A 54,853-nucleotide genomic window follows, 5' to 3' on the forward strand; every position below is an offset into this window, starting at 1 on the left:
GCGCAGGTCGTCCATCTCGATGATGTTCCCCGCGCGCTTCGACAGCCTGGCACCGCGCACCGAGACCAGCTGGCCGATGAGCACGTGGATGTTCTTCTCGGGATCCTCGCCCGCCGCTCCCGCGATCGCCTTGAGACGGTGCACGTAGCCGTGATGGTCGGCGCCGAGCAGGTAGATCTTGTCGCGGAACCCGCGATCACTCTTGTTCAGGTAGTACGCGGCGTCGGCGGCGAAGTACGTGTACTCGCCGTTCGAGCGGCGGATGACCCGGTCCTTGTCGTCGCCGAAGTCGGTGGTGCGCACCCATACGGCGCCCTCCTCGTCGAAGACGTGACCCTGAGCCCGCAGGCGATCGACAGCCTGGTCGACGAGGCTGGTGCCCTCGGGCCCGGGCGCATGCAGCGTCCGCTCCGAGAACCACACGTCGAAGGGCACGTTGAAGGCGTCGAGCGATGCCTTGATCTCGGCCAGCTGATACTCGTACGCCTGATCGCGCGCGATGACCAGCTGCTCCGCCTCGGGCAGAGCGAGCAGCCCGGGGTGCGCGGCGAGCACGCGCTGTGAGAGTTCGCCGATGTATTCGCCGGGGTACCCGTCTTCGGGCGTGGGATCTCCCTTGGCCGCCGCGAGGATCGACAGTGCGAAGCGCTCCATCTGCACACCGGCGTCGTTGATGTAGTACTCCCGCACGGCGTCGGCTCCGCTGGCCAGCAGCAGTCGGACGATCGAGTCGCCGAGTGCCGCCCATCGGGTGTGCCCGATGTGCAGCGGTCCCACCGGGTTCGCCGAGACGAACTCGACGTTCACGGAGACGCCAGCCTGCGAGTCGTTCGTGCCGTATGCCGGGCCCTGGTCGACGATCGTCTTCGCCAGCGAGCCGGCGGCGCCGGCCTCGAGACGGATGTTGATGAATCCGGGACCGGCGATCTCGACGCCCTCGATCTCGTCAGCACGGGCAAGACCGTCGGCGATCCGCTGAGCGAGTTCGCGGGGGTTCGTGCCGAGCCGCTTGGCGAGCCGCATCGCGATGTTCGTCGACCAGTCCCCGTGGTCGCGATTGCGCGGACGCTCGAGCACGATGTCCGCGACGTCGACGCCGAGCGCCTCATCCGGTCGCAGCATGGCCGCGATCGGCTCGAGGACGGCGAGGATTGCGGCGGAGAGGGCTTCAGGGTTCATAGGGACTCAAGTCTACGGCTCGCCGCATCCCCGGCCGGAAACGGGGGAGGCGGCCGCGGTGCAGCGCTTCGTGATTCATTCGTGACGTGGCGGCATTTGACGTTTTCGTCGCATGAGAATAGTTTTCAGTGCAACGGGGATCCCGGACGAGATGCTCTCTCGTCCCTCGACGAACCTGGAGGCAATGGTGCCACGGACTCGCGACATCGCAACCGGCCTGCCGATCGCACGGCGCATCGCAGACCGTCGTCGTGCCATGCCTGCCGCGATGAGCCGGATCGCCGACGTCGTCGCCGAGCATCCGGCCGCTCCTGTCGAGATGACCATCACCGAACTCGCCGAGCGCGCCGGCACATCGGCCGCCACGGTCACCCGCTTCTGCCGTGCCCTCGGCTTCGACGGGTACACGCAGTTCCGCGTGGGCGTCGCATCCGAGATCGGTCGGGGCGGCGCCGACGAGAGCTGGCATGCCGACATGGGTCGCGAACTGAGTCCGTCGGACGAACCGTCCAAAGTGCTGAACACGCTGGTGGGACTGCACGTCGAGAGCCTGCAGAGCACGGCGATGGGCCTCGACCTCGACGCGGTCCTGCGGGTCGCGGATGCGATCACCGCCGCCCGTCACGTCGACATCTACGGTGTCGGCGGGAGCGGGGTCATGGCTCGGGAGTTCCAGGGGCGGCTCTACCGCATCGGCGTCAACGCGCACAGCTGGTCGGACGTGCACGACGGTCTCACCAGCGCTGTCCTGCAGGATCAGTCGTCGGTCGCGATCGGCATCTCCAGCACCGGCCGCACTGAGGAGACGGTGCAGATGCTCTCCCAGGCGCGCTCAGCAGGGGCGTTCACCGTCGCGATCACGCACGACATCGATTCGCCCCTCGCCACCCTGGCCGACATCTCGCTCGCCACCGCGGAACCCACCGCCTATCTGCGCCCGGATGACCTGTCCGTCAAGCACTCGCAGCTGCTCGTCCTCGATCTGCTCTACGTGCTCGCCGCGCAGCAGACGTTCGGGGTGGCCGCCACCCGTCTGGCCGCAAGCGCCATGGCCGTTGCCCCGCACCGCCGCCCCCCGCGCACGCAGCGGTCGGACGCCGCCGCGCCGTGAGCGCACCGAAGACCCCGCCCGAATACCGATTCACACCCACAACGGAAGGTAATGAGATGGACATCAAAGACGCATCCATCAGCCGTCGCAACCTGCTGCGAGGTGCGGCAGCCGCAGCACTGCTGCTGCCGTTCAGCGCCACCCTCGCCTCCTGCGCCGCCCCCGGCGGTGGCGGCGCAGACAAGGCACCGGCCGGCGAAGTCACGGCCGACAACCCGTTCGGCGTCGCAGCGAACTCGAAGGTCGACGCGGTGATCTTCAACGGCGGCTACGGGATCGACTACGTCGAGAACTCGGCGAAGCTGATGGAGAAGAGCAAGGGACTCGACGGTGTCAGCGTCAAGGTCTCTCCGTCGACCAAGATCGCCACCGAGCTGCAGCCGCGGTTCGTCGGCGGCAACCCGCCGGACCTCATCGACAACTCGGGTGCGAACTCGATCGGCTGGAACACCATTCTCGACCAGCTCGAGGAGCTCGACGACGTGCTCGACGCGAACAACAGCGACGGCGAGAAGATCGCCGACACGGTGTTCTCGGGTGTGAAGGACCCGGGCACGTTCGACGGCAAGTTCGTCGCGCTCAACTACGTGCTGACGGTCTACGGCATCTGGTACTCCTCGAGCCTGTTCGAGAAGAACGGCTGGTCGGCACCGACGAGCTGGCAGGATCTCAAGGACCTCGGCGCGAAGGCAAAGGAGCAGGGCAAGTACCTGTTCCTGTGGGGCAAGGAGGCGGCGACCTACTACCAGACCATGGTCATCGATTCGGCCGTCGTGCAGGCCGGCGACGATGTGCGCCTGCCGCTGGAGAACCTCGCCGAGGACGCCTGGTCGCACCCCGTGCTGCAGGACATCCTGAACACCTTCTACGAGCTGATCCAGGCCGGCTACGTCAAGCCGGGCGGCTCGGGCACGCAGTTCACCGAGGCCCAGGCGCAGTGGAGCAACAGCCAAGAGGCTCTGCTGTACCCGTCCGGCTCGTGGATCGAGAACGAGATGAAGGACCAGACCGCGGACGGCTTCAAGATGAAGGGCATCTCCGAGCTGCCCCTGGACGGCAACCAGACCACGCCCGCGGGTACCGCGCGCGTGGAGGCCGGCGAGCCGTTCATCGTGCCCTCGAAGGCGAAGAACCCCGAGGGCGGCAAGGAGCTGCTGCGCACCATGCTGTCGAAGGAGGCTGCGACCGCCTTCGCGAAGAGCAAGCTGGCGCCGACCGTCGTCAAGGACACCGTCCCGGCCGACGGCTTCGGGTCCACGGCCCTGGTCTCGCAGTCCGAGATCATCGGCGCCGCCGACGGCAACGTCTTCACGATCAAGTCGACGAACCTGTACGGCATGAACAGCGACCAGCTGCCGATCTGGAACTCGTTCCTCGACGGCAAGATGGATGTCGCCACGCTCACCAAGCAGCTTCAGGCGCTGGTCGACAAGGTGCGGGAAGACGACTCCGTCAAGAAGATCGAGATCAAGTGACCACTGCTCCCGGTGTCGACGCGGCGCTGGACACCGTCGCCGTGACGGCAGCCCGGGCGGGGCGGCGCAAGCCGCCCCGCCTCGGGCGGCGCCCGCTGACCTTCGACTACGTCTCCTTCCTGCTGGTGTTCCTCGGCCTGCCGGTCGCGGTGTTCATGATCTTCGTGATCTCGCCGTTCGTGCAGGCCGTGTACTACTCGATGACCAACTGGACGGGCTTCACCGCCGAGATGGACTTCATCGGCGTGAAGAACTTCGTGAAGCTCTTCAACGACGCGACCTTCATGCAGGCGATGGGCAACAACATCCTGCTCGCCATCGTGCTGCCGCTGATCACGCTCACGATCGCGCTCGTCTTCGCGAGCATGATCACCATCGGCGGACCCAGCAGCGGCCAGGTGCGAGGGCTGCGCGCGTCGAGCTTCTACCGTGTGGTGTCGTTCTTCCCGTACGTCATCCCGGCGATCGTCATCGGCATCCTGTGGAGCATGATCTACACGCCCAGCGGCCTGCTGAACGGCCTGCTCGGCGCGGTCGGCATCGACATGAACGACTTCGCCTGGCTCGGCGACGAGCGCACCGCGATGGGCGCCTCCATCTTCGTCATGGCCTGGGGCATGATCGGCTTCTACATGGTGCTGTTCATCGCCGCGATCAAAGGGGTGCCCGCCGAGATCTACGAGGCGGCGCGCATCGACGGCGCGGGCCGATTCCGCACGACGGTGTCGATCACGCTGCCGCTCATCCGCGACAACGTGCAGACGGCATACATCTACCTCGGCATCATGGCGCTGGACGCCTACGTGTACATGGTCGCGCTGAACGCGACCGGCGGCCCCGGCAACAGCACTCTGGTGATGAGCCAGTACCTGTTCCGCACGGCTTTCGAGAAGGGCCAGTTCGGCCTCGCCAGCGCCATGGGCGTGGTGCTCGCCGTGATCACACTCATCTTCGCCGCGGCAGTGTTCCTCGTGAACCGCCTCACCGGCGGCAAGGACGACGACGGAGGCCGATCATGAGCCAGCAGACCCGGACATTGATCGCAGTCGACCCCGCACGCGCGCGCCGCGAGGGCGGCGTGGATCGCAAGCCCACCATGACCCGCGGGGACCGCGTCGTCGGCGCCGTCTCGCACGTGGTGCTCTCCATCTGGGCGATCGTGGTGATCCTGCCCATGCTGTGGACGCTGCTGAGCTCGTTCAAGGCGACGAAGGAGATCTTCGCCTCTCCGTTCGGCCTGCCCGCGCAGTGGAACTTCGACAACTACGTGTCGGCGTGGAGCAAGTACAACTTCGGGCAGATGTTCCTGAACACGGTCATCGTCGTCGGCTCGGCACTCATCCTGGTGATGCTGCTGGGCGCGATGTGCGCGTATGTGCTGGCCCGATTCTCGGTTCCCGGCAGCCGAGTCATCTACTACCTGATGCTGGCCGGGCTCACCTTCCCGGTGTTCCTCGCGATCGTGCCGCTGTTCTTCATCCTGCAGGGCATGGGTCTGCTCAACAGCCTGCCCGGGCTGATCCTCACCTACGTCGCCTTCGCGTTGCCGTTCACGGTGTTCTTCCTGTTCTCGTTCTTCAAGTCGCTGCCGTACGAGATCCAGGAGGCGGCGTACGTCGACGGCGCCAGCGAGTGGCGCACGTTCTTCCAGGTGATGCTGCCGATGGCCAAGCCGGGCCTCGCCGCGGTGGCGATCCTGAACTTCCTCGGGCTGTGGAACCAGTTCCTGCTGCCTGTCGCGCTGAACACCGACCAGGCGAAGTACGTGCTCTCCCAGGGCATGGCGGCGTTCGCGTCCGCCGCCGGCTACGCGGTGGACTTCGGGGCGCTGTTCGCCGCGGTGATCATCACGATCGCCCCAGTGCTGCTGGTGTACATCTTCTTCCAGCGTCAGCTGCAGGGATCCGTCACGCAGGGAACATCGAAGTAGCAGCATCCGTCGCTTACGCTCTTCTCATGACCCTGCACCCGCCGACCCGACGGCGACGCACGGCCCTCGCGATCGGCGGCGCCCTCGCGGTGGTGCTCGCCGTCACCCTGGGCATCACTCGTCCCTGGTCTCCGCCGGCGGAGACCGCTCCGGTCGCCGCGGCGGAGCACGGCATCTCCCCCGTGGCGCTCACGCTCCCCGACGATCCTGAGGTGCTCGTCTTCGGCGACTCGTGGACCTACGGTTCGGCGGCGACCGTGCCCACAGACGGCTACGCCTATCGTCTCGCCCGGCTCATTCCGGGCGACACGGTCGTGCGCGGGGTGCGTGGCAGCGGCTACCAGCGCCCTGGGCTGGACGGACCGGACTTCCTCACCCGGGTCGGCGAGCTGGAGTCATGGATCGATCCCGACCTGATCATCCTGCAGGGGTCGATCAACGATCGCCTGTCGGATGCGGCGGCGTACCCCGCCGCCGTGAATGCGGTGTGGGATGCCATGGTCGCCAAGTATCCCGGGGTGCCCATCGTCATCCTGGGACCGGCGCCGCACGAGCTGCCGGTCGGTACGTCGACGGCACGCATCGACCGCGACCTCGCCGATCTCGCCGCGGCGCGCGGCTGGTGGTACGTCTCGCCCGTGCAGGAGGACTGGATCACCGAGGCGAACTACCTGCAGCTGATCGACGTGGGCGTCGGGCGCAGGCATCCGTCGGATGCCGGTCACGCCTACCTCGCTGAGAAGGTCTCGGCGGCGCTGGACCGCTTCCGCACGGCGCCGGTGACCGCGGCCGACGAGGCGAAGCCGAAGCCGGCCAAGTAGTCAGTCGGCCGCGGAGTCAGTCGGCCGACGGGTACTCGACCGCGCGGCTTCTGATCACGGCTCCCGGCGTGAGCGACGCCTGCGCCACCCGGGCGTCGGGCATCAGGTGACCGACGGCGAGGTCGCGCGCCAGCAGGTGGTCGGCGATGATCCGCCGGTGGCAGCGCCACCAGACTGCCTCGGAGCACATCACCGCGGCCCGCCCGTCGATGCTGTCGGCGACCGCCAGCAGCTGCTCCATCCCCTCGGCGAAGTCGGCGCCCAGCGCGTAGTCGGCATAGTTGTGAAAGCTGCGGTTGCGCCACATCCCGTTCACCTCATCCGGGACGTGACGCTGCAGGTTCCGGCGTCCGCCGAGCTGTTCGATACGCAGGTACCGGATGTCATGCTCGGGCATCGATGCGGCGAGAGCGTCGGCGTTGAACCACGGGTATCGGTTCGAGCCCGGCAGCCGGCGCACGTCGATCAGCGCGCCCACCTCGGCCGCGCGCAGCAGCTCGGTGAACTCGTCCAGAGGGTGGGTGGAATGACCGACGGTGAGGATCATCGCTCAGTCGGCGAGCAGCGTCAGTGCGCTTCCCTTGTGCGCCGCGACGTGGTCGGTCTTGTCGCTCTTGATCTCGTACTGCGGGTCATCGTCGCTGGCGTGTCGCGTGCGGCCCATGAACTCGAAATCGGACGTGTGCACCTTCGTGATACGCCCGCGCACGCGCCCCGCCTCGGAGTTCCAGCTGACGTGCTCTCCGACCTTGTACCTTCTCGTCATCGCCGCGCTCCTCTCAAGGGTCCCGCTGCCGAAGACGAGAGAAGACCGCCCGGTGAGCGGTCTTCTCTGATGCGTGCGTGCCCCCGACAGGAATCGAACCTGCGACCTACGGTACCGGAAACCGGCGCTCTATCCGCTGAGCTACGGAGGCGTACCGGTCGAGCCTACCAGTTGCGGACTCCGTGGAATGCACGCGCACGACGTCTACGCGGCCGCTGCTCAGAGCATCGAGATGGTCAGCGCGATCACGGCGAGCAGCGGCATCGTGCCCTGCGTCGCAGCGGCCCGCAGCTTCGTGCGGTCCGAGAGAACGAGCACGAGGGCTGCGGCGAGCATCATCGCCGTGCCGGCGAGCGCGAGCGTCATGCCTGCCGTGAACCCGCCCAGGATGACCAGAACCACCCCGAGGAACGTCGCGATGGCGAGGAAGAGGTTGTAGAAGCCCTGATTGAACGCGAGAGCGCGCATCGTCTCGGCCTCGGACGCGCTTCGCACCCCGAAGATCCGTCGCGTGGCCGGCTGCGTCCACCGCCGGGATTCCAGCACGAAGATGTAGACGTGAAGCGCGCCGGCGAGCACGGCGAGCACGAGACCAGCGATCCGCATCGCTCGATTCTCCTCCGCAGCGCGCTGCCGGACAATTCCCGGCATGCTGCTTCCTCGCCCTGGGCGAGCTGACACTCTGCCGCCGCTGGCCGGGAGCCGGATGCCGGTCATGCGCCCGCCATACCCGACACTTGGCTCCCCGCTCCGGCCCGCCCAGGCCCGCCCGAGAATGCCTCAGACGAGGAAGAACGGCAGCAGGCCGGGGTTGTGCGCGTGCACGAGCACGGCGAACACGACGGCGTCGAAGAGCAGGTGCACGGTGACCACGTAGGCGAGCGAGTGTGTGCGCAGGAAGATCCAGCCCTGCAGCAGCGCGAACGGGATCGTCAGCACCGGCCCCCATTCGCGGTAGCCGAGCTCCCAGAGGAACGACACGAACACGACCATCTGCAGCAGGTTCGCGCTCAGAGCCGACATGTGCCGGCGCAGCAGGGCGAAGACGGTGCAGATGAAGAACAGCTCGTCCCAGATGCCGACGGCGCCGACGCCGACGAACAACCGGGCGATGAGGTCGGGAGTGTCGACGACCGGCCAGTTCTGATACACACCGCTGGTGATGAAGTAGTACGGCAGGATCAGCCAGCCGAGTACGAGCACCGCCACCAGCCAGCCCCACTGCCATCGCGTCCAGCGCGTGCGTGCGCGCCAGGGAAAGACGATCGCCCGATCGCGGAACACGAACCGCGACACGAGGTACGGCACGAGCACCGCTCCCCCGAGCGCGAGCGTGAAGCGCAGCATCGACAGGTCGTCGAGCTGAGCCTCGAGCGAGATCGCGTGCACGATGAGCATGCCGATCCCGATCAGCGACAGGTCACGGGTCAGCGAGGGCTCCGCCGAGGTCACTGAGCGCCGTTCGATCAGCGCCGCGATCCCGACCCCGGCCGCGAGCAGCAGCCAGCCGACCCAGGTCCAGCCGAGCACGAAGAACGCGGGAGCGGCAGCGCACACCAGCGCCGCCGGAAGGATGCTGTGCCAGGCGGACTTCGTCACACCCGTGGCACCCGGCGGTACGTGAGGTCGCGGATCTCGCGTCCCTTGGCGATGCCCTTGCGCTCGAAGGCCGTCATCACCCGCCCCTCGAAGCGTTCGGCCCACTCGCCGTCGAAGGCCCGCTCGAACTCGGGCGCCTCGTCGAGCACCTCGCGCATCTGCAGCGCGTAGTCCTCCCAGTCGGTCGCCAGACGCAGCACTCCCCCCGCGGCGATCGCGCGCCCGGCAGCCGCCGGGAAACCGGGGCGGATGAGTCGCCGCTTGGTGTGGCGCTTCTTGTGCCAGGGGTCGGAGAAGAAGATCCACACTTCGGATGCCGACCCCTCGGGCAGGTATGTCGAGAGCACCTCCGGAGCGTTCGCCTCGATCAGGCGCAGGTTTCGAACCTCGGCGGCTGCTGCGTCGAGCATGGTGCGCGCCAGCCCAGCCCTGAAGACCTCGACCGCCAGGAAGTCGGTGTCGGGCGCTGCGGACGCGGCCGCGACGATGGCGTGGCCCTGACCGGAGCCGATCTCGACGATCAGCGGCGCCTCGCGCCCGTACTCGGCCACCACATCGAGCCGCGCCTCCGGGTGCACCGAGGTGAAGGCCACATCGCGGGGAACGTCGAGCAGATAGAACGGCGCGTGCTGCTCGAACGCCCGCTCCTGCGCCTCGGACATGCGGCCGCTGCGGCGCACGAAAGAGACGGGCTCATCGCGGAAGGTGCGTGGTTCAGGCATCCCTCCAGGGTACCGGGGCACCGCACCCTCCCCCATCGGGATGCCCCGCGAGCGGCCGGTCACGGCGCCGGCGCCGTGACGAAGTCGATCAGCTCCTCGACCCGGCCGAGCAGCGCCGGCTCGAGGTCGCGGTAGGTGGTGACGCGCGAGAGGATCCGCTTCCAGGCGTGCGCGATGTCGGTCTGGTCGTGCGCCGGCCAACCGAAGGCTCGGCAGATGCCCGTCTTCCAGTCGGTGCCGCGCGGGATCTCGGGCCATGCCCGGATGCCCATCGCCGCCGGGGTCACGCACTGCCACACGTCGATGTACGGGTGCCCCACGATCTTCAGGTGCCGACCGTGCGGTCCGCGCATGATCTGCTCGACGATGCGCGTCTCCTTCGAGCCGGGTACCAGATGGTCGACGAGCACGCCGTAGCGTCGCGCGGCCGACGGCGGCGAGTCCGCGAGCAGCTCGTCGAGCAGATCGAGACCCTTCAGATACTCGACGACGACGCCCTCCGCGCGCAGATCCGCTCCCCAGACCTTCTCGACCAGCTCGGCGTCGTGACGCCCCTCGACCAGGATGCGGCTGGGCAGTGCCACCTTGGCCCGGTCGTCGGTGACGGCGAAGGACCCGGATGCCGTGCGGCGGGGCCCCGATCTCTTCACCACAGGTGCGATGAGCTTCACCGGCCTGCCGTCGATCATGAATCCGCCGCCGAGCGGGAAGCTGCGCCGGCGGCCCTTCCAGTCCTCGAGCTCGACCATCCCCGCCTCGATGCGAGTGACCGCGCCGCAGTAGCCGTCCTGCGCCACCTCGACGACGAGATCCTTGTCGGCGGCGACCTCGGTCGTCTTGGCGAAGCCGCGCTGACGCCAGCCGTCGGCGAGCACGTCGGAGCCGTACATGTCGTCCATGCCTTCCAGCGTATGCGTCTGCGCTGACGGCGAACGGCGAACCCGCCGCGAGTGCTGTCGTCGGTCGGACCCAGTGCATAGACTCGTGCCATGGTGCACGCCTGCCGGCCGAAGGGACTGCAATGAGGAATCGGTGGCGAACTGCGGCCGCGATCCTGCTCGGTGTTCTGCTGGGGGCGCTGTCGCTGAGCACGGCATCCGCGACCGACCCCGGCGAGCTCGACGGGCAGATCACCGATCGCAGCGGCGTCGTCTCCGCCTCCGATCGAGCCGACGCGCAGGCGACGCTCGACAGGCTGCGCGAAGAGGCCGGTGTCGACCTCTTCTTCGTGATGGTTCCGCAGTACACCTCCCCGGCCGATCCCGCCGAGTGGACGACCCGCACGGCGCAGGGCAACGGGTTCAGCGACTCGCAGTACCTCATCTCGGTCTCGACCGAGGGCCGCAACTACACGATGTATCGCCCCGACGCGGGGCGGATGAGCGTCGAGCAGCGCGACGAGATCCTCGCCGCCATGCGACCGGGCCTGTCGAGCAGCGACTTCAGCGGTGCGGTCGTCGCGGGCGCCGATGAGGCATACGACATCTTCGTGCTCTCGCCGCAGCGCTCCGCTCGCACTGCGGTCATCGTCGGGATCGTCGCGGTGATCATCGCCGTGATCGTGGTGATCGTGCTGCTCGTGCGCCGCGCTCGCAGGCGCGCGGCAGAGAAGGCCGAGCGGCAGGCGCAGCTGGCCGAGCTCGGCAGACAGGCCAGCATCGCGCTGGTCCGCACCGACGACCTGGTGCGCACCAGCGAGCAGGAGATGGAGTACGCCCGCGCGCAGTTCGGCGACGAGGTGATCGGACCCTTCGTGCTCGCCCTGCAGACATCACGCACCAACCTCGACGAGGCGTTCTCGCTGCAGCAGAAGCTGGACGATGAGATCCCCGACACCGACGAGCAGCGGATCGAATGGAACCAGCGCATCCTGCAGCTGTGCTCGGACTCGACGCAGGTGCTCGAGGCGCGCAAGGCCGAGTTCGACGAGCTGCGCGAGCTCGAGCAGAACGCCCCGGCCGCGCTCGAGAACGTGCGCCGTCTTCGTGCCGCGGCGGGCGCCGAGATCGAGCGCGCCGATCGGATCCTCGCCGAGCTCGCCACGGTCTATGCGCCCTCGGCGATCTCGCCCGTCGTGGGCAACACGGCCGAAGCCCGCTCTCGGATGGCCTTCACCGACGAGCGCATCCACGAGGCCGACGCGTTGATCGCGGCCGGCGAGACGGGTGATGCCGCGGTCGCCATTCGTGCGGCCGAGGCCGCCGTGCAGCAGGCCACCCAGCTCGAGGACGCGATCGAGAAGCTGCAGGGTGACCTGCGGGCGGCGGACGAGCGGGCTGCGGCGCTGATCTCCGAGCTGACCGCCGACGTGCAGACCGCTCGTTCCCTGCCCGATTCCCAGGGCGGGATCGCTCAGGCCATGGCCGGCACCCTGCAGGGCGTTCAGCGCGCGCAGGCGATGCTCGCGGCATCGGGCCGCGAACCTCTCGACGCGCTGCGGATGCTGGAGGCGGCCAACACGTCGATCGACGCGGTGATCCAGCAGGGCCGCGACGAACAGGCCCGGCTCGCGCGCGCCGTGAGCATGCTCGGCGATGCGGTTCGGCGGGCAGAGGTGCAGATCTCCACGGCGGAGAGCTTCATCCTCAATCGGCGCGGATCGATCTCGTCGACCGCGCGCACCAGGCTCGCCGAGGCGCAGGCGACGCTCGACCAAGCGCGATCGACCGCACGGGTCGACCCCGTCCAAGCGCTCGCGCTCGCACAGCGGGCGGATGCGCTGGCATCCGAAGCCATCCGGATCGCCCAGAGCGACTACTCCGGGTTCAGCGGCGGCGGCCCTGGGGGCGGCGACACACTCGGCGCCCTCCTCGGCGGCATCCTCATCGGACAGGCCACCGGCGGTCACCACGGCGGTGGCTGGGGCGGCGGCTGGGGTTCGGGAGGAGGAAGCGGCTGGAGCACCGGCGGCGGCAGCGGCGGCGGCGGCTTCTTCGGAGGCGGAGGAGGCGGCGGCGGGGGCTTCTCGGTCGGGGGCTTCGGCGGCAGCTCCGGCAGCAGCGGCGGCGGCGGAGCCTTCTGACACCTCCCGACTGACCTCACGATCCTGATACGACCATCCACAACGACACCCTGAGAACAGCAAAGGAATGAACATGGCCAAGGAATCCATCTTCGGACGCATCTCGACCCTCGTCCGGGCGAACATCAACTCGCTCCTCGACCAGGCCGAGGACCCACAGAAGATGATCGACCAGCTGGTCCGCGACTACTCGAACAACATCGCCGACGCCGAGTCGGCGATCGCCGAGACGATCGGCAACCTCCGCCTGCTCGAGCGCGACCACGAAGAGGACGTCCGCGCGGCACGCGAGTGGGGCAACAAGGCGCTCGCCGCCAGCCGCAAGGCCGACGAGCTGCGCGCGGCCGGCAACACGACCGACGCCGACAAGTTCGACAGCCTCGCCAAGATCGCGCTGCAGCGTCAGATCGGCGAAGAGCGCGAAGCGCAGGCCTCCGAGCCGCAGATCGCCGCGCAGACCGAGATCGTCGAGAAGCTCAAGAGCGGCCTGAACGGCATGAAGGACAAGCTCGGTGAGCTCAAGACGAAGCGCAGCGAGCTGCTGGCCCGCGCGAAGGTCGCCGAGGCGCAGACCAAGGTGCAGGATGCCATCGGCTCGATCAACGTGCTCGACCCGACCAGCGAGCTCGGTCGCTTCGAAGACAAGATCCGCCGTCAGGAGGCCCTCGCCCAGGGCAAGGCCGAGATCGCGGCCTCGTCGCTCGACGCACAGTTCGAGAGCCTCGAGGACCTCGGTGAGCTGACCGAGGTCGAGGCCCGCCTCGCCGAGCTCAAGTCCGGCGGCACCCCGCGTGCCGCTCTCGAAGCAGAGTGACCCTTGGGGTGGATGCCGCGCACCGGCATCCACCCCACTTCTCCCCTCGGAGAGAACATGACCCGTTTCCTGATCGTCCCGCAGTGGCAGGGCTCGCCGTCGGCCCGCGCCATGCTGCTCACCGACGGCGCCGCCGCCATCGCCGGCGACCTGCCGCGACGCGATTCGACCATGCTCGATGTGCCGCTCGAGGCCGGCGACTCGCTCGGCACCGGCATCCGGCGTCTCAGTGCGCTGCTGCGCACGCGAGAGCTCGTCGCCGAGCACCTCGGCGCTGCGGGCGAGCAGACCGTGGTCGTCGGGGGCGACTGCAGCGTGAGCGTCTTCGCCCTTTCTGCCGTCGACACCTCGGACCTTGCCGTGCTGTGGTGCGACGCGCACCCCGATCTGAACGATGCGTCGACGTCGCCTTCCGGGGCCTTCGCCGGCATGGCGTTGCGGGCCGTGATGGGCGAAGGCGAGCCGCAGCTCGCCCTGTCGCCGGGTGTGCCCGCAGAGCGCGTCGTGCTGCTCGGCGCGCGCGCCATAGACGACACCGAGCGGGATGCCCTGGACGGGTTGGCACAGATCTCCACCGACAGTCTCGGTGACCCCGGCGTCGTCGCCGCCGCCGTGCGCGCGACGGGCGCGAGCCGCGTGTGGGTGCACATCGACGTCGACGTGCTCGACCCGGCGGAGTTCGAGGGCGTATCCGAAGCCGCGCCGTTCGGTGTGACCGCGAAGGACCTCGCCGCGGCGCTGCGGCGACTGCGTGAGGAAGTGCCTCTCGCCGGTGCCACGATCGCCGGTTTCGCGCCGCGCAGCCCCGCCGACGCCGTACTCGACCTCGGCGCGATCCTGCGTCTGATCGGTGCTGTGGCATGACCGCCGACTGGCGAGCCGAAGCGGATCGCGCGCTCGCGCGCGGACGCCGTGTAGACCGGCTTCTGCCGTCGCTGCTGCTGGACTCGCCGATCAGCAGCCTCGGCTACGCGTGGGGCACCGCGGTCGGCTGGGTGTGGGGATCGCTGTGGAGCACCGGCCGAGTGCAGCGCCGGGAGGGGCTCTGGGTCTTCCGCGGCCTGCCGGGCTGGGCCTTCGCCCGCGGCGGTGTCTGCGTGGGCGGGTGCTTCCTCACCGGCGACCGCGATCCGTCGGACGCCGTGCTCAGGCATGAGGCGGTGCACAAGCGCCAGTGGCGACGATACGGGTTCCTGATGCCGGTGCTGTACCTGCTCGCCGGACGGAATCCGCTGCGCAACAGGTTCGAGATCGAGGCAGGGCTGGAAGACGGCGGCTACGTGCCGCGCTCACGGCAGGTCGGTCAGTCCGACGCGAGACCGTAGCGCGACGGAGCGTGGATCGCGTCCGCCGGGACGCTGCAGGCGCTCGTCAGGTGGTCGACGATGTCGGCCGTGCTCAGCCAGCCGCCGAGGAGGATCACCTCGGTGCGCAGGCCCGCACCGGAGTCGTCGCAGAGCATCTCGTCCGCCCACGCGATCGCGGCGCGGCTGAGCGCCTCGCCGGTGGAGCGCGGCTGCGCGCCGCGACGCGAGCGTGGCAGCCAGGTGACGGTCATCCGCGGGGGCGCCATGACGACCCCGATGTCGGAGGACTCCGGCACCTCGATGAAGACGCGCCCGACTGCGCACATCGGCAGCGTGGCGAGGGCGAGCTCGAGGTCGGCGAGCGATCGCTCATCGGCCGTGATCAGGTGCTGAACCTGCGGTCGACGGGATGCCCGGCGTGCGGCGCGGCTGCCGGCGTACGTCTGAGTGGTGCCCATGATGGACCAACCCTACCATCGATGTAGGGTTGCCTAACCTCAGTCGGAGCTCATTCGAGGAGTGCGTCCGCCAGCGCGTGGAGTTCGGCAGCGCTCATGCCGGCGTCGCGGAGGTACGCGGCCACAGATCCGAACCGGTCGTCGATGTCGGCCAGCAGCGACGCCATCACCGGGGCGGGCGACTCGGTCGCGAGTTGCACGGCATTCGTCGCGTCGGGCAGGTTCGCTCGCAGGTACTGCACGATCGCCCGATTGCGCTCGAGAGGCAGCTGCGAGGCGGTGAGTGCGTAGTCGGCGATCACCGCCTCCCGATCTGCGCCGACGGCGCTGAGTGCGAGGGCGACGGTGACGCCGGTGCGGTCCTTGCCGACGGTGCAGTGCACGAGTGTCGGCTCGCCCGCCGAGATGAGGCGCACCGCGTCGATCAGCCTGGGCGCCGACTCGTCTATCAGATGACGGTACATCGCGGCGAGGTCCATGTTCAGAGCGAAGAACGATCCGACCGACCCGAGGAAGAGCGGGATGCGCGTGATGGGCACGCCGGTGAGCGCGGACGGTTCGCGCTCGACCTCGGCGTCGTCACGCAGGTCGATGACGTGTCGCACGCGCTCCGCGAGATCCGCGCCACCCTCGGTCGTGAGGTGCGCGAGGTGGCCGGAGCGCAGGAGCGCTCCGGAGCGGACCCGCGACGAGCCGGCGGGGATGCCGCCGACGTCGCGCAGGTTCGCCACACCGCTCACGGCGAGCACGCTCATGGGAGTACTGGATTCGGGCACTTGCTCATTCCGCCAGCCTACGCGCGCGTCTCGCGGAACACGCGACCATCAGAAACAGCGGAAATGCATATGCTGAAGCTACTTCGCGTGAAGCATGACATGTTGCTGACTATCACCACCCAGAGTCATGCAGAATGCTCTGGCATTTCTTCCTGCCGCTGTGACAAGAGCAGAATATGGCCGTGGTCCAAGACACCAGCGAATTCCGCTATCTGCCGCACCAGGCGCAGACGCTCGGCACCGACGTACCCCGCGCCGAGCGTATCGCGATCGACCTTCCCGACGGTCGGGCTCTCAGTGCGCTGCGCTTCGGCGACGGCGACCCCGAGGTGACGCTGCTGCACGGCGCCGGCCTCAACGCCCACACGTGGGACACCGTCGCCTTGCTGCTCGGCCGCCCGGCCATCGCGATCGATCTCGCAGGCCACGGCGACTCCTCCTGGCGCGACGACCTCGACTACTCCCCCGCCGTGCTCGCCGGCGACGTGGCTCACGCTCTCGCCCTCTGGGCGCCGCGTCCGCAGATCCTCGTCGGCCACTCCCTGGGCGGGCTCACCGCACAGGTCGTCGCGGCAGAGCATCCCGAACGGGTTCGCGAGCTGATCCTGGTCGACATCGTGCCTGGGCTCGACACGGACGCCGCCCCGGCCGTGCTGCGTGAGTTCTACGCGGTCACCGACTTCGCCTCCCGTGACGAGGCGGTCGATCGGGCGCAGGCGTTCGGCTTCGGCGGCAGCCGCGCCGACACCGAGCGCGGGGTCTTCTTCAACACGCGCGTGCGCGACGACGGTCGCGTGGAGTGGAAGCACCACTTCGCGCGCATCATCGCATCCGCCTTCGACTCCCTGAAGGCCGAGCAGGTGGCATCCGCTGTCACGCCCTGGGCGCACCTCGCCGCCGTCACCGCGCCCGTCACCCTCGTACGCGGTGGGCGCGGCTTCCTGCAGGATGCCGATGTCGCCGCGTTCACCGAGCACCTTCCCGCAGCCGCTGTCGTCACCGTCGACGCCGGACACAACGTCCAGGAGACAGCCCCCGACTCGCTCGCCGCCATCGTGACCGGCGCGCTGACCCGCGCGACGCGCTGACCGCGCGCCGCACCATCTCGAGAGGACGCCCCTTGTCTGCTTCCCCCTCCCGGCGCTCCGCCGGAATCGCCGCGCTCGGCCTCCTCGCCGTCGGCGCGCTCGCGCTCAGCGCCTGCACCCCGGCCGCTGAGCCCACGCCGGCGGCATCCGCCACCGCCGATCCCGACGCGACGCTCACGGTCGGACTCGTGCTCGAGCCGACCAACCTCGACATCCGGCACACCAGCGGTGCCGCTCTCGAGCAGGTGCTCGTCGACAACATCTACGAAGGGCTCGTCACCCGCACGCAGGAGAACGGCATCGAGGAGCGCCTGGCGAGCGCGTACGAGATGTCGTCCGACGGACTGACATACGAGTTCACCCTCAACGAGGGCGTCACCTTCCACGACGGCACTCCCCTCACCTCGGCCGACGTGGTCGCCTCCTACGAGGCGGTCAGGACGGATGCCAGTGTGCAGGGCAACGCGGAGTTCGCCGGCGTCGCCGCGATCGCAGCCCCCGATGCTCAGACGGTGACGATCACCCTGACCAAGCCCGACCAGAACTTCCTGTTCACCCTCACCGGCCCCGCCGGACTGGTGTTCAAGAACGGCGACACGACCGACCTGAAGACCGCCGAGAACGGCACCGGACCGTTCGTGCTCGACCGCTGGGCGAAGGGCAGCGCCATCACCTTCGATCGGTACGACGAGTACTGGGGAGAGAAGGCGACGATCGGCGAGGTCGTGTTCGAGTACATCCCCGACTTCACCGCGGGAGTGAACGCCGCGCTCGACGGCACGCTCGACGTGCTCACCGCCGTCGACCCGAACCTCGTCTCTCAGCTCGAGGACACCGGCGATTTCACGATCACGACCGGTCGCACCACAGACAAGGCCACTCTCGCCTTCAACAACCGCATGGCCCCGCTCGACGACGTCAGGGTGCGCGAAGCGCTGCGACTCGCTGTCGATCACGAGGCGCTCGTCGAGGCGATCGGCGCCGGCCAGACGCTCTACGGCCCCATCCCCGAGCTCGACCCCGGGTACGAGGATCTCAGCGACGTCGCACCCTACGACCCCGCGCGGGCGAAGAAGCTGCTGAAGGAAGCCGGTCACGAGAAGCTCGACCTCACCCTCACCATCCCGTCCTTCTACGGCACGACCGCGGCCCAGGTGCTGGTGTCCGATTACGCGAAGGTGGGCGTCTCGCTCGAGGTCAAGCGCGTCGAGTTCCCGACCTGGCTCGACGACGTCTACACGAACCACGACTACGAGCTCAGCTTCGTGCTGCACGTCGAGCCGCGCGACTTCGTGAACTTCGCCAATCCCGATTACTACTTCGGCTACGACAACGCCGAGGTGCAGAAGCTGTACGCGCAGTCCCAGACCGAGATCGACCCGAAGAAGTCCGCCGACCTGCTGAAGAAGGCCGCGCGCATCGTCTCGGAGGATCACGCGGCCGACTGGCTGTACAACGGCGCCACGCTCACCGCGCACACCGCCGCTGTCTCGGGCTTCCCGACCGACTCGGTCAACTCGCGCATCGACCTCGCCGGCGTGACGAAGTCCGCGGAGTGATCCGCTACGCGCTCACTCGGGGAGCCCTGCTGCTCGCAGGGCTCCTCGTGTCGAGCGCGATCATCTTCCTCACCCTGCGGGTGTTCCCCGGAGACGTCGCGCAGCTCATCGCCGGCACCCAGGCCGACCCGCAGACCGTCGCGGCGCTGCGCGAATCGCTGGGCCTCGACAAGCCGCTGCCCGCGCAGTACACCGACTGGATCGGCGGCATCCTGCGCGGCGACCTCGGCACCTCGCAGCTCAGCGGTGCTTCAGTCGGCGCCGAGCTGGTCGAGAAGTCGCGTGTGACCGTTCCCCTCGGGCTGATGGCGCTGGCCATCGCCCTGCTCATCGCCGTGCCGTTCGGCGTGGCATCCGCGGTGCTGCGCGGCCGCGCCGGCGGCACCGCGCTCAGCTTCGGAGCACAGGCTCTCGCCGCCGTGCCCGTGATCTGGGCCGGAATGATGCTGGTCGTCGTCTTCGCGCACTGGCTGGGCTGGCTGCCCGCGCAGGGCTTCCCCCGCTCGGGCTGGACGACACCGGCCGAGGCGTTCGAATCGCTGCTGCTGCCGGCGCTCACCATCGGCATCGTCGAAGGCGCCATGCTCATGCGGTTCGTGCGCAGCGCCACCCTGCAGGCGGCCGGGCAGGACTTCGTGCGCACCGCCGCAGCGAAGGGGCTGACCCGCCGCCAGGCGCTCATCCGTCACGGCATCCCCGCGGTGGGACTCTCGATCGTCACGGTGCTCGGGGTGCAGGTCGCCGGCATCATCGTGGGCTCGGTGGTCATCGAGCAGCTGTTCACCCTGCCCGGCATCGGCCGCATGCTGGTGGCTGACGTCGGCACGCGCGATCTTGTCAAGGTGCAGAGCGAGCTGCTGGTGCTCACCGGGTTCGTGCTGATCATCGGCTTCATCGTCGACCTCGTGCACCACGCCGTCGATCCGCGGCAGAGAGCGGAGGAGAGCTGATGCCCCGCTGGCTGCGCGTGCTGCTGTCGTCGTGGACGGGCCGGTTCGCCGTGCTCGTCGTGGCGCTGATCGCGCTGACCGCCGTCGTCTCGTTGTTCTGGACACCGTTCGATCCGATGCTCACCGACGTGCGCGGACGGTGGGCAGCGCCCGGCTGGCCGCACCTGCTCGGCACCGACGGCACGGGACGCGACATCCTCAGCCTGATCATGGCGGGCGCGCGCACGACGGCCTTCGTCGCCGTCGGGGCGGGCGTCATCGCCACGCTCGTCGGCGTCTCGCTGGCCGCCCTGGGGGCGCTGACGACGAGATGGGTGCGCGAGAGCGTCGCCGTGCTGGTCGACATCCTCATCGCGTTCCCGGTACTGATGATCGCCATGATGATCTCGGCTGTCTGGGGCGGGTCGCTGTGGGTGGTCGTCTTCGCGGTAGGCATCGGCTTCGGCGTGAGCATCGCGCGTGTCACCCGCCCCGAGCTGCGGCGCGTGCAGCAGAGCGACTTCGTGCTCGCGGGCCGGGCATCCGGACTCTCCACCGGGCAGAACCTGACCCGCCACCTGCTGCCGAACATCGCCCCGGTCTTCATCGTGCAGCTGTCGTGGTCGATGGCCGTCGCGGTGCTCGCCGAGGCGGGACTGTCGTATCTCGGATTCGGCGCGTCGCTGACCGAGGCCTCGTGGGGCACACTGCTCGCCGACCTGCAGCGTTACATCGGCGTGCATCCGCTCACCGTGGTCTGGCCGGGCATCGCCATCACCCTCACCGTGCTGGGCCTGAACCTGCTCGGCGACGCGCTGCGCGAGGCCACCGACCCGACGCTCACGCGACGCTCGGCGCAGGTGCACGTGCCGGAGGTGGTCGCATGACGCTCGAGGTCGAATCGCTTGTCGTCGAGCTCGACGGCGCGCGCGTGGTCGACGGCGTCTCGTTCACCGTCGCCGACGGTCAGCGGCTGGGCTTGATCGGCGAGTCCGGGTCGGGCAAGTCGATGACCGCGCTCGCGATCCTCGGCCTGCTGCCCGAGAACGCCCGGGTCAGCGGCAGCATCCGCTGGGACGGCGCCGAGCTGGTCGGCATGCCCGACCGCGACCTCGCCCGTCTGCGCGGCGACGAGATCGGCATGGTCTTCCAGGAGCCGCGCACCGCGCTCAACCCGATCCGCACCGTGGGCAGGCAGATCGCCGAATCGGTGCGCATCCACGAGCGGATCGGCAGACGCGAGGCGCGCGAGCGCGCCCTCGCCGAGGCGGCGCGCGTGCAGCTGCCGGACCCGGCATCCATCGTCGATCGCTACCCGCACCAGCTCTCCGGCGGTCAGCGGCAGCGCGTGGCCATCGCGATGGCGCTCGCGTGCCGCCCCCGGCTGCTCATCGCCGACGAGCCCACCACGGCGTTGGACGTGACCATCCAGGCCGAGGTGCTGAAGCTGCTGCTCGGTCTCGTCACCGATGAGGGGATGTCGCTCGTGTTCATCACGCATGACCTCGCCGTGCTCTCGCAGGTCGCGACCCACGGCGTCGTGCTCGAGCACGGTCGCGTGGTCGAGCAGGCTCCGATCCCGACGCTGCTCGGCTCGCCGGCATCGCCGGTGACCCGGGCTCTGCTGCGCGACGCCACCGCGACGCTGTGGCGAGCGGATGCCGGCGACGAGAGGCCCGAAGAATGAGCTCGCCTGCCCGCGCCGACCGTGGACTCGTCGTCGCCGAGGGTCTCAGCCGCAGCTTTCCCGTGCGACGGCGCACGATGTTCGATCGTCCCCGCACGAGCATCGCGCTGCACCCGACCGACCTCGAGGTCGCCGAGGGCGAGTCGCTGGGGCTGATCGGCGAATCCGGATCGGGAAAGTCGACGCTCGTGAAGCTGCTGCTCGGTCTCGACCGGCCGACCAGCGGTCGGGTGCGTGTCGCCGGCCGCGATGTGGACGCCGCGGCGAGCGCGAGGTCGCTGCACTGGCTGCGCCGGGAGACCGGGCTGGTGTTCCAGGACCCGTACGCATCGCTCGACCCGCGGATGAGCATCGGGCGGATCATCGCCGAGCCGCTCTGGGCCCTCGACATCCCGGGTGACCGGCGTGCGCGGGTGCGCGAGGTGCTCGCGCAGGTCGGCCTCGACGCCGACATGGCCGATCGGCATCCGCACGAGTTCTCGGGAGGGCAGCGCCAGCGCATCGCCCTGGCGCGCGCGATCGTGCACCGACCGCGGATCCTCGTCGGAGACGAGCCGATGTCGGCGCTCGACGTCACCGTGCGCGCGCAGATCCTCGCCCTGCTCGCCCGGCTGCGCGTCGATGAGGGGCTGACGATGATCACGGTCTCGCACGACATCGGACTGGTGCAGCATCTCAGCGACACGGTCGCGGTGATGAAGGACGGCCGCATCGTGGAGCGCGGCACGGTGTCCGCGGTGCTGCAGCATCCCGAGCAGGGGTATACGAGGCGCCTGCTCGCGGCGGTGCCGGTCATCCCGTCGCCCTGAGACGCGGCGAGCGCTACAGCGCTCTCTGCAGGAAGAGCACGCCCAGCCGGTCGCCGAACTTCTCCCCCACCTCGGTGAGCCGGCCGGCGTCGACGAAGCCCGCTCTGCGGTGCAGCGCGATCGACGCGTCGGCGCCCCGGTCGGCGATCACGGCGATGACCTGTCGCAGACCCGCATCGCGGCATCGGTCGAGGAAGATCGCCAGCAGCGCCCGGCCCACTCCCCGGCCCGCCGCCGACGGGGCGAGGTAGATCGAGTTCTCGATCGTGAACCGGTAGGCCGACTTCGACGACCAGGGCACGCCGAGCGCGTACCCGAGCAGGTCGCCGTCCGTGGTCTCGGCGACGAGGAACGGGATGCCCGCGTCAGCGATCCGAGCGGACTTGCCCTCCCACTCGGCGTCCGTCGACTCGATCTCGTCGAAGGTCACGGTGGACGACCGCACGTAGTGGTTGTAGATGTCGCGGATCGCGGGCAGATCGGCATCCGCCACCGGACGCACCCGCAGCTCGCTCACGCGTCCCCAGCCACGCGCCAGTCGACCGGGTCGGCGCCCATGGATTCGAGCAGCGCGTTCACGCGTGAGAACGGGCGCGAGCCGAAGAACCCCCGGTTCGCCGACAGCGGCGACGGATGCGCCGACTCGATCGTGGACGCGTCGCCGAGCAGCGGCTTCAGCGCCGCGGCATCCCTCCCCCACAGCACCGCCACCAGCGGCTGCTCGCGGGCGACGAGCGCGCGGATCGCCAGCTCGGTCACCCGCTCCCAACCCCACCCGCGGTGGGATGCCGGAGCACCCGGCCGCACGGTCAGCACCCGGTTCAGCAGCAGCACACCCTGATCGCTCCACGCGGTGAGATCGCCGTGCGGCGCCGGCGGGATGCCGAGGTCGCTGTGGCGTTCCCGGTAGATGTTGCCGAGGCTGCGCGGCAGCGGGCGCACCTCGCGCTCGACGGCGAACGACAGGCCGATCGGGTGACCGGGCGTCGGGTACGGATCCTGTCCGGTGATCAGCACCCGCACATCGGCCAGCGGCCGTTGGAAGGCGCGCAGCACGTTCGCGCCGGCGGGAAGGTAGCCCCGGCCCGCCGCCTGCTCAGCCCGCAGCCGGTCGCCCAGTTCGGTGAGCAGCGGCTGCACGGGCTCGAGCGCCTGCGCCCAATCGGGGTCGACCGAGCCGTCCTCGGCGAGTTCGGCGAGGGTGCGCCGCATCAGTCGTCCGTGCGCACGTGCAGCGCACCGCGCGCAAGCAGATGCTGCGCGGCCTGCGCCAGCGGGCGCATGGTGACCAGATCGAGGTTCACGCGACGCGGTGCGTTCAGCGCGTAGGCGATGAGCTCGGCCACGTCATCCGCGATCAGCGGCTCGGCGACGCCGTCGTACACCGACTCGGCTGCTGCCGCGTCCCCACCGAGACGGTTGAGCGCGAACTCCTCGGTGTGCACCATCCCCGGCGCGACCTCGACCACGCGGATCGGCTCGCCGTGCAGTTCCTGGCGCAGCACCTTCACGAGCATCGACTCGGCGGCCTTGGCCGCGTTGTAGCCGCCGCCTCCCGGGTACGCGGTCTGCGCGGCGGTCGAGGTGACGAACACCGTGTCGGCATGGCCGTCGGCGGCCGCGGCCCGGCGCAGCAGCGGAAGCAGGCCCGCGACGAGCCGCTGCGTGGCGAGCACGTTGGCGTCGTACATCCACTGCCAGTCGTCGATCGCCCCCTGCGCGACGCTGTCGGTGCCACGAGCACCCCCGGCGACCTGCACCAGCGCGTGCACCGGACCGGTGCGCTCGAGTTCTTCGGCGAGGGCCGTGACGGCAGCAGGGTCGGTCAGATCGCACGCGATGGTCGACGCACCGGTCTCGGCTGCCAGCTGCGCCAGGCGCTTCTGCCGTCGCGCCACGCCCACGACCTCCCAGCCCTGGGCGCGCAGCACGCGCACGGTCGCCTCTCCGATACCCGAGCTCGCTCCGGTCACCACGGCACGTCTGATCACCATGCCCTCCACCGTATGCGCAACACGGCCGGATCCGGCCATCCCGCCGTGTTACGTAACATTTCCCGGCGCTTGTCGACGCCCGCGCAGCTTCGTAGTGTCGCTTGCAGGCATCCAGCCGAACGACCCCACGACCCGAACCCTGGGAGCACGTCATGACCGCAGCCGAGAACTGGCGCTTCGAGACCAAGCAGATCCACTCGGGCGCCGCGCCCGACCCGGTCACCAAGGCGCGCGCGACGCCGATCTACCAGACCACCTCGTACGTGTTCGACAACGCCGACCACGCCGCGAACCTGTTCGCGCTGGCCGAGTTCGGCAACATCTACACCCGCATCCAGAACCCCACGCAGGATGTGCTCGAGCAGCGCCTCGCCGCTCTCGAAGGCGGCACGGGGGCCCTCGTGCTCTCCAGCGGCCAGGCCGCCTCGACCTTCGCGATCCTGAACATCGCTCAGGCGGGCGACCACTTCGTGGCCTCCAGCGCGATCTACGGCGGCACGTACAACCTCTTCAAGTACACCCTGGCCAAGCTCGGCGTCGAGGTCACCTTCGTCGAGAACCAGGACGACCTCGACGAGTGGCGCGCAGCCGTGCGTCCGAACACGAAGCTGTTCTTCGCCGAGACGATCGGCAACCCGAAGATCAACGTGCTCGACATCCGCGGCGTCGCCGACGTCGCCCACGAGAACGACGTGCCGCTGATCGTCGACAACACCATCGCGACGCCGTACCTCATCCGTCCGTTCGAGCACGGCGCCGACATCGTCACCCACTCGGTCACCAAGTTCCTCGGCGGCCACGGCACCACCATCGGCGGTGCGATCATCGACGGCGGCACCTTCGCGTGGTCGCAGCACGTCGACAAGTTCCCCGGCCTCACCGAGCCCGACCCCTCGTACCACGGCGCGTCGTACACGACCGCAGTCGGCGATGGCCTCGCCTACGTCATCAAGGCGCGCGTGCAGCTGCTGCGCGACCTCGGCTCCGCGATCTCGCCGCAGAGCGCATGGAACCTCATCCAGGGCGTCGAGACCCTGTCGCTGCGCATCGAGCGTCACGTGCAGAACGCGCAGGAGATCGCCGAGTGGCTCGAGACCCACGACGACGTCGCCTCGGTGAACTACTCGGGTCTGCCGTCGTCACCCTGGTACGCCAAGGCCAACGAGTACGCGCCCAAGGGCGTCGGAGCGGTGCTGTCGTTCGAGCTGAAGGGCGGCGTGGAGGCGGGACGCGAGTTCGTCAACAGCCTGAGCCTGTTCAGCCACCTCGCCAACATCGGCGACGTGCGCTCGCTCGTCATCCACCCGGCCTCGACCACGCACTCGCAGCTCTCGCCCGAGCAGCAGCTCTCGGCCGGCGTGACGCCCGGTCTCGTGCGCCTCTCGGTCGGTCTCGAGAACGTCGACGACCTCAAGGTCGACCTGGACAGCGCTCTCGCGGCGGCCCGCCGCGTCGCGGAGGCCGCTCGCGCCTGAGCCATCTCCTCGTCAGACGCGGATGCCCCGGACCGTTCGGTTCGGGGCATCCGCGCGTGGAAGCCAACCGCCCGCCCGTAACCTGCCCCGGGCCCCGGGGCGCACAGGCGAGAATGGACGCATGGACTGGCAGACGACCTCTGAGGACACGGTGCCATCGGCTCCCGTGACCGAGGCCGATGTGCGTCTGCTGCGCGCCAGGCCGCCGGCGACCGGCGCCTGGCGCGACGGCGACCCTGCAGGCGAGCGCCGCTTCACCTTCCTCGGCGACTTCCGCACCGAGAACGGCCAGCTGCTGCCGGCCACGCGCCTGGCGTGGGAGAGCTGGGGCGAACTGAACGAGGCGCGCGACAACGCCGTGCTGATCCTGCACGCGCTCACCGGCGACAGTCACGTCCGCGGCCCCGCAGGCGCGGGCCACCCCACCGCCGGATGGTGGGAGGACATCGTCGGACCCGGGTCGGCGATCGACACCGACCGCTGGTTCGTGATCGCCCCGAACATGCTGGGCGGATGCCAGGGATCGACCGGGCCGGCGAGCATCGCCCCGGACGGCCGGGAATGGGCATCCCGTTTCCCGTACCTCACCATCCGCGACCAGGTCGCTGCGCAGATCGCCCTGGCCGACGCGCTCGGCGTCGGTCGCTGGGCCGCGGTGATCGGCGGCTCGATGGGCGGGATGCACGCGCTGGAGTGGGCGGTGATGCAGCCCGAGCGGGTCGAGCGCCTCGCCGTGCTCTCGTCTCCCCCGGTGACCACCGCCGACCAGCTGGCGCTGAACTTCGTGCAGCTCGAGACGGTGCGCATGGACCCGCGGTTCGCCGGCGGCGAGTACTACGACGCGGCACTCGGCGAGGGCCCGCACCGCGGCCTCGCCCTGGCGCGTCGCATGGCGCTGCTGAACTACCGCAGTCCGATCGAGCTCAACCAGCGGTTCCAGCGGTCGTGGCAGTCGGATGTGTCTCCTCTCGGCCGCGGCGGACGCTTCGCGGTCGAGTCGTACCTCGACTTCCACGGCAACAAGTTCACCCGCCGCTTCGACGCGAACAGCTACCTCACGGTCGTCGAGGCGATGAACTCGCACGACATCGGCCGCGATCGCGGCGGGGTCGAGCAGGCGCTGCACACCGTCACGGCGCGCACGCTCGTGCTGGGCATCGACACCGACCGGCTGTTCCCCGTCGACGGGCAGCAGCGCATCGCGCGCAGCATCCCGAACCTCATCGACGGCGAGACCGTGGTGCTATCCAGCGACTTCGGGCACGACGGATTCCTCATCGAGACCGACCCCGTCGGGGCCCATCTGGAGCGGCTGCTCGCGTCGTGACAGGCCGCCGGATGCCGGTCAGCCCCGCTCGTACACCCACGGCAGCGTGCTCATGGTCAGCCGGTGCCGCGCGCCCGGCGCGCCCGGCCCATCCGGATGCTCCTCGTCGCCCTCCCACAGCGCACGCATCCCGCGCTCGAGCTTCTGCATCCGCGTCTCGTAGCGAGCGAACCCGCTGACCGACCCGAACGCGTCGTCGACCGTCGCGTGCTCACGCAGCGCATGCAGGGTGATCCAGGTCGGCGGGAAGAGCGTGAGCTCTCCCACCGCGTGTCCGGCGAAGGCGCGAGCAGGGGTCATCCAGACCGCCTCCTCGATCTCACCCGGGTTCGGCCGCAGCGGCTCACCGCTCTCGCGGGCGAGGAAGAACCAGGTGCGGAACCTCACCGGTGTCTCGGCCGGCGGCACCCAGCGCGAGAGCGTCACCAGACCCCGGATGCCGATGCCGGCCTCCTCCTGGGTCTCGCGGACGGCCGCGCGCAGGGCCGTCTGCTCCTCGTCGCCGCCCTCGCGCTCGTCACCGGGATCCACTCGGCCACCGGGGAAGACCCAGGCGCCGGGGAAGGACCCCGTGGCGGGGCGCCGCAGCAGCAGCGCCTCCAGGCCGTCCACCCCATCCCGCAGCACCACGGCCGTGCCGGCGACGCGCATCGGGGCATCCATACCGGCACTCTAGTGCGCGCGTGGGGCGCCCACCGCCACCGACGTCCGCGACTGCGCACGGTAGGCGATCAGCGTGATGGCCAGGCCGAGCGCGGCCAGCACCGCACCCACCCATTCCGGTGCGGTGTAGCCGAAGCCGAGCGAGATCGCCGCCCCACCGAGGAAGGCGCCCAGGCTGTTGCCGATGTTCAGCGCCGAGTGGTTCAGCGCCGCGGCGATCGACTGGTTGTCGCCCGCGACATCCATCAGACGGGTCTGGATCGCCGGGCTCAGCACCGACGCCAGCGCGCCGACGAGCATGGCGGTGATGATCAGCAGCACCACCGAGAACGCCAGCACGGCGAGCAGCACGAGCACCGCGGCGAGCGCAGCGAGGCCCCAGATGAGCGTGCCGCGCAGATCGCGGTCGGCCAGACGGCCGCCCGCCAGGTTGCCCACCGTCATGCCCACACCGACCAGCACCAAGGTCACGGGCACGACCCACTGCGGAGCACCGGCGACCTCGGTGACCAGCGGGGCGATGTAGCTGTACATCGCGAAGAACCCGCCGAAGCCGATCGCCCCCATGCCGAGCGTGAGCCAGATCTGCGGTACCCGGAACACGCCCAGCTCGGATCTCAGGGTGCGGCCGGGGTCCCCCGGATGCGGTGGCACGAAGAGGGCGATGCACACCGCCGCGACGGCGAACACCGCGGTGACGACGAGGAAGGCCGTGCGCCACCCCCACTGCTGCCCCAGGTAGGTGCCCAGCGGCACGCCGACGACGTTGGCGACGGTCAGGCCGGTCAGGATGAACGCGACGCCCTGCGCGCGCTTGCCAGGGCCGAGCACGTCGGCCGCCACGAGAGCGCCGATGCCGAAGTACGCGCCGTGCGGCAGCCCGGCGAGCAGTCTCGACGCGCCGACCAGCCCGAAGCCCGGCAGCACCACGGTGAGCGCGTTGCCGAGGGTGAGCGCGATCGCGAGCGCCAGCAGCACACGATGCCGCGGGAAGCGCGCCACCGCACCGGCGATGGTGGGCGCGCCGATCACGACGCCGAGCGCGTACAGCGAGATGAGCAGCCCGCTCTGGCCGATCGCCTGCTCGCTGCTCACCGCCCACACGTCTGGCAGCAGGTCCTGGGCGATCTCGGGCAGCAGGCCCATGATGACGAATTCCGTCATGCCGATGCCGAAGCTGCCGATGGCGAGGGAGAGGAGCGCCCTCATCGCCGCCCCCCTCGAAGGATTCGAGGGAGTCACCCGCTCATGCTACCGCCCTGCGGGGTCACTGCCGGCCGGTCGCGTCACCGTCGGCGGAAGCGTCGATGGCCTTCTCGAGACGCTCGATCTTGGCATCCAGCTCGCCGCTGTAGCCGGGGCGGATGTCGGCCTTGAGCACGAGCGAGACGCGCGACCCGAACGGCATGACCGCCTCGGTGGCCTTCTTGACCACATCCATGACCGAGTCCCAGTCGGGCCCCTCGATCTCGGTGAACATGCTGGTGGTGCGGTGCGCGAGGCCCGACTCGCGCACCACCGTCACGGCGGCCGCGACGGCGTCGTGCACCGAATCACCTGAGCGGCCGTCACCGGATGGGGCGACTGAGAATGCGACGAGCATGGTTCCTCCTGTTTTCGTGGTCGATCTGTTTCGTGGTCGATCTGTTTCGTCGTCGATCGTCAGCGACGCGATGCGGGAGTGCGCAGCACGGCACGCACGGCGACGACGAGCGTCACCACGAGCATCGCATTGCGCACGGTCAGCAGCAGCACGGGCAGCGGCTGGGCGGCGAGCAGCCCGTCGTAGGTGAGCGGGTAGACGCAGAACGTCAGGGGGAACAGCAGCAGCACGAGAGCGACCGGCGTGTGCGCGCGGGCGCGGTCGAAGACGATCCACAGCATCGCGGGAACGATGAGCCAGGTGGTGAACTGCGGCGATCCGACCCGGTTCGTGACGATCAGTGCGGCGATGAGCGCGAGGGCGAGCGGTGGCAGCAGGCGCGTCCAGGCGGCACCCCGCCGTGCGCGCAGAACCCCGAGCACGACGATCCCGCCCACGACGATAACCATCGCCGGTGTCGTCGCCGCAGCGACCGCGGCGGCCCCCGGCGCCTCGATCTGGAAGGTGAGCATGTCGAAGCTGTACTCGATCTTCGCGTCGCCGCGGACCGCTGCCCAGAGGAAGGGCGTCGCGGCGACCGCCTCGATCTGCAGACCCCGGCCGTTCTGGGCGGTGATGAATCCGAAGAGCCGCTCACCAGAGCCCAGCGCGAGCAGCGCGGCGGCGGTCGCGGCAGACACCGCGGCGGCGGTCACCGCGAGCTGCACACCGCGCCGGCCGGCCGCGATCGCGGCGACCAGCAGCGCGCCGGGCCAGATCTTGATCCACGCGCCGACGGCGAGCGCCGCCGCTCCCACGCGCGGATGGCGGGCCAGCCACAGCCCGCCGGCCAGAGCGAGCGGCACCGTGATCGCGTCGATCCGGTACATCGCGATCGGACCGAGCAGCGGCAGCGCGGCGATCCAGAACCACGCCGCCGACCGGCGGTGCGGCCCCCGGCCCCGCAGCAGCACGGCGAGCCCGAGCGCGTCGCACGCGGTGACCAGCAGCGCCCAGCCCACCAGGTACGCCCCCGGGGCGCCGAGCGCCGTCGTGAACGGCAGTGCCAGCGCGTGAGCGGCCAGCATCGGCAGCAGGGCGAGCTGCGGATACACCCAGCTCTCGGTGATCCCCACGATCGCCTCGCCAGTGAGCGCCGCCCGCGCCCACGGCTGGTAGACGAGCACGACGTCTCCCATCGGCTGGCTCGGCAGCAGCCACCCGGCCGCCGCGACCACCGCATGCACGATCAGGAACGCTGTCCATACCACCCACGGCCGGGAGATCACCCTCGGCGCCCCGGCGTCATGACAGCAGCTCGCCGATGGCGCCCGGCAGCGCTTCGGCGACGTCGAGCGCGACGATCGGATGCCCGGCAGGCCGCACCTGTGCCGACGACGCCCCCGCGACTCCGGATGCCCGCGCCGCGGCGTGTCCGTGCAGCCAGACGGCCGCTGCGGCCGATTCCGCCAGAGAACGGCTCGGGTCGGCGGCGATGAGCGCGCCGATGACCCCGCCCAGCACGTCTCCGGTCCCGGCGGTCGACAGCCAGGCGGGGGCGTTGCCGACCACGATCGGCGCGGCGTCGGGGCCGGCGATCACGGTGCGGGCCCCCTTGAGCAGCACGGTCGCACCGAGCCGCGCTGCGGTCTCGGTGACCCCCGCGACCCGGTCGTCCTCCGCGCGGAGGTCGATCTCCTCGAGCCCGAGCCCGGCGCGCAGCCGCCCGAACTCGCCGGCGTGCGGTGTGAGCACCATCGGCGCGGTGCCGTCTGCGGCGAGATCGAGCGCGCCGGCGTCGACGACGACCGCGGCATCGCCGCCCAGGATCTCCGCGAGCGCCTCACGTTCGTGGGCGTCGCGGTGCTCGGCATCCGTCCCCGACCCGATCACCCACGCGCCCACCCGGGTTCTGCCCGCGTCGGCCCTGGCCACGGTCTCGGGTCGGCGCGCCAGCACGGCGTCTCGCGCGCCGCCGGTGTACAGCACGTACCCCGCGCCGGCTCGCCAGGCCGCCTCCACTCCGAGCACCGCGGCGCCCGGATACGCGGCGGAGCCGGTTCGCAGCGCGACGACGCCGCGCGAGTACTTGTCGTCGTCGGCGGTCGGCACACGCAGCAGCGCACCGGTGTCGGCGCTCGTCCACTCCCGCAGCATGAAGACCACGCTAGCGCGCCCTGCTTCCTCGTCAGGGCGATAGCGTCGAGATGTGACCATCCCCTCGACGCCCCGTCTCTTCACCCCGTTCGCGATCCGCTCGCTCACCGTCCCGAACAGGCTGTGGGTGTCGCCGATGTGCATGTACAGCGCTGTCGACGGCGTGCCGCAGGACTGGCACCGCACGCACCTGGCGCAGTTCGCGTCCGGCGGCGCCGGGCTGATCCTCGCCGAGGCGACCGGTGTGGTTCCCGAGGGGCGCATCTCACCGCGCGACACCGGCATCTGGAACGACGAGCAGCGGGATGTCTGGGCCCGCATCGTCGACGATGTCCACGCGCGCGGGGGGCTGATCGGCATCCAGCTCGCCCACGCCGGGCGGATGGCCTCGACCTGGTGGCCGTGGGCCGACCAACGCGGCACGGTGCCCGCCGCCGAGGGCGGCTGGCCGACCGTCGCCCCCTCCGCGATCGCGTTCGAGGGGTACGCGGCTCCGTCGGCTCTCGACGCGGCCGGCATCGAGCGGGTCGTCGCGGCCTTCGCCGACGCCGCCCGGCGGGCCCTGGATGCCGGGTTCGACGTGATCGAGGTGCATGGCGCGCACGGCTACCTGCTGCACGAGTTCCTCTCGCCGCTGGCGAACGTGCGCGACGACGAGTACGGCGGGCCGCTCGAGAACCGCGCGCGGCTGCTGCTGCGCATCGTGCGGCGGGTGCGCGAGGTCGCCGGCATCGCGACGCCGGTCTTCGTGCGGCTCTCGGCCACCGACTACGCCGAGGGCGGGTTCACTCCCGACGAGGCCGCGCAGGTCGCCCGGTGGGCGGTGGACGCCGGGGCCGACCTCGTCGACGTCTCGAGCGGCGGCATCGTCGCCCGGCCCCGGATCGAGTACCGTCCCGGTTTCCAGGTGCCGTTCGCAGAGACCGTCCGCGCCGGCGGCCTCGTGCCCACCGCAGCAGTCGGGCTGATCACGACGGGCGCACAGGCCGAGCAGATCCTCGCTACAGGCGCTGCCGACGCGATCTTCGCAGGACGCGAATGGCTGCGCGACCCGCACTTCGGCCTGCGCGCTGCACACGAGCTGGGCGCCGAGGTGCCCTGGCCGTCGCAGTATCTGCGAGCGCGCTGGCGCTGACGCACGCGCACGAAGGCCCGGCGGACGGATACCGCCGGGCCTTCGTGCGTCACGCGCGTGTCAGCGTCCGTGACCGCGGCGAGTCGCGTCCTGCACCTCGCCGACGAGCTCCTCCAGGATGTCCTCGAGGAAGAGCACGGCAGTGGTCTCGCCCGAGCGGTCGCGCACCTTGGCGAGGTGCCGGCCCGTGCGACGCATCGAGGCGAGCGCATCCTCGAGGTCGGTCTCCTCCTGCACCGGCAGCATGTGGTGGATGCGCTTGGACGGCAGCGGCTGGGAGATCCGCCCGTCGGGCTCGGGGCCCTCGGATGCACGCAGCACATCCTTCAGGTGCACGTAGCCGATCGGCGACTGCTCGTCGTCGACGATCACGTAGCGCGAGAATCCGTAGCGTGCGACCGCGCGCTCGACGTCGTCGGGCGTGGCCGTCTCCGGCAGGGTGATCAGGTCGGCGAGCGGCACGGCGATGTCGCGTGCCTTCTTGTCGGTGAACTCCACCGCCGCGGCCACGGCACCCGATGAGTCGGTCAGCACGCCCTCGCGCCGCGAGCGGTCGACGATCGTCGCGACCTCCTCGAGCGTGAACGTCGACGCCGCCTCGTTCTTCGGCTCGACGCCGAACAGGCGCAGCACGCTGTTCGCAATGCCGTTCAGCGCCCAGATGACGTGCCGGAACACCCTCGACACCCAGACCAGCGGGGGTGCGAGCACGAGCACGGCCCGATCGGGGATCGAGAACGCGAGGTTCTTCGGCACCATCTCTCCGAACACGACATGCAGGAACGACACGAGCGCGAGCGTGATCACGAACCCGCTCACCGATATCACCGCGGGATCCCAGCCGAGGGCGTGCATCGGCACCTCGAGGAGGTGGTGGATGGCCGGCTCGGAGACGTTCAGGATCAGCAGCGAGCAGATGGTGATGCCCAGCTGCGAGGTCGCGAGCATGAGCGTGGCGTGCTCCATCGCGTACAGGGCGGTCCTGGCCGCACGGGATCCGCGTTCGGCGAGCGGCTCGATCTGCGAACGGCGTGCGGAGATGACGGCGAACTCCGCGCCGACGAAGAAGGCGTTCGCGGCGAGCAGCACGACGAGCCAGACGAGTCCTGCCCAGTCGCTCATCGCTCATCCTCCGTCGCGTCGGCCGCCGGGTCGGCGGTGTACCGGATGCGGTCGATGCGCCGACCGTCCATGCGCGCGACGCGCAGCACGCCGGTGTCGATCCTCACCTCGTCGTCGATGACGGGAACCCGCTCGAGCAGGCTCATCATGTAGCCCGCCACCGTGTCGTAGACCTCGCCCTCGGGCACCTCGATCCCTGTGCGCGAGAGCAGCTCGTCGGGGCGCAGCTCGCCGGGGAACGTGATCGAGTCGGGCCGGCGCACGATGCCCGCCTTGGAACGGTCGTGCTCGTCCGACACCTCGCCGACGATCTCCTCGATGAGGTCTTCGAGCGTCACGATCCCGGCGGTGCCGCCGTACTCGTCGACCACGACGGCCATCTGGTAGCCCTTCGTGCGCAGCTCGGCCACCAGAACGTCCAGGTGCACCGTCTCGGGCACGCGCAGCGGCTCGGTGCTCAGCGCGCCGACCGGGACGTCGGCCCGCTTCTCACGCGGCACCGACACGGCGGCCTTCACGTGCACGACGCCGGTGATGTCGTCGAGGTCGTCGTCATACACCGGGAAGCGGCTGTGACCGGTGCGCCTGGCGAGCTGGATCACATCGTCCGCCGAGTCGCCGACCGAGATCGCGTGCATGCTCGGTCGCGGGGTCATGATGTCGTCGGCGGTGAGACGCGCGAAGTTCAGGCTCCGATCGAGCAGCGTCGCCGTGTCCTTCTCGAGTACGCCCTGGCTCGCGGAACGGCGCACCAGGGAGGAGAGCTCCTCGGCGCTGCGCGAGCCCGAGAGCTCCTCCTTCGGCTCGATGCCCATGCTGCGCAGCACGGCGTTGGCGCTGCCGTTGAGCAGCACGATGGCGGGCTTGAAGACGGCGGTGAACCCTGTCTGGAACGGGATCACCACCTTCGCCGTGGCCCGCGGCAGCGCGAGCGCGAAGTTCTTCGGCACGAGCTCGCCCAGGATCATCGAGAGGAAGGTGGCGATGAGCATCGCCACCGTCACCGAGATGGCCGTCGCCGCGGCATCCGGCGTGCCCCAGGCCTCGAGAAGCGGCGCGAGCAGCTTCGAGATCGCCGGCTCCATCGTGTATCCGGTCAGAAGGGTCGTCAGTGTGATGCCGAGCTGCGCCGACGACAGATGCGTGGAGGTGATCTTCAGCGCGCGGATCGTCAGGCCCAGCCGGGATTCACCCCGGGCCTGGCGGGCTTCGAGGTCTGCACGGTCGAGATTGACCAGAGCGAACTCGCTGGCGACGAAGAGTCCCGTCCCCACGATGAGCAGCAGCCCCACGCCCAGCAGCAGGAATTCCATCAGCTGCGTCCCTCGACATCCTCGCGGAGCGGGCAGTGGGGCGATGTACTGCAAGAAGGAGGGTCGTCCATAGTGCGCACGATCTTACAGAATGCTGCTGTGCTCTCGTCGGGCGAAACGGCCGTGGTCGCAGACGTTTCGGAATCCGTTTGGCGTTAGGCTTGATGACTGTTACGCAAGTGCGACCCGGGCGCTGCAGTCAGCGTCAGGTGGCACGTGAGCTTCAGCGACGAAAGAGGGCGATAGAGCGTGTCGAACCAGGTGACCGGCGTCGGTGGCGACGGGGGGTTCGGAGCCAACTCCTGGCTCGTGGATGAGCTCTACGAGCAGTTCCAGAAGGACCGCAACTCGGTCGACAAGGAGTGGTGGCCGATCCTCGAGCAGTACACGCCGGATACCGTGGATCAGCCGGCCAGCGGTGCGTCGGCGACGTCGGCGGAACCCGCGCACCCTGTCACCGCGCCCATTCCCGTGATCGGCGCGCAGCCGGTGGCCCGCACGACCGCCAAGCCCGCCAAGCAGGCGCCGATCCCCGCGCAGGCACCCAAGCGCGAGGCGAAGGACGAAGCGCCCGCCGAGCAGGAGCGGGTCACGCCGCTGCGCGGCATGCCGAAGACCCTCGCAGCCAACATGGATCAGTCGCTGACGGTGCCGACCGCGACGAGCGTGCGCACCATCCCCGCGAAGCTGATGATCGACAACCGCATCGTCATCAACAACCACATGGCACGCACGCGCGGCGGCAAGGTCAGCTTCACCCACCTCATCGGCTGGGCGCTGATCCGCACGCTCAAGGACTTCCCGAGCCAGAACGTGTTCTATGCCGAGGTCGACGGCAAGCCGTCAGTCGTCGCGCCGGCGCACGTCAACCTGGGCATCGCCGTCGACGTCCCGAAGCCCGACGGCACGCGCGCCCTGCTCGTTCCGAGCATCAAGCGCGCTGACACCATGACCTTCGGCGAGTACCTCTCGGCGTACGAGGACATCATCGCCCGGGCGCGCGCGAACAAGCTCACCGCGGCCGACTTCGCCGGCACCACGGTCTCGCTGACCAACCCCGGCGGCATCGGGACCGTGCACTCCGTGCCCCGTCTGATGAAGGGCCAGGGCTGCATCATCGGCGCGGGCGCCCTCGACTACCCGGCCGAGTTCCAGGGCTCGAGCCCGCGCACGCTCACCGAGCTGGGCATCGGCAAGACCATCACGCTCACCAGCACCTACGACCACCGCGTGATCCAGGGCGCCGGATCGGGCGAGTTCCTCAAGAAGGTGCACGAGCTGCTGATCGGCGAGCGCAGCTTCTACGAGGACATCTTCGCCTCGCTGCGCATCCCGTACCAGCCGATCCGCTGGAACGCCGACATCGCGGTGGACCTCGCCGAGCGCGTCGACAAGCAGTCACGCGTGCAGGAGCTCATCAACTCGTACCGGGTGCGCGGGCACCTGATGGCGGACATCGACCCGCTCGAGTACGTGCAGCGCTCGCACCCCGACCTCGAGATCGAGAGCCACGGGCTCACCTTCTGGGATCTCGACCGGGAGTTCGTGACCGGCGGGTTCGGCGGACGCCGCGTGATGAAGCTGCGCGACATCCTCGGCGTGCTGCGCGACTCGTACTGCCGTACCCTCGGCATCGAGTACATGCACATCCAGGACCCCGAGCAGCGCCGGTGGTTCCAGGAGAAGCTCGAGGTCAAGTACGTCAAGCCCAACCACGACGAGCAGCTGCGCGTACTGCGCAAGCTCAACGAGGCGGAGGCGTTCGAGACGTTCCTGCAGACGAAGTTCGTCGGGCAGAAGCGCTTCTCGCTCGAGGGCGGCGAGTCGCTCATCCCGCTGCTCGACGAGGTGCTGCAGGGCGCGGCGAACGCGGGCCTGGACGGCGCGGCGATCGGCATGGCGCACCGCGGTCGCCTCAACGTGCTGACCAACATCGCCGGCAAGACCTACGGTCAGGTGTTCCGCGAGTTCGAGGGGTCGCTGACCCCCGGCAACCAGCGCGGGTCGGGTGATGTCAAGTACCACCTCGGCACCGAGGGGACGTTCGTCGCCGAGGACGGCGCCGAGCTGCCCGTCTACCTCGCCGCCAACCCGTCGCACCTCGAGACCGTCGACGGCGTGCTCGAGGGCATCGTGCGTGCCAAGCAGGACCGCAAGCCGATCGGCACCTTCGCCTGGCTGCCGATCCTCGTGCACGGCGACGCGGCCTTCGCCGGTCAGGGCGTGGTGGTCGAGACCCTGCAGATGTCGCAGCTGCGCGGATATCGCACCGGCGGCACCGTGCACGTCGTCGTCAACAACCAGGTGGGCTTCACGACGCTGCCGACGGACTCGCGCACGTCGGTGTACGCCACCGACGTGGCGAAGACCGTCCAGGCGCCGGTGTTCCATGTGAACGGCGACGACCCCGAGTCGGTCATCCACGTCGCGCGGCTGGCGTTCGAGTACCGCGAGCGCTTCCACCGCGATGTCGTCATCGACCTGGTCTGCTACCGACGCCGCGGTCACAACGAGGGTGATGACCCCTCGATGACCCAGCCGCTGATGACCGATCTGATCGAGGCGAAGCGCTCGGTGCGCAAGCTGTACACCGATGGCCTGGTCGGCCGCGGCGACATCACTGAAGAGGAGTACGAGCAGGCCAAGGCCGACTTCCAGAACCGTCTGGAGATCGCCTTCGCCGAGACGCACGCGGCCGAGACCGGCGCGACCCCGATCGCGCCGGAGCTCAACCAGGTCGACGACCAGATCGGCGCCCCGGAGGTCACGGGCGTACCGCTCGAGGTGGTCCACCTCATCGGAGACGCCCACGCGAACAAGCCCGACGGCTTCACCGTGCACTCGAAGCTGCAGCAGCAGCTCGACAAGCGCGTGAAGATGAGCCGCGAGGGCGGCATCGACTGGGGCTTCGGCGAATTGCTCGCCTTCGGCTCGCTGCTGGTCGAGGGCACCCCCGTGCGCCTGGCCGGCCAGGACTCGCGCCGCGGCACGTTCGTGCAGCGTCACGCGGTGCTGCACGACCGCGCGAACGGCCAGGAATGGCTGCCGCTGGCGAACCTCTCCGAGAACCAGGGCCGCTTCTTCGTGTACGACTCGCTGCTCAGCGAGTACGCGGCCGTCGGCTTCGAATACGGCTACTCGGTCGAGAACACCGAGGCGCTGGTGCTGTGGGAGGCGCAGTTCGGCGACTTCGCCAACACCGCCCAGGCCGTCATCGACGAGTATGTGTCCTCCGCCGAGCAGAAGTGGGGCCAGCACTCCGGTGTGGTGCTGCTGCTGCCGCACGGCTACGAGGGCCAGGGGCCCGATCACTCCTCGGCACGCATCGAGCGCTTCCTGCAGCTGTGCGCGCAGGACAACATGCTCGTCGCGCGTCCGTCGACGCCCGCGTCGTACTTCCACCTGCTGCGACGTCAGGCCTACGCCCGCCCGCGCAAGCCGCTGATCGTCTTCACCCCGAAGGCGATGCTGCGTCTGCGCGGCGCGACCAGCCCGGTCGAGGAGTTCACCCAGGGTCGGTTCGAGCCGGTCATCGACGACGACCGCGGTCTCGACCGCGGCGCCGTGAAGCGCGTGCTCGTGCACTCCGGAAAGATCCACTGGGATCTGCGCAGCGAGCTCGAGAAGAACCCGAACCCCGAGATCGCGCTGGTGCGGATGGAGCAGCTGTACCCCACGCCGATCGACGAGTTGAAGGCGATCACCGACTCGTACCCGAACGCCGAGCTGGTGTGGGTGCAGGACGAGCCCGAGAACCAGGGCGCCTGGCCGTTCCTCGCGCTGGAGTTCGCCGCGGTGCCCGGCCCGCGGCAGTTCCACGCGGTGACGCGTCCGGCTGCGGCGTCGCCGGCGACCGGCTCGTCGAAGGTGCACGCGGCTGAGCAGGTCGCTCTGCTGAAGACCGCGCTGACGCTCGACTGACGCTCGAGCGGATGCGAAAGGCCGCCGCCCTCCTCGGAGGGCGGCGGCCTTTCGCGCGAGCGTCGCGAGGTCGGTACCGGATGCCGGTCGGCACCGGGTGCCGAGTCAGTACCAGATGCCGAGGACGGGCGACGGGGTGGTCAGGAAGGCGCGGGAGAGCGCGCTCACCGCATCGGCATCACCGTGGAGGCGCCCGGCTGCGGCGAGCTGCGCGGCCGGAACTCCCCCGGCATAGATCGCCGACAGCTCGACGACACCGAGTGCCACGTCCGGGGAGTCGGAGGTCGCTGTGATCCGGCAGTGGCCGCCCGCGTCGACGGTGACCCGCCAATCGCCGGCAGCGAACCCGAGCGGGTCGTCGACGCGGAGCACGATGTCGAGCGGTGCGCTGTAGGTGCGCGCGCTGAGGGCCGCGTCGACGTCGAGCACCCGCAGCCAGCCGTGGTCGTGCACCTCGGCCGTGACCGCACGCTGGTCCGAGACCAGCCAGGGCAGCGGGTCATCGACGGGCCGCAGGTCGATGCGGGCCCTGGCGACCAGATCGTGCTGCACGACGAACCGCCAGATCTCGCGCAGCGCCTCGTCGGAGGTCGTGATGATGGAGCGGATGCGCATCTCCGAGCGGAACACCCCCGGAAGCTCGGCCAGCGTGTACGCCATGGCACCCTGCACGGCGCCGTCCGCGTCGGTGAACCGCACGCCGCGGACGGCCGCGGCCTCCTTGTCGCCCTCGGCCAGGCCTGCCATGCGCTGCCACCGGCCGCGCCATCCGGCGACCTGCCCGGAACGCCGTGCCCGGGATGCCTCGTGCAGACGTTCGAGATCGGTGGCGAGGGTCTGCTTGTCGGCGTACACGAGACGCCCTGTCGATGGCACGGCGCCGTCGCGCCAGCCGGCGCGCGCCGTGTCGACGGTGAATCGCATCACCGGCACCGCGGGGCCGAAGCCGTACCGGCCGTAGATCGTGGCCTCGGATGCCGTGAGACCGGCCACCGCGACGCCGGCGCCTGCGGCGGCCCGCAGCTCACCTTCGAGCAGATTGCGCGCGATGCCGCGGCGACGGTGGGTCCCGGCGACCGTGACCGAGCTGATCGCCCACATGTCGACCTGGCCGCCGGGCAGGCTCAGCGGAGTCACCCAGCTGTTGACCGTCGCGATCGGCCAGTTGCCGGCCGCGGGATCGTAGACGCCGATGTTGCGTCGTGCGCACATGGTCTCACGCATCTGGGCCAGCTCGGCGTCGGTGGGATCCTCATCGAGGAACCCGCGCGAGTCCGCGCGGAGGAACCCCTCCGCGTCGGCGTCGACCGCCATGTCGGCGATGCGGTAGTCCAGGCCTTTCTCGCGCAGGCGGCGCTGCGAGTCCGGGTCGACGGAGATGATGGTCTCTTCCGGTTCGGTCATCCACCCAGCCTACGGGGAGGCCGCGCGACCGATCTCGCCGTCGTCAGTGCGCCGTCAGTGGGTCGCCTGAGCGGCGCGCAGCCGGGCGAGCACCTGGTCCCTCAGCTCTTCGGGGGCGGTCTCCTTGCAGGCGCGTGCCACGACCTCGGTGAGGGTCTTCGCCACCAGGGCCTCGTCCTTGCACGCTTCGCAGTTCTCGAGATGCTCGCGGATCTCGGTGTGCCCGGTGCGGCAGACCTCGTTGCGGAGGTACTCCTCCAGGTCCCGGCGCGCCTTCTCGCAGCCGCAGTCGCTCATTTCCTGCTCCTCGGTTCGGCCGCGCGGATTCCCCGTTCAGCGGCGTAGTCGGCCAGCAGCTCGCGGAGCATGCGCCTGCCACGGTGCAGGCGGCTCATCACGGTGCCGATGGGGGTCTTCATGATGTCGGCGATCTCCTGGTACGAGAATCCTTCGACGTCGGCGAGGTAGACCGCGAGACGGAAATCCTCGGGCACCTGCTGCAGGGCATCCTTCACGACGGATGCCGGCATCCGGTCGATCGCCTCCGCCTCGGCGGAGCGACCGTGCGAGGCGGTCGTCGATTCGGCGCCGCCGAGCTGCCAGTCCTCGAGCTCGTCGATCGTGCCCTGGAACGGCTCGCGCTGACGCTTGCGGTAGATGTTGATGTACGTGTTCGTGAGGATGCGGTACAGCCACGCCTTCAGGTTCGTTCCCTGCGTGAAGCTGGACCACGCGGCGAACGCCTTCACGAACGTCTCCTGCACGAGATCGGCGGCATCGGCCGGGTTGCGCGTCATGCGCATGGCCGCGGCGTAGAGCTGATCCATGAAGGGGATCGCCTGCTCCTCGAAGTCGCGTCGAGGATCGCGGGAAGCTGTCTCGTCCATCACCGGCCAGTCTAGGCGCGAGAGGGCATCGTCATCGTGGACGTCGAAGCGGTCGAGCAGGGTGTTCGCCGTCATGTGTCTTCTCCGCTCCGTCTGTCGCAGGCTTCACTAGGCTTAGAACCGATGAGCACTGAACGGTATTCCCTTGCACCCGCGCGCGGCCGGTACGTCGCACCGGTCGCCGAGCACGCCGTGCACGCGTCCGTCACGGTCCCCGGCTCGAAATCGCTCACCAACCGCGAGCTGGTGATCGCCGCGATCGCCGACGGTCCGGGCCGGTTGATCCGACCCCTGCACTCGGACGACTCCCGTCGCATGGTCGACGCGCTGCGTCAGCTGGGGGTGGGCATCGAGGAGGAGCCGTCCGACGGCGAGTTCGGCCCTGATCTGCTCATCACCCCAGCCCGCCTGCGTGGCGGGGTGACCGTCGACTGCGGCCAGGCCGGCACGGTGATGCGCTTCATCGCCCCGCTGGCGGGCCTCGCCGACGACGAGATCCACCTGACCGCCCACGAGAGCGCCCTGCACCGCCCGATGGGCGCGCTGATCACCGGGCTGCGCGACCTGGGCGTCGACATCGACGACGAGGGCACCTGGTCGCTGCCGTTCACCGTGCGCGGGCACGGACGCATCCGCGGGGGCCGCGTCGAGATCGACGCCTCGGGTTCCAGCCAATTCGTCTCGGGGCTGCTTCTCGCCGCCCCGCGGTTCGACGTCGGACTGCATCTCGTGCACACCGGCGAGCGGCTGCCCAGCCTGCCGCACATCGACATGACCATCGAGTCGCTCAGCCGACGAGGCATCCGCATCGAACGTCCCGCCGCAGGCGAGTGGCTGGTCGAGGCGGGCGTCCCGCGGGCGAAGGACGTGGCGATCGAACCCGACCTGTCCAACGCGGCGCCGTTCCTGGCCGCGGCGCTGGTGACCGGCGGAGAGGTCACGATCGCCGGCTGGCCGCTGCACTCGACCCAGCCCGGGGCCCTGCTGCCCGACATCCTGCACGCGCTGGGCGCGCACACCAGCCGGCACGGCGGTGCGCTCACGGTGCGCGCGGGCGACGGCATCCGCGGTCTCGACCTCGACCTGTCGGCGGCGAGCGAGCTGACCCCGACCATCGCGGGTCTGGCCGCCTTCGCCGACGGTCCGACCGTCATCCGCGGGGTCGGGCACATCCGCACCCACGAGACCGACCGCATCGCGGCGCTGGTGAACAACCTGCGCGCGCTCGGCGGCGACGCCGAAGAGCTGCCCGACGGCCTTCGCATCGCCCCGCGCCCGCTGCACGGCGGCGTCTGGCCGGCGCATCACGATCACCGGATGGCGACCACCGGCGCCCTCATCGGGCTGCGCGTTCCGGGGGTCGAGATCGACGACATCGGCACCACGGCCAAGACCCTTCCGGAGTTCACCCAGCTGTGGGAGCGCATGCTGACGGGCGCCATCGCGTGAGCTGGCTCGGCGACGACGACGACCTCGATGATGTCGAGGACTTCGACGAGAGCCGCATCCGCACCCGGCCCAATCCGAAGGCGAACCGTCCGCGCACGAAGCGCCGCCCCGCCCACGACGACGCCGAGATCGGGCGCATCCTCGGGGTCGACCGCGGCCGGTACAGCGTGCTGCTCGGTGAAGACACGGGCGAGGAGCGCACGATCACCGCGGCCAGAGCCAGAGAGCTGCGGCGCACGCCGATCGTGACCGGTGATCGCGCGCGCGTCGTGGGAGACCGCTCCGGCGACGAGGGCACCCTCGGCCGCATCGTCGGCATCGTCGAGCGCACCTCGCTGCTGCGGCGCAGCGCCGACGACACGGACCAGGTCGAGCGGGTCATCGTCGCGAACGCCGACCAGATGCTGGTGGTCGTGGCGGCGGCGGATCCCGAGCCGCGCGCCCGCCTCGTGGATCGCTACCTCGTGGCAGCGCTGGATGCCGGCATCCGCCCGCTGCTCGTCGTGACGAAGACCGATCTCGCCGACCCCGCCGGTTTCCTCTCCCACTTCGACGGTCTGGATCTGACGGTGTTCACGAGCGCCCGCGGGCACATGCCCCTCGACGAGATCGGCGCGGCCCTCGTGGGCCACTCCACCGTTTTCGTCGGGCACTCCGGCGTGGGCAAGTCGACGCTGGTGAACGCACTGGTCCCCGAGGCGCACCGCGCGACGGGCCATGTCAACGAGGTGACCGGCCGCGGCCGGCACACGTCGTCATCGACCGTGTCGCTGCGCTACGTCGGTGCGGCCGGCAGCGGCTGGGTCATCGACACCCCCGGAGTCCGCTCGTTCGGGCTCGGGCACGTCGATCCCGCCAACATCCTCACCGCGTACACCGAGCTCGCGGAGATCGCTCGGGCCTGCCCGCGCGGATGCACGCATCTCGCCGACGCCGAGGACTGCGCCCTGAATGAGGCCGCAGCCGCCGGCGAGCTGAGCGAGACCGGGAAGGCCCGGCTCGAATCGCTGCAGCGGCTGCTGACCACCTTCGCCGGATAGGCTGGTCGGGTGACGACACGCCTGGAACCCGGTACGCCCGCCCCCGACTTCACCCTGCTCGATCAGGACGGCGCGGCCGTCTCGCTGGCCGATCTGCGCGGCCGGAAGGTCATCCTGTACTTCTATCCGGCGGCCATGACTCCCGGCTGCACGACGCAGGCGTGCGACTTCCGCGACAGCATCGCGTCACTGCAGGCCGCGGGGTACACGGTCGTCGGCGTCTCCCGTGACGAGCCCGAGAAGCTGAAGACCTTCCGCGAGCGCGACGGGCTCACCTTCACCCTGCTCAGCGACCCGGACCACGCGGTGCACGCGACCTACGGCGTGTGGGGCGAGAAGATGAACTACGGCAAGGTCATCGAGGGCGTCATCCGCTCGACCTTCGTCATCGACGAGCAGGGCACGATCACCGCGGCGCAGTACAACGTGAAGGCGACGGGTCACGTCGCCCGACTGCGCAAGGCGCTCGGGGTCGACGCCTGAGCCTCCGACGCTGCTCAGTCGTCAGCCGCGGTCGCGCGGCGTCAGCCGCTGTCACGCGGCGTCAGCCGCGGTCGTGCGGCTCGTCGCCCGGGCGCAGGCGCGGATCCGATGCGCCGTCGCGGCGCGTGGCGCTGATCAGCAGCACCAGTCCGATCAGCGCCGTTCCGCCGACTCCGAGCGTGAAAAGCCACACCTTCGGCTCGAGGCTGAGCGATGCCAGCCCGAGGGCGACACCGAGGACCTGGAACAGCACTCCCCCGGACCGTGCCCATGAGGCGCGCCGCAGCGTGCCCCACGAGAAGGCGCCGAGGGCCACGGCGGCGACCAGCGTGAGCACGATGAGCGCGATGCCGCCCATGCTCGAGGATGTGTCGCCCGCACCCAGCGCCAGCAGTTCGATGACGCAGACGATCCCCAGGGCGACGCCCTCCAGGGCGAGCACGATGGCGGCGGCGGTGGTCGGGCCGGAGGTGCGCACGAAGGTCCTTTCAGGAGCGTAGAAAAACCTTGATTTCGGATTGTTTCTGTAACACAATGGAACAAGCCATGTGCTCCCACATCGGAGTGGGGCGGGTATCGCCCGCATCACCAGGGTAGCCGACCCCGATCCGCTTACCCGATCTGCGCGCCGCACGAACGGCGCCCCACACCGAAACACCTATCTCTGAGGAGCCCCCCGTATGGACTGGCGCGATAAAGCAGCCTGCCTGACCGTCGACCCCGAGCTGTTCTTCCCCGTCGGGAACACCGGGCCAGCGGTCGACCAGATCGAAAAGGCCAAGGCCGTGTGCGCCACCTGCACCGTGACAGAGATCTGCCTGCAGTACGCCCTCGAATCCGGTCAGGACTCGGGCGTCTGGGGCGGTCTCTCCGAAGACGAGCGCCGCGCACTCAAGCGCCGTGCCGCTCGCGCCCGCCGCGCCGGCTGACCAGCCGCTCGACTCACTCCGCTCGCCTGCCGAGCACGCGATCCGCTAAGCGCCGGTCATCCTCCCGGATGACCGGCGCTTCGCTGCGACGTGGGGCAGCGGAGATCGAGGGTCAGACGGAGATCCAGCGCATCGGGATCTCGATGATCACCTGGGTGCCCTCACCCTCGGCACCCTTCCACTCGATGCTGCCGCTGAGCTCGCCTTGGATGAGCGTGCGCACGATCTGCGTGCCCAGTCCCTGGCCCACCCGTCCCTCGGGCAGGCCGTGTCCGGTGTCGGCCACGGTCACGCGCAGCAGCTCGGATGTGCGGCTCGCCTCGATGCGCACGATTCCCTCCTGACCTGCCAGGCCGTGCTCGACGGCATTGGTCACCACCTCGGTGAGTGCGAGGGCGAGCGGGGTCGCGTATTCGCTCGGGAGCACACCGAAGCGTCCTTCGAGCTGCGTGCGCGCGCGGGTGTTGGGCGCGGACGCCACCTCAGCCACGAGCTTCAGCACCCGGTCGAACACCTCGTCGAAATCGACCGTCTGCGAAAGGCCGCTGGCGAGGGTGTCGTGCACGACGGCGATCGACTCGACGCGCCGCATCGCCTGCGTGAGCGCCTCCCGCGCCTCGTCGGAATGCGTTCGACGCGCCTGGATGCGCAGCAGCGAGGCAACGGTCTGCAGGTTGTTCTTCACGCGGTGGTGGATCTCGCGGATCGTCGCGTCCTTGGTGATCAGCTCCTGCTCCTGATGCCGCAGCTCCGACACGTCGCGACACAGCACGATGGCCCCGATCCGGTTGCCGTGGTCCTTGAGCGGAATGGCTCGCAGAGACACGGTGACGCCGCGCGCCTCCATGTCGGTGCGCCAGGGGGCGCGTCCGGTGACGACGACCGGCAGCGACTCGTCGACCTGCCGCGACGGCGGGACGAGCCGCGTGGTGACCTCCGCGAGCGCCTCCCCCTCGAGCTCGTCGTCGAAGCCCATCCGGTTGAAGGCGGACAGCGCGTTCGGACTCGCGAAGGTCGTGATGCCGTCGACGTCGAGGCGGATCAGTCCGTCGGAGGCGCGCGGAGCTCCGCGACGCGGCGCGGTGGGAGCGGCCAGGTCGGGGAACTCGCCTGAGGCGATCATGTGGAACAGATCGTTGGCGCATTCGTCGAAGCTGATCTGCTGGCGCGACGGCATCCGCACCTCGCCGAGGTTGGTGTGCCGGGTCAGGACGCCGATGATCTGGCCCTCGTCCTTCCCTTCCCGGCGACGGATCGGCACGGCACGCACCCGGGTCGGGGTCTCCTCGAACCAGTCCGGCGAAGACGAGTCGACGATCGCACCGGACTCGAACGCCGCCTGCACCTGCGTGCGCCACTGCGGGCGGACCTTCTCGCCGACGAGATCACGGTAGAACAGGGTGGCCGCGCCGCTCGGTCGCGAATGGGTGACCGCGACGAACGAGCCGTCGGAGGTCTCGATCCAGATCACCATGTCGGCCGAGGCGAGATCCGCCAGCAGCTGGCCGTCACCGGCCAGGCGATGCAGCCATTCGACATCGGCATCGGTGAGGAGACCCTGGGCGTGGACGAGGTCGCTGAGTGTTGACACGGATTCAGCCTACTGGCGCGCCGCGCCCCCTTCAGAGGATGGCGAGGGAGCTGGCGCGCCAGCGTCCGTCGAAACCCTCCAGCCGGATCGCGACCGCACGCGTGCGCCCTGGCCCCGCCACCACCACGACCGCTTCGACGACGTTGTCGACCGGTGCGCTCTCGCGGATGGAGAGGATCTGGAAGCTGGGGCGCGTTGGAGCCTGGTTGCGGGCGCTGCGAGCGCGCGCCGACAGGTTCGCCCGGGTGACCAGGGCGCGGAACGCGTCTTCGCTGAACCAGCGCGCGAGCTGGTCCACCTCACGGACACCGGCGAGCACCTCCAGCGCGCCCTGGGTCAGACTGCGCAGCAGCGGCACGGGATCAGGAAGCTCGGCCGCCGAGGTCGGCTGCGGAGCGAAGTACTCGTTCAACGTCGTCTTCATTCCCCGATACCCCCCGGCTCGTGGTGCTGCTCATCTTCGTAGCGAACCCCACGAAAATAACACACGGGATCCGAACGGCCGAGGGTGATCGTGCCCGGCTGTGGAGAACCCGCATCGTCCCGAACGGTTCTGCTCTACTGTCGACAGTGTGGAATGGGAGCATCTCTTCGACGACCTGGAGGGTCAGCTCGCGGCCGAGTGGGAGGCGGAGCGCGCGGCGCTGGATGCCGAGTCCGAGCGGCTGCGGATCTCGAAGCTGACGCTGCACGACCGGCTGCGGACGATGACCGCGATCGAAGGCAGGATGGTGCTGGAACTGGCCGGCGGTGAGCGATGGGATGCCTTGCTGCGCGTCGTCGGCGCCGATTGGGTGGGGGTGAGCGCGGGCGGCGACTCTCGGATGCGGATCGCCCCGCTGGAGGCCATCGAATCGCTCGCGGTCGACCACGGCGCGCTGCTCGGCAGCCTGTCCGCCGACGCACCGGACGGTGGCCTGCGCGGACGGATGACGCTCGGGTTCGTCCTGCGCGACCTTGCACGGCGGCGCATTCCCGTGACGGTCGGCAGACGCTCCGGTGACCCTCAGCACGGCACCATCGACCGCGCGGGTGCGGATCACCTCGATCTGGCACTGCACGATCCGCACGAGCCGCGGCGCGTGCGCTCGGTGCACGGATTCCGCAGCATCCCGTTCACCACGCTGAGCTGGGTGCGCGTGGAAGACGCCTCGGACGTCGTCTGATCGCGCGGAAGGCGGCGGCTGCGCGCGGGTCAGTCTCGCCGCAGCGGCGCCGTCCCCCACACCTCGGGGAAGCTGGCCTCGTTCGACTGCCGCCACAGCGCCATCCGACGTGCCTCCTCGGACTGCGCGTCGAGGTACTCCGCAAGACTGGTGTGCTCCACCCGCCACCGCGGCGGCGAACCAACCTGGGAGCCGCGCAGCCGACCCGCGTGCACGAGGTCGATGACTTCGTCGACCTCGATGCTGAGAAGCTCTGCCACCTGCGCGGGCGCGAGGAAGCGCGGAGCCTCTCGGGATGCTTCGGACATGCACTCATTCTCCCCCGCCGTGGCATGAAAGCCCTCAGCGACCGGCCGCTGTGGATAACTTCGGCGGCGATCATCGGACTTCTGTGACGATGTCTGCATGATCCGCTCCCGCGCCCACCGCCCGTTCTTCGGCGATCTGCGATTCCTGATCGGCGTGGCGCTCGTGCTCGCATCGATCGCCGGCGTCTGGGTTCTGGTGTCGACCTCGCGTCAGACGGCTCCGGTCCTGCAGGCGACGAGAACGGTGCTTCCCGGCGAGACGATCAGCTCGGCGGAGCTGCAGGTCGTCGAGGTGGGGCTCGGCGCGCTGAGCGACTCGTATCTCGCTCCGCAGAGTCTGAAGCCGGGCGCCGTCGCGGTGCGCACCCTCACCGCCGGTGAGCTCGTGCCGCTCGCCGCGGTCGGCGACCCCGACGCCCTGCGCACGACGTCGGTCGTGATCCGCAGCACGGCCGTCCCCGCCGACGTGTCGGCCGGGGCGGTGGTCGAGCTGTGGCACGCGCCCCCGATCGACGAGGGGCGTGCGTTCGAGGAGCCGCGGATACTCGTCGCGGATGCGGTCATCGCGCGTGTCGCCGAAGAGGACGGGATGCTGGCTGGAGGGCGGATAGACGTCGAGGTCGTCGTCGACCGGGCCGATGTCGCGGATGTGCTGGCCGCGATCACCGGCGAGGACGCCATCTCGATCGTCCCGACGGGGGCCGGGTCATGATGAATCTGATCATCGTCGAAGACGGCTCCGATGCGGCGCTGCTCGCGAGCGATCTCGAGCTCGAGGGAGCGCAGGTCACTCTCGTGCGCCCCCATGACGTGCCGGCGCTGCACCTGGCGGGCGTCGATGCGCTGCTCATCCCGCCGATCCGCGCTCTACTGACGGCCGACCTGATCGGCGCCTGCGATCGCGCCGCCGTGCGCGTGGTGCCGGTCGGCACGGCGGACTCGCGGCTCGCCTCCCGCTTCGGCCTGCCGGCACCGCTGCCGTTCGACACACCCGCGGCGGGGGTGCTCGCCGCGATCACCGGCGGGGGTGCCACCGGCGGATCGTCCGCCGCCGGCCGGCCGCCGCGCGTGCTCGCGGTGTGGGGACCGCACGGCGCGCCGGGGCGCACCACGCTGGCCATCCAGCTCGCCGTGGAGCTGACCAGGGCCGGGCGTCGCACCGCACTGGTCGACGCCGACAGCGTCGCGCCGTCGATCGCGCTTCAGCTGGGGCTGGGAGATGAATCCCCCGGGCTCGCCGCGGCGTGCCGACGAGCGCAGCTCGGAAGTCTCGACGTCGCGGAGCTGTCCCGGCTCGCCGTGCCGGTCGAGACCTCGGCGGGAGTGCTCGATGTGCTCGGCGGGCTGAACCGTCCGAGCCGGTGGCCGGAGCTCGCGGCGTCGCGCCTGCGCGCGACGCTCGCCGTCGCCAGGGACTGGCAGGACGAGACCGTCGTCGATGTCGCCGCGACATTCGACGAAGACGACGATCAGCTCGGGCCCGAGGCGCCGCAGCGCCACGCGGCGACAGCCGCCGTGCTGCTCGAGGCCGATGTGGTGATCGCCGTGCTCGGCGCCGATCCGCTCGGTGTCAGCCGGTTCCTGCGCGGATACGCCGAGCTGCGCCACCTCGTCGGTGAGACACCGGTCACGGTCGTCGCCAACCGGGCCCGTCCCGGCCCGCTCGGCATCGACGCGAGAGGGCAGATCCGGCGCACGCTCAGTCGGTTCGCGGGAATCGACGACGTCGCCTTCGTGCCGCACGATCAGCGGGCGGCCGATTCCGCGGCGCTGCACGCGAGAGCGATCGCCGACGTCTCGCCCCGGTCTCAGCTGGTGAGCGCCGTGCGGCGCATCGCCGCCGGTCTCGGCGCCCGTACCGAGGTCACTGCCGGTAGCTCGAGAGGAAGTTCCCGAGGCGCTCGATCGCCTCGCTGAGCACGCGCGCCTCCGGCAGCGTGACGACGCGCAGGTGGTCGGGTGTGGCCCAGTTGAATCCGGTGCCCTGCACGAGCAGGATCTTCTCGGACACGAGCAGGTCGTAGACGAGCTTCTCGTCGTCGCGGATCTCGTGCACCTCGGGGTCCAGTCGCGGGAAGGCGTACAGCGCCCCGGCGGGCTTCACGCAGCTGACGCCGGGAATCGCCTCCAGACCGCTCCAGGCGATGTCGCGCTGCTCGTGCAGCCGGCCGGTCGGCGCGATCAGCGAGTCGATCGACTGCACCCCTCCGAGCGCCGCCTGCACGGCGTACTGCGCCGGCACGTTGGGACACAGGCGGGTGGATGCCAGCAGCGTGATGCCCTCGAGGAACCCGCGGGCGTGCGACTTCGGCCCCGTGATGACCACCCACCCCGACCGGTAGCCGGCGACCCGGTAGGTCTTGGAGAGCCCGTTGAAGGTGAGGCAGAGCAGATCGGGGGCGAGCGTGGCGGTCGGGATGTGCTCGGCGTCGTCGAAGAGGATGCGGTCGTAGATCTCGTCGGAGAGCAGCAGCAGCTCGTTCTCGCGCGCGATCTGCACGAGGCCCTCGAGCACCTCCTTCGAGTACACGGCGCCGGTGGGGTTGTTGGGGTTGATGATGACGATCGCCTTGGTGCGCGGCGTCACCTTCGAGCGGATGTCCTCGAGGTCGGGCTGCCAGCCGTTCTCCTCGTCGCAGATGTAGTGCACCGGCGTGCCGCCGGCGAGCGAGGTCATGGCCGTCCACAGCGGGTAGTCCGGGGCGGGGATGAGCACCTCGTCGTCCTCGTCGAGCAGCGCCTGCATGACCATGGTGATCAGCTCGGAGACACCGTTGCCGAGGTACACGTCGTCGGGGTCGAAGCGCGGGAAGCCCTCGACCTCCTCGTAGCGGCTGACGACCGCTCGGCGAGCCGAGATCACGCCCTTGCTGTCGCTGTAGCCGTGCGCGGTCGGCAGAGCAGCGAGCATGTCGCGCACGATCTGGTGCGGTGCCTCGAAGCCGAAGGTCGCCGGGTTGCCGGTGTTCAGCTTGAGGATCTGATGCCCCTCGGACTCCAGGCGCGCCGCCTCGACAAGAGCCTTGCCGCGGATCTCGTAGAGAACGTTCCTCAGCTTCGACGACTGGTCAAGGGTACGGCGGGTCATTCCGCCAGGATACCGGCCGCGGCGTGTGCTGCTGACGCGGGCGGTGCTGGCCGCCCGCGTCAGTGCGCACTACTTCTTCTTCTTGCTCTGCGCCCGACGCTGCTCGCGGTTGCCGGCGGGCTGCTCATCGGCCTCCACCGACTGGCCGAATGCGCCGCGGGCGGAGGCGCGCGCGGTGGCCGCCTTCTGCACCTGGCCGCTCGCGTCTCGCACCTCGACGCCGCCGGCGTCGTCGGGCGCCGAGTACTCCAGCTTCTGCACGGGCTGCTCGTCGACCAGGCCCTTGGCCTCGACCTCGGTCTGGTCGTCGCCGGCGCGACGCACCTCGACCTCGAGGTTGAAGAGGTAGCCGACCGACTCCTCCTTGATCTGGCCCATCATCGCCTGGAACATCGCGTACCCCTCGCGCTGATACTCGATCAGCGGGTCGCGCTGCGCCATCGCCCTCAGACCGATGCCGTCCTTGAGGTAGTCCATCTCGTAGAGGTGATCGCGCCAGCGGCGGTCGAGCACCTGCAGCACGACCCGGCGCTCGAGCTCGCGCGTCGCGGCCTCGCCGAGCGTCTCCTCGCGCTTCTCGTACGCGATCCTCGCGTCGGAGAGCAGCTCGCGCTTGAGCCCCTCCGCGGTGATGGCGCCCTTGCGGTCTCCAGCCTCGGCGACGACCTCGTCGATCGTCACGTCCATCGGGTACAGCGTCTTCAGCTCCGCCCACAGAGAGTCGAAGTCCCAGCTCTCGGTGTGGCCGGCGCTCGTGTGGTCGTCGACGATCCCGCCGATCGCATCCTCGATGAAGTGCTGCACGCGGTCGGCGATGTCGTCGCCGTGCAGGATCTGACGGCGGTCGGCGTAGATGGCCTCACGCTGGCGGTTCAGCACGTCGTCGTACTTGAGCACGTTCTTGCGCATCTCGGCGTTGCGCGCCTCGACCTGCGACTGCGCACTGCGGATCGCACGGCTGACCAGTCCCGACTCGATCGGCACGTCGTCGGGGAAGTTGGTGCGGGCCAGGATCGCCTCGGCGGCACCCGACTGGAACAGACGCATCAGGTCGTCGGTGAGGCTCAGGTAGAAGCGGCTCTCGCCGGGGTCTCCCTGGCGGCCCGAGCGTCCGCGCAGCTGGTTGTCGATGCGGCGCGACTCGTGGCGCTCGGTGCCGAGCACGTACAGGCCACCCGCCTCGGTCACCTTGACGCCGTCCTCGGCGACCTGCTTCTTCATCGCCTCGTAGGTGTCGTCCCACGCGGCCTCGTACTCCTCGGGAGTCTCCTCCGGGTCGAGTCCCTTGGCCCTGAGCTCCTGCACGGCGAGGAACTCGGCGTTTCCGCCGAGCATGATGTCCGTGCCTCGACCGGCCATGTTCGTGGCGACCGTGACCGCGCCGAGCTTTCCCGCGAGGGCGACGATCTCGGCCTCACGCGCGTGGTTCTTGGCGTTGAGCACCTCGTGCTTGACGCCCTTCTTCGCGAGCAGGCGCGAGAGGTACTCGCTCTTCTCGACGCTCACCGTGCCGACCAGCACCGGCTGACCGGCCTGATGACGCTCGGCGATGTCCTCCACGACCTGCGCGAACTTCGCCTGCTCGTTCTTGTACACGAGGTCGGGCTGGTCCTTGCGGATCATCGGGCGGTTGGTCGGGATCGGAACCACGCCGAGCTTGTAGGTCGACATGAACTCCGCCGCTTCGGTCTCGGCGGTTCCGGTCATGCCGGCGAGCTTCTGGTACAGACGGAAGTAGTTCTGCAGGGTGACGGTGGCCAAGGTCTGGTTCTCGGCCTTGACCGGCACCGCCTCCTTGGCCTCGATGGCCTGGTGGATGCCTTCGTTGTAGCGGCGCCCGACGAGGATGCGGCCGGTGTGCTCGTCGACGATCATGACCTCGTCGTTCATCACGACGTAGTCGGTGTCGCGCTTGAACAGCGCGATGGCCTTGATCGAGTTGTTCAGGAACGAGATGAGCGGGGTGTTGGCCGACTCGTAGAGGTTGTCGATGCCGAGGTAGTCCTCGACCTTCTCGATGCCGGGCTCGAGGACGCCGATGGTGCGCTTCTTCTCGTCGACCTCGTAGTCGACGCCCGCCTCGAGCGTGCGGGCGATCTTGGCGAACTCGGTGAACCACCGGTTCGCCTCGCCGGAGGATGGTCCGGAGATGATCAGCGGCGTGCGGGCCTCGTCGATGAGGATCGAGTCGACCTCGTCGACGATCGCGAAGAAGTGCTCGCGCTGGACGAGGTCCTCCTTGCGCCACGCCATGTTGTCGCGCAGGTAGTCGAAGCCGAACTCGTTGTTCGTGCCGTACGTGATGTCGGCGGCGTACTGCTGGCGTCGCACCTCGGGGGTCTGGCCCGACACGATGGTTCCGGTCGTCATCCCCAGAGCGCGGTGCACGCGACCCATCAGCTCGGACTGATACGAGGCGAGGAAGTCGTTCACCGTGATGACGTGCACGCCCTTGCCGGCGATGGCGTTGAGGTACGACGGGAAGGCGGCGACGAGCGTCTTGCCTTCACCCGTCTTCATCTCGGCGATGTTGCCGAAGTGCAGCGCGGCACCCCCCATGATCTGCACGTCGTACGCGCGCATGCCCAGGGTGCGACGCGCGGCCTCGCGCACGGCGGCGAAGGCCTCGGGCATGAGCTGGTCGAGGGTCTCACCCTCGTCGAATCGCGCGCGCAGCTCGGCGGTCTCATTCCGCAGCTCGTCGTCGGTGAGCTTCTCGAAGTCGTCTTCGAGCGCGTTCACGGCCTTCGTGACCTGCTTGAGCCGACGGAGGATGCGTCCCTCGCCCGCGCGCAGCAGCTTCTCGAGAGGATTCGCCACGGATGTCTCCCTTGGATATACGTCCCGGAACAACGGTCTGCACCGGACATGCTTTGCCATGTTACCGGCGCGTGACCTGCGCACGCTGTGCACCCGCAGGTCGGTGCACGCTCACGGCGAACGGACACGCCGCGCGGGATCCCGCAGGCATCCGATGTTGCCGGATATGCATATACCGAGAAACGCAATACCGGCGCGGCCGGTCGAGGAGTCACATGTCCGTTCGCCAGAGCCTGCTCGCCATCCTCGACCAGGGGCGGTGCTACGGCTATCAGCTGCGCGCCGAGTTCGATCGCCGCACCGGCTCGACCTGGCCGCTCAACGTGGGCCAGATCTACAACACCCTCGAACGCCTCGAGCGCGACGGCCTCGTCGAGAGGGGCGCGACAGACGAGCGCGGGCACGTCTACTGGCAGATCACGCCCGCGGGGCGGGCAGAGGTGCGCGTCTGGCTGGATCGCCCGGTCGAGCGCGGACACGGCACCCGCGACGAGCTCGCCATCAAGCTGGCCGTCGCCGCCACCCTGCCCGGCGTCGACGTCTCGAGCGTCATCCGGCATCAGCGGACGGCGTCGCTCACGCAGCTGGAACGGCTGACCGGCGCCAGGCCCGCCGGCGTGGACCCGGGCGGCCCCGAAGAGCTCGCCCGGTCGCTGGTGGCCGATTCGATGATCTTCGCCGCCGAGGCCGAGGTGCGCTGGCTCGATCACATCGAGCAGCGTCTCAGCGAGCATCCGCAGCATGCGCTGCAGCTGGAGCTGTCGACCGAGCGCCCCAAGCGCGGTCGACCGGCGAAGGCTTCCGCCTGAGCGGCGGTCCGGCGCACGGTGTTCGCGACGGGCGCACCCGATGCACAGCACGCGCATCGGCCGACGACCGTAGGATCGTCACATGGCCGGATTCTGGGGCAGACGCAGACGTGAGAACGAGACGCTGGCAGCGCAGGA

At 69.7% G+C, this 54,853-nt stretch carries 56 protein-coding genes and 1 tRNA gene (2 of these 57 only partly in view); 28 read left to right on the plus strand and 29 right to left on the minus strand.

Annotated elements, in window-relative coordinates:
- On the minus strand, positions 1-1,179 hold the 5' portion of the coding sequence (gene argS, locus ACWGSM_RS02920) for an arginine--tRNA ligase (RefSeq protein ID WP_452321468.1). 486 nt of this gene lie to the left of the window's left edge; 1,179 of the gene's 1,665 nt are visible here — the first part of the coding sequence; the start codon lies at positions 1,177-1,179; its stop codon lies beyond the left edge, outside the window.
- Positions 1,180-1,363: 184 nt separating this feature from the next.
- On the opposite strand from argS, the gene ACWGSM_RS02925 reads away from it, so the two are divergent.
- The 5 genes from ACWGSM_RS02925 to ACWGSM_RS02945 all read left to right on the plus strand — a co-directional run bounded on the left by ACWGSM_RS02925 (position 1,364) and on the right by ACWGSM_RS02945 (position 6,516).
- On the plus strand, positions 1,364-2,290 hold the full coding sequence (locus tag ACWGSM_RS02925) for a MurR/RpiR family transcriptional regulator (RefSeq protein WP_452321469.1): 927 nt from the start codon (positions 1,364-1,366) through the stop codon (positions 2,288-2,290).
- Positions 2,291-2,346: 56 nt separating this feature from the next.
- Complete coding sequence (gene ngcE / locus ACWGSM_RS02930) at positions 2,347-3,765, plus strand: N-acetylglucosamine/diacetylchitobiose ABC transporter substrate-binding protein (protein ID WP_452321470.1); 1,419 nt, start codon at positions 2,347-2,349, stop codon at positions 3,763-3,765.
- Positions 3,762-4,784: a carbohydrate ABC transporter permease gene (locus ACWGSM_RS02935; protein WP_452321471.1), complete on the plus strand. Its 1,023-nt coding sequence runs from the start codon at positions 3,762-3,764 to the stop codon at positions 4,782-4,784. The genes ngcE and ACWGSM_RS02935 overlap by 4 nt, the downstream gene beginning before the upstream one ends.
- Positions 4,785-4,861: 77 nt before the next feature.
- On the plus strand, positions 4,862-5,695 hold the full coding sequence (locus tag ACWGSM_RS02940; RefSeq protein ID WP_452321589.1) for a carbohydrate ABC transporter permease: 834 nt from the start codon (positions 4,862-4,864) through the stop codon (positions 5,693-5,695).
- A gap of 26 nt (positions 5,696-5,721) precedes the next feature.
- Positions 5,722-6,516 (plus strand): SGNH/GDSL hydrolase family protein, encoded by a 795-nt coding sequence (locus ACWGSM_RS02945; RefSeq protein ID WP_452321472.1) that lies wholly within the window; start codon positions 5,722-5,724, stop codon positions 6,514-6,516.
- A 16-nt stretch (positions 6,517-6,532) separates the two neighbouring features.
- On the opposite strand, the gene ACWGSM_RS02950 is transcribed toward ACWGSM_RS02945, so the two are convergent.
- The 7 genes from ACWGSM_RS02950 to ACWGSM_RS02980 all read right to left on the minus strand — a co-directional run bounded on the left by ACWGSM_RS02950 (position 6,533) and on the right by ACWGSM_RS02980 (position 10,502).
- The gene (locus tag ACWGSM_RS02950; protein WP_452321473.1) at positions 6,533-7,063 is read right to left on the minus strand and encodes a DUF488 domain-containing protein; all 531 of its coding nucleotides are present in this window, start codon (positions 7,061-7,063) and stop codon (positions 6,533-6,535) included.
- Positions 7,064-7,066: 3 nt separating this feature from the next.
- Positions 7,067-7,282 (minus strand): DUF2945 domain-containing protein, encoded by a 216-nt coding sequence (locus tag ACWGSM_RS02955; RefSeq protein WP_452321474.1) that lies wholly within the window; start codon positions 7,280-7,282, stop codon positions 7,067-7,069.
- 78 nt (positions 7,283-7,360) lie between these two features.
- A tRNA-Arg gene (locus ACWGSM_RS02960) sits at positions 7,361-7,433 on the minus strand.
- A gap of 68 nt (positions 7,434-7,501) precedes the next feature.
- Entirely contained in the window at positions 7,502-7,888 is a 387-nt protein-coding gene (locus tag ACWGSM_RS02965) for a DUF1304 domain-containing protein (protein WP_452321475.1), read from the minus strand.
- 174 nt (positions 7,889-8,062) lie between these two features.
- Positions 8,063-8,881 (minus strand): CPBP family intramembrane glutamic endopeptidase, encoded by an 819-nt coding sequence (locus ACWGSM_RS02970; protein WP_452321476.1) that lies wholly within the window; start codon positions 8,879-8,881, stop codon positions 8,063-8,065.
- Entirely contained in the window at positions 8,878-9,603 is a 726-nt protein-coding gene (gene trmB / locus ACWGSM_RS02975) for a tRNA (guanosine(46)-N7)-methyltransferase TrmB (protein ID WP_452321477.1), read from the minus strand. The genes ACWGSM_RS02970 and trmB overlap by 4 nt, the downstream gene beginning before the upstream one ends.
- 59 nt (positions 9,604-9,662) lie before the next feature.
- A complete protein-coding gene (locus ACWGSM_RS02980) occupies positions 9,663-10,502 on the minus strand; it encodes a DUF3097 family protein (protein ID WP_452321478.1) in 840 nt (279 codons plus the stop codon).
- 122 nt (positions 10,503-10,624) lie between these two features.
- On the opposite strand from ACWGSM_RS02980, the gene ACWGSM_RS02985 reads away from it, so the two are divergent.
- From ACWGSM_RS02985 to ACWGSM_RS03000, 4 genes are all read left to right on the plus strand, one after another.
- Positions 10,625-12,625, plus strand: coding sequence for a TPM domain-containing protein (locus ACWGSM_RS02985; RefSeq protein WP_452321479.1), 2,001 nt, complete (start codon positions 10,625-10,627; stop codon positions 12,623-12,625).
- Between the two features lie 73 nt (positions 12,626-12,698).
- The gene (locus ACWGSM_RS02990) at positions 12,699-13,439 is read left to right on the plus strand and encodes a PspA/IM30 family protein (RefSeq protein ID WP_452321480.1); all 741 of its coding nucleotides are present in this window, start codon (positions 12,699-12,701) and stop codon (positions 13,437-13,439) included.
- Positions 13,440-13,496: 57 nt separating this feature from the next.
- Positions 13,497-14,303, plus strand: a complete 807-nt coding sequence (locus tag ACWGSM_RS02995; protein ID WP_452321481.1) for an arginase family protein — start codon at positions 13,497-13,499, stop codon at positions 14,301-14,303.
- Positions 14,300-14,764 carry a Fe-S oxidoreductase gene (locus ACWGSM_RS03000; RefSeq protein ID WP_452321482.1) on the plus strand — a complete coding sequence of 155 codons (465 nt, stop codon included), beginning with the start codon at positions 14,300-14,302 and terminating at the stop codon, positions 14,762-14,764. The genes ACWGSM_RS02995 and ACWGSM_RS03000 overlap by 4 nt, the downstream gene beginning before the upstream one ends.
- Here the strand turns inward: ACWGSM_RS03000 and ACWGSM_RS03005 are convergent.
- Together ACWGSM_RS03005 and ACWGSM_RS03010 are read right to left on the minus strand one after the other, a co-directional pair.
- The gene (locus ACWGSM_RS03005) at positions 14,743-15,204 is read right to left on the minus strand and encodes an SIP domain-containing protein (RefSeq protein WP_452321483.1); all 462 of its coding nucleotides are present in this window, start codon (positions 15,202-15,204) and stop codon (positions 14,743-14,745) included. The two genes, ACWGSM_RS03000 and ACWGSM_RS03005, sit on opposite strands and share 22 nt — an antisense overlap.
- A 50-nt stretch (positions 15,205-15,254) precedes the next feature.
- Positions 15,255-15,959, minus strand: coding sequence for a tyrosine-protein phosphatase (locus tag ACWGSM_RS03010; RefSeq protein ID WP_452321484.1), 705 nt, complete (start codon positions 15,957-15,959; stop codon positions 15,255-15,257).
- 197 nt (positions 15,960-16,156) lie between these two features.
- On the opposite strand from ACWGSM_RS03010, the gene ACWGSM_RS03015 reads away from it, so the two are divergent.
- Genes ACWGSM_RS03015 through ACWGSM_RS03040 form a run of 6 tightly spaced genes read left to right on the plus strand, consistent with a single transcriptional unit; the run spans position 16,157 to position 22,052 of the window.
- Positions 16,157-17,068 carry an alpha/beta fold hydrolase gene (locus ACWGSM_RS03015; RefSeq protein WP_452321485.1) on the plus strand — a complete coding sequence of 304 codons (912 nt, stop codon included), beginning with the start codon at positions 16,157-16,159 and terminating at the stop codon, positions 17,066-17,068.
- Positions 17,069-17,100: 32 nt separating this feature from the next.
- Positions 17,101-18,627 (plus strand): ABC transporter substrate-binding protein, encoded by a 1,527-nt coding sequence (locus ACWGSM_RS03020; RefSeq protein WP_452321486.1) that lies wholly within the window; start codon positions 17,101-17,103, stop codon positions 18,625-18,627.
- Complete coding sequence (locus tag ACWGSM_RS03025; RefSeq protein ID WP_452321487.1) at positions 18,624-19,577, plus strand: ABC transporter permease; 954 nt, start codon at positions 18,624-18,626, stop codon at positions 19,575-19,577. Before ACWGSM_RS03020 ends, ACWGSM_RS03025 begins: the two co-directional genes overlap by 4 nt.
- The gene (locus tag ACWGSM_RS03030) at positions 19,577-20,443 is read left to right on the plus strand and encodes an ABC transporter permease (protein WP_452321488.1); all 867 of its coding nucleotides are present in this window, start codon (positions 19,577-19,579) and stop codon (positions 20,441-20,443) included. Before ACWGSM_RS03025 ends, ACWGSM_RS03030 begins: the two co-directional genes overlap by 1 nt.
- Positions 20,440-21,243 (plus strand): ABC transporter ATP-binding protein, encoded by an 804-nt coding sequence (locus ACWGSM_RS03035; protein ID WP_452321489.1) that lies wholly within the window; start codon positions 20,440-20,442, stop codon positions 21,241-21,243. Before ACWGSM_RS03030 ends, ACWGSM_RS03035 begins: the two co-directional genes overlap by 4 nt.
- On the plus strand, positions 21,240-22,052 hold the full coding sequence (locus ACWGSM_RS03040; protein WP_452321490.1) for an ABC transporter ATP-binding protein: 813 nt from the start codon (positions 21,240-21,242) through the stop codon (positions 22,050-22,052). Before ACWGSM_RS03035 ends, ACWGSM_RS03040 begins: the two co-directional genes overlap by 4 nt.
- 13 nt (positions 22,053-22,065) lie before the next feature.
- Here ACWGSM_RS03040 and ACWGSM_RS03045 read toward each other — a convergent pair whose 3' ends face one another.
- The 3 genes from ACWGSM_RS03045 to ACWGSM_RS03055 are packed head-to-tail and all read right to left on the minus strand — an operon-like array spanning position 22,066 to position 24,046.
- On the minus strand, positions 22,066-22,569 hold the full coding sequence (locus tag ACWGSM_RS03045) for an N-acetyltransferase family protein (RefSeq protein WP_452321491.1): 504 nt from the start codon (positions 22,567-22,569) through the stop codon (positions 22,066-22,068).
- Positions 22,566-23,264: a uracil-DNA glycosylase gene (locus ACWGSM_RS03050; protein WP_452321492.1), complete on the minus strand. Its 699-nt coding sequence runs from the start codon at positions 23,262-23,264 to the stop codon at positions 22,566-22,568. The genes ACWGSM_RS03045 and ACWGSM_RS03050 overlap by 4 nt, the downstream gene beginning before the upstream one ends.
- A complete protein-coding gene (locus tag ACWGSM_RS03055) occupies positions 23,264-24,046 on the minus strand; it encodes an SDR family oxidoreductase (RefSeq protein WP_452321493.1) in 783 nt (260 codons plus the stop codon). The genes ACWGSM_RS03050 and ACWGSM_RS03055 overlap by 1 nt, the downstream gene beginning before the upstream one ends.
- A 152-nt stretch (positions 24,047-24,198) precedes the next feature.
- Here ACWGSM_RS03055 and ACWGSM_RS03060 point away from each other — a divergent pair, with 152 nt between their 5' ends.
- A complete protein-coding gene (locus ACWGSM_RS03060) occupies positions 24,199-25,521 on the plus strand; it encodes a bifunctional o-acetylhomoserine/o-acetylserine sulfhydrylase (RefSeq protein ID WP_452321494.1) in 1,323 nt (440 codons plus the stop codon).
- Positions 25,522-25,642: 121 nt separating this feature from the next.
- Complete coding sequence (metX, locus tag ACWGSM_RS03065; RefSeq protein ID WP_452321495.1) at positions 25,643-26,848, plus strand: homoserine O-acetyltransferase MetX; 1,206 nt, start codon at positions 25,643-25,645, stop codon at positions 26,846-26,848.
- Positions 26,849-26,866: 18 nt separating this feature from the next.
- Here metX and ACWGSM_RS03070 read toward each other — a convergent pair whose 3' ends face one another.
- The 5 genes from ACWGSM_RS03070 to ACWGSM_RS03090 are packed head-to-tail and all read right to left on the minus strand — an operon-like array spanning position 26,867 to position 31,250.
- A complete protein-coding gene (locus ACWGSM_RS03070) occupies positions 26,867-27,511 on the minus strand; it encodes an NUDIX hydrolase (RefSeq protein WP_452321496.1) in 645 nt (214 codons plus the stop codon).
- Between the two features lie 9 nt (positions 27,512-27,520).
- Positions 27,521-28,720, minus strand: a complete 1,200-nt coding sequence (locus ACWGSM_RS03075) for an MFS transporter (protein ID WP_452321497.1) — start codon at positions 28,718-28,720, stop codon at positions 27,521-27,523.
- Between the two features lie 58 nt (positions 28,721-28,778).
- On the minus strand, positions 28,779-29,114 hold the full coding sequence (locus ACWGSM_RS03080) for a thiamine-binding protein (RefSeq protein WP_452321498.1): 336 nt from the start codon (positions 29,112-29,114) through the stop codon (positions 28,779-28,781).
- A 59-nt stretch (positions 29,115-29,173) separates the two neighbouring features.
- The gene (locus tag ACWGSM_RS03085; RefSeq protein ID WP_452321499.1) at positions 29,174-30,364 is read right to left on the minus strand and encodes a hypothetical protein; all 1,191 of its coding nucleotides are present in this window, start codon (positions 30,362-30,364) and stop codon (positions 29,174-29,176) included.
- Between the two features lie 34 nt (positions 30,365-30,398).
- On the minus strand, positions 30,399-31,250 hold the full coding sequence (locus ACWGSM_RS03090; RefSeq protein ID WP_452321500.1) for an ADP-dependent NAD(P)H-hydrate dehydratase: 852 nt from the start codon (positions 31,248-31,250) through the stop codon (positions 30,399-30,401).
- Between the two features lie 52 nt (positions 31,251-31,302).
- Here ACWGSM_RS03090 and ACWGSM_RS03095 point away from each other — a divergent pair, with 52 nt between their 5' ends.
- Positions 31,303-32,385 (plus strand): NADH:flavin oxidoreductase/NADH oxidase, encoded by a 1,083-nt coding sequence (locus ACWGSM_RS03095; protein ID WP_452321501.1) that lies wholly within the window; start codon positions 31,303-31,305, stop codon positions 32,383-32,385.
- A 60-nt stretch (positions 32,386-32,445) separates the two neighbouring features.
- On the opposite strand, the gene ACWGSM_RS03100 is transcribed toward ACWGSM_RS03095, so the two are convergent.
- Positions 32,446-33,507: a hemolysin family protein gene (locus ACWGSM_RS03100; RefSeq protein ID WP_452321502.1), complete on the minus strand. Its 1,062-nt coding sequence runs from the start codon at positions 33,505-33,507 to the stop codon at positions 32,446-32,448.
- On the minus strand, positions 33,504-34,820 hold the full coding sequence (locus ACWGSM_RS03105) for a hemolysin family protein (RefSeq protein WP_452321503.1): 1,317 nt from the start codon (positions 34,818-34,820) through the stop codon (positions 33,504-33,506). Before ACWGSM_RS03105 ends, ACWGSM_RS03100 begins: the two co-directional genes overlap by 4 nt.
- 249 nt (positions 34,821-35,069) lie before the next feature.
- Between ACWGSM_RS03105 and ACWGSM_RS03110 the strand changes: the two genes are divergently transcribed.
- Positions 35,070-38,741 (plus strand): multifunctional oxoglutarate decarboxylase/oxoglutarate dehydrogenase thiamine pyrophosphate-binding subunit/dihydrolipoyllysine-residue succinyltransferase subunit, encoded by a 3,672-nt coding sequence (locus ACWGSM_RS03110; protein WP_452321504.1) that lies wholly within the window; start codon positions 35,070-35,072, stop codon positions 38,739-38,741.
- Positions 38,742-38,846: 105 nt separating this feature from the next.
- On the opposite strand, the gene ACWGSM_RS03115 is transcribed toward ACWGSM_RS03110, so the two are convergent.
- Genes ACWGSM_RS03115 through ACWGSM_RS03125 form a run of 3 tightly spaced genes read right to left on the minus strand, consistent with a single transcriptional unit; the run spans position 38,847 to position 41,032 of the window.
- A complete protein-coding gene (locus tag ACWGSM_RS03115) occupies positions 38,847-40,145 on the minus strand; it encodes a GNAT family N-acetyltransferase (protein ID WP_452321505.1) in 1,299 nt (432 codons plus the stop codon).
- Between the two features lie 54 nt (positions 40,146-40,199).
- Positions 40,200-40,442, minus strand: coding sequence for a zf-HC2 domain-containing protein (locus ACWGSM_RS03120; protein WP_313356534.1), 243 nt, complete (start codon positions 40,440-40,442; stop codon positions 40,200-40,202).
- Positions 40,439-41,032 (minus strand): sigma-70 family RNA polymerase sigma factor, encoded by a 594-nt coding sequence (locus tag ACWGSM_RS03125; protein ID WP_452321590.1) that lies wholly within the window; start codon positions 41,030-41,032, stop codon positions 40,439-40,441. The genes ACWGSM_RS03120 and ACWGSM_RS03125 overlap by 4 nt, the downstream gene beginning before the upstream one ends.
- Before the next feature lie 123 nt (positions 41,033-41,155).
- Here ACWGSM_RS03125 and aroA point away from each other — a divergent pair, with 123 nt between their 5' ends.
- The 3 genes from aroA to bcp are packed head-to-tail and all read left to right on the plus strand — an operon-like array spanning position 41,156 to position 44,004.
- Entirely contained in the window at positions 41,156-42,481 is a 1,326-nt protein-coding gene (gene aroA, locus ACWGSM_RS03130; protein WP_452321506.1) for a 3-phosphoshikimate 1-carboxyvinyltransferase, read from the plus strand.
- Positions 42,478-43,521 (plus strand): ribosome small subunit-dependent GTPase A, encoded by a 1,044-nt coding sequence (gene rsgA / locus ACWGSM_RS03135; protein WP_452321507.1) that lies wholly within the window; start codon positions 42,478-42,480, stop codon positions 43,519-43,521. Before aroA ends, rsgA begins: the two co-directional genes overlap by 4 nt.
- A gap of 9 nt (positions 43,522-43,530) precedes the next feature.
- Entirely contained in the window at positions 43,531-44,004 is a 474-nt protein-coding gene (gene bcp, locus ACWGSM_RS03140) for a thioredoxin-dependent thiol peroxidase (protein WP_452321508.1), read from the plus strand.
- 61 nt (positions 44,005-44,065) lie between these two features.
- On the opposite strand, the gene ACWGSM_RS03145 is transcribed toward bcp, so the two are convergent.
- Complete coding sequence (locus ACWGSM_RS03145; protein ID WP_452321509.1) at positions 44,066-44,482, minus strand: hypothetical protein; 417 nt, start codon at positions 44,480-44,482, stop codon at positions 44,066-44,068.
- 202 nt (positions 44,483-44,684) lie between these two features.
- On the opposite strand from ACWGSM_RS03145, the gene ACWGSM_RS03150 reads away from it, so the two are divergent.
- Entirely contained in the window at positions 44,685-44,933 is a 249-nt protein-coding gene (locus tag ACWGSM_RS03150) for a WhiB family transcriptional regulator (RefSeq protein WP_071641453.1), read from the plus strand.
- A 112-nt stretch (positions 44,934-45,045) separates the two neighbouring features.
- Here the strand turns inward: ACWGSM_RS03150 and ACWGSM_RS03155 are convergent, their stop codons facing one another.
- Together ACWGSM_RS03155 and ACWGSM_RS03160 are read right to left on the minus strand one after the other, a co-directional pair.
- Positions 45,046-46,524: a sensor histidine kinase gene (locus tag ACWGSM_RS03155; protein ID WP_452321510.1), complete on the minus strand. Its 1,479-nt coding sequence runs from the start codon at positions 46,522-46,524 to the stop codon at positions 45,046-45,048.
- 31 nt (positions 46,525-46,555) lie between these two features.
- Complete coding sequence (locus ACWGSM_RS03160; protein ID WP_452321511.1) at positions 46,556-46,948, minus strand: Rv3235 family protein; 393 nt, start codon at positions 46,946-46,948, stop codon at positions 46,556-46,558.
- Positions 46,949-47,096: 148 nt separating this feature from the next.
- Between ACWGSM_RS03160 and ACWGSM_RS03165 the strand changes: the two genes are divergently transcribed.
- Positions 47,097-47,690, plus strand: coding sequence for a hypothetical protein (locus ACWGSM_RS03165; protein WP_452321512.1), 594 nt, complete (start codon positions 47,097-47,099; stop codon positions 47,688-47,690).
- 29 nt (positions 47,691-47,719) lie between these two features.
- On the opposite strand, the gene ACWGSM_RS03170 is transcribed toward ACWGSM_RS03165, so the two are convergent.
- Positions 47,720-47,998: a helix-turn-helix domain-containing protein gene (locus ACWGSM_RS03170; protein ID WP_452321513.1), complete on the minus strand. Its 279-nt coding sequence runs from the start codon at positions 47,996-47,998 to the stop codon at positions 47,720-47,722.
- Positions 47,999-48,095: 97 nt separating this feature from the next.
- Between ACWGSM_RS03170 and ACWGSM_RS03175 the strand changes: the two genes are divergently transcribed.
- Together ACWGSM_RS03175 and ACWGSM_RS03180 are read left to right on the plus strand one after the other, a co-directional pair.
- Positions 48,096-48,710: an SAF domain-containing protein gene (locus ACWGSM_RS03175; RefSeq protein WP_452321514.1), complete on the plus strand. Its 615-nt coding sequence runs from the start codon at positions 48,096-48,098 to the stop codon at positions 48,708-48,710.
- On the plus strand, positions 48,707-49,915 hold the full coding sequence (locus ACWGSM_RS03180; protein ID WP_452321515.1) for an AAA family ATPase: 1,209 nt from the start codon (positions 48,707-48,709) through the stop codon (positions 49,913-49,915). Before ACWGSM_RS03175 ends, ACWGSM_RS03180 begins: the two co-directional genes overlap by 4 nt.
- Here ACWGSM_RS03180 and ACWGSM_RS03185 read toward each other — a convergent pair.
- Together ACWGSM_RS03185 and secA are read right to left on the minus strand one after the other, a co-directional pair.
- Entirely contained in the window at positions 49,863-51,086 is a 1,224-nt protein-coding gene (locus ACWGSM_RS03185; RefSeq protein WP_452321516.1) for a pyridoxal phosphate-dependent aminotransferase, read from the minus strand. The two genes, ACWGSM_RS03180 and ACWGSM_RS03185, sit on opposite strands and share 53 nt — an antisense overlap.
- Before the next feature lie 69 nt (positions 51,087-51,155).
- On the minus strand, positions 51,156-53,906 hold the full coding sequence (gene secA / locus ACWGSM_RS03190; protein ID WP_452321517.1) for a preprotein translocase subunit SecA: 2,751 nt from the start codon (positions 53,904-53,906) through the stop codon (positions 51,156-51,158).
- A 215-nt stretch (positions 53,907-54,121) separates the two neighbouring features.
- Between secA and ACWGSM_RS03195 the strand changes: the two genes are divergently transcribed.
- Entirely contained in the window at positions 54,122-54,715 is a 594-nt protein-coding gene (locus tag ACWGSM_RS03195) for a PadR family transcriptional regulator (RefSeq protein ID WP_452321518.1), read from the plus strand.
- Between the two features lie 82 nt (positions 54,716-54,797).
- On the plus strand, positions 54,798-54,853 hold the 5' end (the start) of the coding sequence (locus ACWGSM_RS03200) for a hypothetical protein (protein ID WP_452321519.1). It continues 1,273 nt past the right edge of the window; the window shows 56 of its 1,329 coding nt (coding positions 1-56); its start codon is at positions 54,798-54,800; the stop codon falls past the right edge of the window.

This window comes from Microbacterium sp. NPDC055521 (assembly GCF_053619695.1).

What these genes read in the sequence shown, in the direction of transcription:
- ACWGSM_RS02995 (WP_452321481.1), top strand. Translation starts at nt 13,497, where the DNA reads ATGACCCGTTTCCTGATCGTCCCGCAGTGGCAGGGCTCGCCGTCGGCC.
- ACWGSM_RS02955 (WP_452321474.1), bottom strand. Translation starts at nt 7,282, where the DNA reads ATGACGAGAAGGTACAAGGTCGGAGAGCACGTCAGCTGGAACTCCGAG.
- ACWGSM_RS03160 (WP_452321511.1), bottom strand. Translation starts at nt 46,948, where the DNA reads ATGAAGACGACGTTGAACGAGTACTTCGCTCCGCAGCCGACCTCGGCG.
- ACWGSM_RS03175 (WP_452321514.1), top strand. Translation starts at nt 48,096, where the DNA reads ATGATCCGCTCCCGCGCCCACCGCCCGTTCTTCGGCGATCTGCGATTC.
- ACWGSM_RS03090 (WP_452321500.1), bottom strand. Translation starts at nt 31,250, where the DNA reads ATGCTGCGGGAGTGGACGAGCGCCGACACCGGTGCGCTGCTGCGTGTG.
- ACWGSM_RS02945 (WP_452321472.1), top strand. Translation starts at nt 5,722, where the DNA reads ATGACCCTGCACCCGCCGACCCGACGGCGACGCACGGCCCTCGCGATC.
- ACWGSM_RS03120 (WP_313356534.1), bottom strand. Translation starts at nt 40,442, where the DNA reads ATGAGCGACTGCGGCTGCGAGAAGGCGCGCCGGGACCTGGAGGAGTAC.
- ACWGSM_RS02940 (WP_452321589.1), top strand. Translation starts at nt 4,862, where the DNA reads ATGACCCGCGGGGACCGCGTCGTCGGCGCCGTCTCGCACGTGGTGCTC.
- ACWGSM_RS03115 (WP_452321505.1), bottom strand. Translation starts at nt 40,145, where the DNA reads ATGACCGAACCGGAAGAGACCATCATCTCCGTCGACCCGGACTCGCAG.
- ACWGSM_RS03030 (WP_452321488.1), top strand. Translation starts at nt 19,577, where the DNA reads ATGCCCCGCTGGCTGCGCGTGCTGCTGTCGTCGTGGACGGGCCGGTTC.
- ACWGSM_RS03075 (WP_452321497.1), bottom strand. Translation starts at nt 28,720, where the DNA reads ATGAGGGCGCTCCTCTCCCTCGCCATCGGCAGCTTCGGCATCGGCATG.
- ACWGSM_RS03195 (WP_452321518.1), top strand. Translation starts at nt 54,122, where the DNA reads ATGTCCGTTCGCCAGAGCCTGCTCGCCATCCTCGACCAGGGGCGGTGC.
- ACWGSM_RS02925 (WP_452321469.1), top strand. Translation starts at nt 1,364, where the DNA reads ATGGTGCCACGGACTCGCGACATCGCAACCGGCCTGCCGATCGCACGG.
- ACWGSM_RS03105 (WP_452321503.1), bottom strand. Translation starts at nt 34,820, where the DNA reads ATGGAATTCCTGCTGCTGGGCGTGGGGCTGCTGCTCATCGTGGGGACG.
- ACWGSM_RS02950 (WP_452321473.1), bottom strand. Translation starts at nt 7,063, where the DNA reads ATGATCCTCACCGTCGGTCATTCCACCCACCCTCTGGACGAGTTCACC.
- ACWGSM_RS03040 (WP_452321490.1), top strand. Translation starts at nt 21,240, where the DNA reads ATGAGCTCGCCTGCCCGCGCCGACCGTGGACTCGTCGTCGCCGAGGGT.
- ACWGSM_RS03055 (WP_452321493.1), bottom strand. Translation starts at nt 24,046, where the DNA reads ATGGTGATCAGACGTGCCGTGGTGACCGGAGCGAGCTCGGGTATCGGA.
- ACWGSM_RS03170 (WP_452321513.1), bottom strand. Translation starts at nt 47,998, where the DNA reads ATGTCCGAAGCATCCCGAGAGGCTCCGCGCTTCCTCGCGCCCGCGCAG.
- ACWGSM_RS03015 (WP_452321485.1), top strand. Translation starts at nt 16,157, where the DNA reads ATGGCCGTGGTCCAAGACACCAGCGAATTCCGCTATCTGCCGCACCAG.
- ACWGSM_RS02965 (WP_452321475.1), bottom strand. Translation starts at nt 7,888, where the DNA reads ATGCGGATCGCTGGTCTCGTGCTCGCCGTGCTCGCCGGCGCGCTTCAC.
- ACWGSM_RS03035 (WP_452321489.1), top strand. Translation starts at nt 20,440, where the DNA reads ATGACGCTCGAGGTCGAATCGCTTGTCGTCGAGCTCGACGGCGCGCGC.
- ACWGSM_RS03010 (WP_452321484.1), bottom strand. Translation starts at nt 15,959, where the DNA reads ATGAGCGTGCTCGCCGTGAGCGGTGTGGCGAACCTGCGCGACGTCGGC.
- aroA (WP_452321506.1), top strand. Translation starts at nt 41,156, where the DNA reads ATGAGCACTGAACGGTATTCCCTTGCACCCGCGCGCGGCCGGTACGTC.
- ACWGSM_RS03100 (WP_452321502.1), bottom strand. Translation starts at nt 33,507, where the DNA reads ATGAGCGACTGGGCAGGACTCGTCTGGCTCGTCGTGCTGCTCGCCGCG.
- ACWGSM_RS02980 (WP_452321478.1), bottom strand. Translation starts at nt 10,502, where the DNA reads ATGGACGACATGTACGGCTCCGACGTGCTCGCCGACGGCTGGCGTCAG.
- ACWGSM_RS03005 (WP_452321483.1), bottom strand. Translation starts at nt 15,204, where the DNA reads ATGGGCACCACTCAGACGTACGCCGGCAGCCGCGCCGCACGCCGGGCA.
- ACWGSM_RS03050 (WP_452321492.1), bottom strand. Translation starts at nt 23,264, where the DNA reads ATGCGGCGCACCCTCGCCGAACTCGCCGAGGACGGCTCGGTCGACCCC.
- ACWGSM_RS03180 (WP_452321515.1), top strand. Translation starts at nt 48,707, where the DNA reads ATGATGAATCTGATCATCGTCGAAGACGGCTCCGATGCGGCGCTGCTC.
- ACWGSM_RS02985 (WP_452321479.1), top strand. Translation starts at nt 10,625, where the DNA reads ATGAGGAATCGGTGGCGAACTGCGGCCGCGATCCTGCTCGGTGTTCTG.
- metX (WP_452321495.1), top strand. Translation starts at nt 25,643, where the DNA reads ATGGACTGGCAGACGACCTCTGAGGACACGGTGCCATCGGCTCCCGTG.
- ACWGSM_RS03125 (WP_452321590.1), bottom strand. Translation starts at nt 41,032, where the DNA reads ATGGACGAGACAGCTTCCCGCGATCCTCGACGCGACTTCGAGGAGCAG.
- ACWGSM_RS03000 (WP_452321482.1), top strand. Translation starts at nt 14,300, where the DNA reads ATGACCGCCGACTGGCGAGCCGAAGCGGATCGCGCGCTCGCGCGCGGA.
- ACWGSM_RS02990 (WP_452321480.1), top strand. Translation starts at nt 12,699, where the DNA reads ATGGCCAAGGAATCCATCTTCGGACGCATCTCGACCCTCGTCCGGGCG.
- ngcE (WP_452321470.1), top strand. Translation starts at nt 2,347, where the DNA reads ATGGACATCAAAGACGCATCCATCAGCCGTCGCAACCTGCTGCGAGGT.
- ACWGSM_RS03150 (WP_071641453.1), top strand. Translation starts at nt 44,685, where the DNA reads ATGGACTGGCGCGATAAAGCAGCCTGCCTGACCGTCGACCCCGAGCTG.
- ACWGSM_RS03060 (WP_452321494.1), top strand. Translation starts at nt 24,199, where the DNA reads ATGACCGCAGCCGAGAACTGGCGCTTCGAGACCAAGCAGATCCACTCG.
- ACWGSM_RS03185 (WP_452321516.1), bottom strand. Translation starts at nt 51,086, where the DNA reads ATGACCCGCCGTACCCTTGACCAGTCGTCGAAGCTGAGGAACGTTCTC.
- trmB (WP_452321477.1), bottom strand. Translation starts at nt 9,603, where the DNA reads ATGCCTGAACCACGCACCTTCCGCGATGAGCCCGTCTCTTTCGTGCGC.
- ACWGSM_RS03070 (WP_452321496.1), bottom strand. Translation starts at nt 27,511, where the DNA reads ATGGATGCCCCGATGCGCGTCGCCGGCACGGCCGTGGTGCTGCGGGAT.
- ACWGSM_RS03080 (WP_452321498.1), bottom strand. Translation starts at nt 29,114, where the DNA reads ATGCTCGTCGCATTCTCAGTCGCCCCATCCGGTGACGGCCGCTCAGGT.